The 57,406-nt window shown below is 68.6% G+C and carries 52 protein-coding genes and 4 tRNA genes (1 of these 56 cut by a window edge); 16 read left to right on the forward strand and 40 right to left on the reverse strand.

Annotated features, from left to right (window positions below):
- Window positions 1-112 precede the first annotated feature (112 nt).
- The 11 genes from ACFM35_RS05700 to ACFM35_RS05750 all read right to left on the reverse strand — a co-directional run bounded on the left by ACFM35_RS05700 (window position 113) and on the right by ACFM35_RS05750 (window position 11,941).
- Entirely contained in the window at window positions 113-619 is a 507-nt protein-coding gene (locus ACFM35_RS05700; protein WP_378839513.1) for a GNAT family N-acetyltransferase, read from the reverse strand.
- A gap of 23 nt (window positions 620-642) precedes the next feature.
- Window positions 643-1,731 (reverse strand): 3-dehydroquinate synthase, encoded by a 1,089-nt coding sequence (gene aroB, locus ACFM35_RS05705; protein WP_378839516.1) that lies wholly within the window; start codon window positions 1,729-1,731, stop codon window positions 643-645.
- Window positions 1,728-2,288: a shikimate kinase gene (locus ACFM35_RS05710; RefSeq protein ID WP_378839518.1), complete on the reverse strand. Its 561-nt coding sequence runs from the start codon at window positions 2,286-2,288 to the stop codon at window positions 1,728-1,730. Before ACFM35_RS05710 ends, aroB begins: the two co-directional genes overlap by 4 nt.
- Window positions 2,272-3,501 (reverse strand): chorismate synthase, encoded by a 1,230-nt coding sequence (aroC, locus tag ACFM35_RS05715; RefSeq protein ID WP_378839521.1) that lies wholly within the window; start codon window positions 3,499-3,501, stop codon window positions 2,272-2,274. Before aroC ends, ACFM35_RS05710 begins: the two co-directional genes overlap by 17 nt.
- A 30-nt stretch (window positions 3,502-3,531) precedes the next feature.
- A complete protein-coding gene (locus ACFM35_RS05720; protein WP_378839524.1) occupies window positions 3,532-4,410 on the reverse strand; it encodes a shikimate dehydrogenase family protein in 879 nt (292 codons plus the stop codon).
- On the reverse strand, window positions 4,368-5,678 hold the full coding sequence (gene mltG, locus ACFM35_RS05725; protein ID WP_378839527.1) for an endolytic transglycosylase MltG: 1,311 nt from the start codon (window positions 5,676-5,678) through the stop codon (window positions 4,368-4,370). The genes ACFM35_RS05720 and mltG overlap by 43 nt, the downstream gene beginning before the upstream one ends.
- Before the next feature lie 242 nt (window positions 5,679-5,920).
- Window positions 5,921-6,403 (reverse strand): Holliday junction resolvase RuvX, encoded by a 483-nt coding sequence (ruvX, locus tag ACFM35_RS05730; protein ID WP_378839530.1) that lies wholly within the window; start codon window positions 6,401-6,403, stop codon window positions 5,921-5,923.
- On the reverse strand, window positions 6,400-9,066 hold the full coding sequence (gene alaS / locus ACFM35_RS05735; RefSeq protein ID WP_378839533.1) for an alanine--tRNA ligase: 2,667 nt from the start codon (window positions 9,064-9,066) through the stop codon (window positions 6,400-6,402). Before alaS ends, ruvX begins: the two co-directional genes overlap by 4 nt.
- A 59-nt stretch (window positions 9,067-9,125) precedes the next feature.
- Entirely contained in the window at window positions 9,126-9,584 is a 459-nt protein-coding gene (locus ACFM35_RS05740; protein ID WP_378839536.1) for a hypothetical protein, read from the reverse strand.
- 122 nt (window positions 9,585-9,706) lie between these two features.
- Window positions 9,707-10,336 carry a 30S ribosomal protein S4 gene (rpsD, locus tag ACFM35_RS05745; RefSeq protein WP_378839538.1) on the reverse strand — a complete coding sequence of 210 codons (630 nt, stop codon included), beginning with the start codon at window positions 10,334-10,336 and terminating at the stop codon, window positions 9,707-9,709.
- Between the two features lie 207 nt (window positions 10,337-10,543).
- Window positions 10,544-11,941, reverse strand: coding sequence for a replication-associated recombination protein A (locus ACFM35_RS05750; protein ID WP_378839541.1), 1,398 nt, complete (start codon window positions 11,939-11,941; stop codon window positions 10,544-10,546).
- A 119-nt stretch (window positions 11,942-12,060) separates the two neighbouring features.
- On the opposite strand from ACFM35_RS05750, the gene ACFM35_RS05755 reads away from it, so the two are divergent.
- From ACFM35_RS05755 to ACFM35_RS05765, 3 genes are all read left to right on the forward strand, one after another.
- Entirely contained in the window at window positions 12,061-12,339 is a 279-nt protein-coding gene (locus ACFM35_RS05755; RefSeq protein WP_378839543.1) for a dioxygenase, read from the forward strand.
- A 362-nt stretch (window positions 12,340-12,701) separates the two neighbouring features.
- Window positions 12,702-13,982: a DUF349 domain-containing protein gene (locus tag ACFM35_RS05760; RefSeq protein WP_378839852.1), complete on the forward strand. Its 1,281-nt coding sequence runs from the start codon at window positions 12,702-12,704 to the stop codon at window positions 13,980-13,982.
- A gap of 90 nt (window positions 13,983-14,072) precedes the next feature.
- Window positions 14,073-14,666, forward strand: coding sequence for a hypothetical protein (locus tag ACFM35_RS05765; RefSeq protein ID WP_378839546.1), 594 nt, complete (start codon window positions 14,073-14,075; stop codon window positions 14,664-14,666).
- On the opposite strand, the gene ACFM35_RS05770 is transcribed toward ACFM35_RS05765, so the two are convergent.
- The 8 genes from ACFM35_RS05770 to ACFM35_RS05805 all read right to left on the reverse strand — a co-directional run bounded on the left by ACFM35_RS05770 (window position 14,653) and on the right by ACFM35_RS05805 (window position 23,387).
- Window positions 14,653-16,905, reverse strand: coding sequence for a RelA/SpoT family protein (locus ACFM35_RS05770; protein WP_378839549.1), 2,253 nt, complete (start codon window positions 16,903-16,905; stop codon window positions 14,653-14,655). The two genes, ACFM35_RS05765 and ACFM35_RS05770, sit on opposite strands and share 14 nt — an antisense overlap.
- A 59-nt stretch (window positions 16,906-16,964) precedes the next feature.
- On the reverse strand, window positions 16,965-17,957 hold the full coding sequence (secF, locus tag ACFM35_RS05775; protein WP_378839551.1) for a protein translocase subunit SecF: 993 nt from the start codon (window positions 17,955-17,957) through the stop codon (window positions 16,965-16,967).
- Window positions 17,957-19,699: a protein translocase subunit SecD gene (gene secD / locus ACFM35_RS05780; protein WP_378839553.1), complete on the reverse strand. Its 1,743-nt coding sequence runs from the start codon at window positions 19,697-19,699 to the stop codon at window positions 17,957-17,959. The genes secF and secD overlap by 1 nt, the downstream gene beginning before the upstream one ends.
- A gap of 39 nt (window positions 19,700-19,738) precedes the next feature.
- Window positions 19,739-20,194: a preprotein translocase subunit YajC gene (locus tag ACFM35_RS05785; RefSeq protein WP_378839556.1), complete on the reverse strand. Its 456-nt coding sequence runs from the start codon at window positions 20,192-20,194 to the stop codon at window positions 19,739-19,741.
- A gap of 81 nt (window positions 20,195-20,275) precedes the next feature.
- Entirely contained in the window at window positions 20,276-21,307 is a 1,032-nt protein-coding gene (gene ruvB, locus ACFM35_RS05790) for a Holliday junction branch migration DNA helicase RuvB (protein WP_378839558.1), read from the reverse strand.
- A complete protein-coding gene (ruvA, locus tag ACFM35_RS05795) occupies window positions 21,300-21,920 on the reverse strand; it encodes a Holliday junction branch migration protein RuvA (protein WP_378839561.1) in 621 nt (206 codons plus the stop codon). The genes ruvB and ruvA overlap by 8 nt, the downstream gene beginning before the upstream one ends.
- A 45-nt stretch (window positions 21,921-21,965) precedes the next feature.
- The gene (gene ruvC / locus ACFM35_RS05800) at window positions 21,966-22,532 is read right to left on the reverse strand and encodes a crossover junction endodeoxyribonuclease RuvC (protein WP_378839564.1); all 567 of its coding nucleotides are present in this window, start codon (window positions 22,530-22,532) and stop codon (window positions 21,966-21,968) included.
- A gap of 96 nt (window positions 22,533-22,628) precedes the next feature.
- Window positions 22,629-23,387 carry a YebC/PmpR family DNA-binding transcriptional regulator gene (locus tag ACFM35_RS05805; RefSeq protein WP_378839566.1) on the reverse strand — a complete coding sequence of 253 codons (759 nt, stop codon included), beginning with the start codon at window positions 23,385-23,387 and terminating at the stop codon, window positions 22,629-22,631.
- A gap of 115 nt (window positions 23,388-23,502) precedes the next feature.
- Here ACFM35_RS05805 and ACFM35_RS05810 point away from each other — a divergent pair, with 115 nt between their 5' ends.
- Window positions 23,503-24,885, forward strand: a complete 1,383-nt coding sequence (locus ACFM35_RS05810) for a pyridoxal phosphate-dependent decarboxylase family protein (RefSeq protein ID WP_378839569.1) — start codon at window positions 23,503-23,505, stop codon at window positions 24,883-24,885.
- On the opposite strand, the gene ACFM35_RS05815 is transcribed toward ACFM35_RS05810, so the two are convergent.
- From ACFM35_RS05815 to pdxS, 3 genes are read right to left on the reverse strand one after another with little or no spacing between them, the layout of a single operon-like run.
- Entirely contained in the window at window positions 24,869-25,402 is a 534-nt protein-coding gene (locus ACFM35_RS05815; RefSeq protein WP_378839571.1) for a DUF1697 domain-containing protein, read from the reverse strand. The two genes, ACFM35_RS05810 and ACFM35_RS05815, sit on opposite strands and share 17 nt — an antisense overlap.
- Window positions 25,403-25,406: 4 nt before the next feature.
- Window positions 25,407-26,024 (reverse strand): pyridoxal 5'-phosphate synthase glutaminase subunit PdxT, encoded by a 618-nt coding sequence (pdxT, locus tag ACFM35_RS05820; RefSeq protein WP_378839574.1) that lies wholly within the window; start codon window positions 26,022-26,024, stop codon window positions 25,407-25,409.
- Between the two features lie 11 nt (window positions 26,025-26,035).
- Entirely contained in the window at window positions 26,036-26,929 is an 894-nt protein-coding gene (pdxS, locus tag ACFM35_RS05825) for a pyridoxal 5'-phosphate synthase lyase subunit PdxS (protein WP_378839577.1), read from the reverse strand.
- Between the two features lie 41 nt (window positions 26,930-26,970).
- Between pdxS and pdxY the strand changes: the two genes are divergently transcribed.
- Window positions 26,971-27,822: a pyridoxal kinase PdxY gene (pdxY, locus tag ACFM35_RS05830; protein WP_378839579.1), complete on the forward strand. Its 852-nt coding sequence runs from the start codon at window positions 26,971-26,973 to the stop codon at window positions 27,820-27,822.
- Window positions 27,823-27,828: 6 nt separating this feature from the next.
- On the opposite strand, the gene ACFM35_RS05835 is transcribed toward pdxY, so the two are convergent.
- The 6 genes from ACFM35_RS05835 to ACFM35_RS05860 all read right to left on the reverse strand — a co-directional run bounded on the left by ACFM35_RS05835 (window position 27,829) and on the right by ACFM35_RS05860 (window position 32,318).
- The gene (locus tag ACFM35_RS05835; RefSeq protein ID WP_378839581.1) at window positions 27,829-28,401 is read right to left on the reverse strand and encodes an HIT family protein; all 573 of its coding nucleotides are present in this window, start codon (window positions 28,399-28,401) and stop codon (window positions 27,829-27,831) included.
- Window positions 28,401-30,329, reverse strand: coding sequence for a threonine--tRNA ligase (gene thrS, locus ACFM35_RS05840; RefSeq protein WP_378839854.1), 1,929 nt, complete (start codon window positions 30,327-30,329; stop codon window positions 28,401-28,403). The genes ACFM35_RS05835 and thrS overlap by 1 nt, the downstream gene beginning before the upstream one ends.
- Window positions 30,330-30,550: 221 nt before the next feature.
- Entirely contained in the window at window positions 30,551-31,852 is a 1,302-nt protein-coding gene (locus ACFM35_RS05845) for a low temperature requirement protein A (RefSeq protein WP_378839583.1), read from the reverse strand.
- A gap of 170 nt (window positions 31,853-32,022) precedes the next feature.
- Window positions 32,023-32,097 (reverse strand) — tRNA-Val (locus ACFM35_RS05850).
- Between the two features lie 25 nt (window positions 32,098-32,122).
- Window positions 32,123-32,196, reverse strand: a tRNA-Cys gene (locus tag ACFM35_RS05855).
- Between the two features lie 50 nt (window positions 32,197-32,246).
- Window positions 32,247-32,318: transfer RNA gene (locus tag ACFM35_RS05860), tRNA-Gly, on the reverse strand.
- A 151-nt stretch (window positions 32,319-32,469) separates the two neighbouring features.
- Here ACFM35_RS05860 and ACFM35_RS05865 point away from each other — a divergent pair.
- Window positions 32,470-32,542 (forward strand) — tRNA-Val (locus ACFM35_RS05865).
- Window positions 32,543-32,582: 40 nt separating this feature from the next.
- Here the strand turns inward: ACFM35_RS05865 and ACFM35_RS05870 are convergent.
- The 4 genes from ACFM35_RS05870 to zapE all read right to left on the reverse strand — a co-directional run bounded on the left by ACFM35_RS05870 (window position 32,583) and on the right by zapE (window position 36,922).
- Window positions 32,583-33,674, reverse strand: coding sequence for a hypothetical protein (locus tag ACFM35_RS05870; protein ID WP_378839585.1), 1,092 nt, complete (start codon window positions 33,672-33,674; stop codon window positions 32,583-32,585).
- A 130-nt stretch (window positions 33,675-33,804) separates the two neighbouring features.
- Window positions 33,805-34,353, reverse strand: a complete 549-nt coding sequence (locus ACFM35_RS05875) for a type II toxin-antitoxin system PemK/MazF family toxin (RefSeq protein ID WP_378839587.1) — start codon at window positions 34,351-34,353, stop codon at window positions 33,805-33,807.
- A 97-nt stretch (window positions 34,354-34,450) separates the two neighbouring features.
- Window positions 34,451-35,719 carry an ammonium transporter gene (locus tag ACFM35_RS05880; protein ID WP_378839589.1) on the reverse strand — a complete coding sequence of 423 codons (1,269 nt, stop codon included), beginning with the start codon at window positions 35,717-35,719 and terminating at the stop codon, window positions 34,451-34,453.
- A gap of 168 nt (window positions 35,720-35,887) precedes the next feature.
- Window positions 35,888-36,922, reverse strand: coding sequence for a cell division protein ZapE (zapE, locus tag ACFM35_RS05885; protein WP_378839591.1), 1,035 nt, complete (start codon window positions 36,920-36,922; stop codon window positions 35,888-35,890).
- 131 nt (window positions 36,923-37,053) lie between these two features.
- Here zapE and ACFM35_RS05890 point away from each other — a divergent pair, with 131 nt between their 5' ends.
- From ACFM35_RS05890 to ACFM35_RS05900, 3 genes are all read left to right on the forward strand, one after another.
- On the forward strand, window positions 37,054-37,956 hold the full coding sequence (locus ACFM35_RS05890) for a sulfurtransferase (protein ID WP_378839594.1): 903 nt from the start codon (window positions 37,054-37,056) through the stop codon (window positions 37,954-37,956).
- 99 nt (window positions 37,957-38,055) lie between these two features.
- Entirely contained in the window at window positions 38,056-38,496 is a 441-nt protein-coding gene (locus ACFM35_RS05895) for a SufE family protein (protein WP_378839596.1), read from the forward strand.
- 8 nt (window positions 38,497-38,504) lie between these two features.
- On the forward strand, window positions 38,505-39,227 hold the full coding sequence (locus ACFM35_RS05900) for a dihydrofolate reductase family protein (RefSeq protein WP_378839599.1): 723 nt from the start codon (window positions 38,505-38,507) through the stop codon (window positions 39,225-39,227).
- Here ACFM35_RS05900 and ACFM35_RS05905 read toward each other — a convergent pair.
- On the reverse strand, window positions 39,196-40,419 hold the full coding sequence (locus ACFM35_RS05905) for an alpha/beta hydrolase (protein WP_378839601.1): 1,224 nt from the start codon (window positions 40,417-40,419) through the stop codon (window positions 39,196-39,198). The two genes, ACFM35_RS05900 and ACFM35_RS05905, sit on opposite strands and share 32 nt — an antisense overlap.
- A 25-nt stretch (window positions 40,420-40,444) precedes the next feature.
- Between ACFM35_RS05905 and ACFM35_RS05910 the strand changes: the two genes are divergently transcribed.
- From ACFM35_RS05910 to ACFM35_RS05925, 4 genes are all read left to right on the forward strand, one after another.
- The gene (locus ACFM35_RS05910) at window positions 40,445-41,035 is read left to right on the forward strand and encodes a DUF3000 domain-containing protein (protein ID WP_378839604.1); all 591 of its coding nucleotides are present in this window, start codon (window positions 40,445-40,447) and stop codon (window positions 41,033-41,035) included.
- Window positions 41,028-42,227, forward strand: a complete 1,200-nt coding sequence (locus ACFM35_RS05915; RefSeq protein WP_378839606.1) for a ribonuclease D — start codon at window positions 41,028-41,030, stop codon at window positions 42,225-42,227. Before ACFM35_RS05910 ends, ACFM35_RS05915 begins: the two co-directional genes overlap by 8 nt.
- A gap of 73 nt (window positions 42,228-42,300) precedes the next feature.
- Window positions 42,301-43,509, forward strand: a complete 1,209-nt coding sequence (locus ACFM35_RS05920) for a thiolase family protein (protein ID WP_378839609.1) — start codon at window positions 42,301-42,303, stop codon at window positions 43,507-43,509.
- A gap of 9 nt (window positions 43,510-43,518) precedes the next feature.
- Window positions 43,519-45,681, forward strand: a complete 2,163-nt coding sequence (locus ACFM35_RS05925; RefSeq protein ID WP_378839611.1) for a 3-hydroxyacyl-CoA dehydrogenase NAD-binding domain-containing protein — start codon at window positions 43,519-43,521, stop codon at window positions 45,679-45,681.
- Between the two features lie 95 nt (window positions 45,682-45,776).
- Here ACFM35_RS05925 and dxs read toward each other — a convergent pair whose 3' ends face one another.
- The 5 genes from dxs to dut form a co-directional block, all read right to left on the reverse strand.
- Window positions 45,777-47,750, reverse strand: a complete 1,974-nt coding sequence (gene dxs / locus ACFM35_RS05930) for a 1-deoxy-D-xylulose-5-phosphate synthase (protein ID WP_378839614.1) — start codon at window positions 47,748-47,750, stop codon at window positions 45,777-45,779.
- Between the two features lie 350 nt (window positions 47,751-48,100).
- Window positions 48,101-50,935: an aconitate hydratase gene (locus tag ACFM35_RS05935; protein ID WP_378839617.1), complete on the reverse strand. Its 2,835-nt coding sequence runs from the start codon at window positions 50,933-50,935 to the stop codon at window positions 48,101-48,103.
- Between the two features lie 135 nt (window positions 50,936-51,070).
- The gene (locus ACFM35_RS05940; RefSeq protein WP_378839620.1) at window positions 51,071-51,820 is read right to left on the reverse strand and encodes a DUF3159 domain-containing protein; all 750 of its coding nucleotides are present in this window, start codon (window positions 51,818-51,820) and stop codon (window positions 51,071-51,073) included.
- 56 nt (window positions 51,821-51,876) lie between these two features.
- A complete protein-coding gene (locus tag ACFM35_RS05945; RefSeq protein ID WP_378839622.1) occupies window positions 51,877-52,497 on the reverse strand; it encodes a DUF3710 domain-containing protein in 621 nt (206 codons plus the stop codon).
- Complete coding sequence (gene dut, locus ACFM35_RS05950) at window positions 52,494-52,949, reverse strand: dUTP diphosphatase (RefSeq protein ID WP_378839624.1); 456 nt, start codon at window positions 52,947-52,949, stop codon at window positions 52,494-52,496. Before dut ends, ACFM35_RS05945 begins: the two co-directional genes overlap by 4 nt.
- Window positions 52,950-52,988: 39 nt before the next feature.
- Here dut and ACFM35_RS05955 point away from each other — a divergent pair, with 39 nt between their 5' ends.
- Window positions 52,989-53,453 carry a DUF3093 domain-containing protein gene (locus tag ACFM35_RS05955; protein ID WP_378839627.1) on the forward strand — a complete coding sequence of 155 codons (465 nt, stop codon included), beginning with the start codon at window positions 52,989-52,991 and terminating at the stop codon, window positions 53,451-53,453.
- Between the two features lie 12 nt (window positions 53,454-53,465).
- Here the strand turns inward: ACFM35_RS05955 and ACFM35_RS05960 are convergent, their stop codons facing one another.
- Window positions 53,466-53,756 (reverse strand): DUF4193 domain-containing protein, encoded by a 291-nt coding sequence (locus ACFM35_RS05960; protein WP_378839629.1) that lies wholly within the window; start codon window positions 53,754-53,756, stop codon window positions 53,466-53,468.
- A 229-nt stretch (window positions 53,757-53,985) separates the two neighbouring features.
- Between ACFM35_RS05960 and sepH the strand changes: the two genes are divergently transcribed.
- Entirely contained in the window at window positions 53,986-55,038 is a 1,053-nt protein-coding gene (sepH, locus tag ACFM35_RS05965; protein WP_378839632.1) for a septation protein SepH, read from the forward strand.
- A 21-nt stretch (window positions 55,039-55,059) separates the two neighbouring features.
- On the opposite strand, the gene ACFM35_RS05970 is transcribed toward sepH, so the two are convergent.
- On the reverse strand, window positions 55,060-56,190 hold the full coding sequence (locus tag ACFM35_RS05970; RefSeq protein ID WP_378839634.1) for an alkaline phosphatase family protein: 1,131 nt from the start codon (window positions 56,188-56,190) through the stop codon (window positions 55,060-55,062).
- Between the two features lie 84 nt (window positions 56,191-56,274).
- Here ACFM35_RS05970 and ACFM35_RS05975 point away from each other — a divergent pair, with 84 nt between their 5' ends.
- Window positions 56,275-57,406 carry the 5' portion of a DNA gyrase/topoisomerase IV subunit A gene (locus ACFM35_RS05975; RefSeq protein ID WP_378839636.1) on the forward strand. Its footprint extends 1,337 nt past the window's final position, so the window shows 1,132 of its 2,469 coding nt (coding positions 1-1,132); its start codon is at window positions 56,275-56,277; the stop codon falls past the right edge of the window.

The following is a 57,406-nucleotide window of genomic DNA, read 5'->3' on the forward strand; positions in this document are numbered from 1 at the left end:
GGTCGGTTAGCGCCTTACCCTCCCCCGCAGGCACCCCGCGACGCCCGTTCCGCCACCCGGCGGAACGGGCGTCGCGCTTGCGGGTCCACGGGGCGGGACCGCTGTTGCGCGCTCAGAGCGGCTTGCGCATCTCCAGCTCGGGTCCGATCGTGCTGGTGAACGTGACGCCGGTCGGCTCGAAGCCGATCCTTCGGTAGGCGGCCTGCGCCCTCGCGTTCCCCGTGTGCACGTCCAGGGTGAGCGCGGCGACGTCGCTCGCCGAAGCCCAGGTGGCGGCGGCGTCCATGAGCTCGCCCAAGAGGCCCCTGCCACGGTGCGCGGGTGAGAGGTACACCCCGACGACGTCCGCTCGCCTGTCGACCACGTCGTGTCCGAGGTGATCTCTGGTCCCCGGCTCGCGGAGGAGCACGGTCACCGACCCCGCCCAATCCCCGTCGACGAGCGCGACGAACTGGGCCGACGTGTCTCCCATCGCCGCACCGGCCGTCCGTTCGCGCCAGAAGGCCTCGCTGCGCGCGAGCTCTTCGTCAGGCGTCGTGAGGAACGCCAGCGACGCCTGGGGATCGCTCACCGCCTCGATGCGCAGGTCGCGTACTTCCCTCCACTCGTGGAGCCTCACCCGGCGCACGGTCGTGGCGCGCGTCAACCGGCGACTTCCTGGTACGCGGCGAACAGGAGCGACTCGTCGGGCGCCTGCAGGACGGTCGGCCGAGCGAGATCGTCGAGCACGATGAAGCGCAGCATCCCTCCCCTGCTCTTCTTGTCCCGCTGCATCGTCGCGAGAAGCTGCGGCCACGCGCCCCCGCGGTACGACGTCGGCAGCCCCAGCATCTCGAGCACATCGCGATGACGCTGCGCCTGCGCGTCGGGCAGTCGTCCGGCGAGCCGAGACAGTTCGGCGGCGAAGAGCATACCGACCGAGATCGCGGCGCCATGACGCCACCGATAGCGTTCGGCATGCTCGATCGCGTGTCCGAGGGTGTGTCCGTAATTGAGCACTTCCCGCAGACCGCCCTCACGGAAGTCCTCGCTCACGACGCGCGCCTTCATCTCGATGGCCAGCTCGATGCAGCGACGGAACGCATCGGTACCCGGGTCGACGGAGGCCGCCGGATCGGCCTCGATCAGATCGAGGATCTCGGGGTACCAGATGAAGCCGGCCTTGACGACTTCGGCGAATCCGGCGACGGCCTCGTTCTTGGACAGCGTGTCGAGGGTCTCGAGGTCGCAGACGACGGCGCGCGGAGCCCAGAAGGCTCCGACGAGGTTCTTGCCCTCGGCCGTGTTGACGCCGGTCTTGCCTCCGACGGCGGCGTCGACCATTCCGAGGACGGTGGTCGGCACCTGGACGACCTGCACACCCCGAAGCCACGTGGCGGCCACGAAGCCGGCGAGATCGGTCACGGCTCCACCGCCGAACCCCACGACGGCGTCGGTCCGGGTGAAGTCCGCCTGGCCCATCACCTGCCAGCAGAAGGCCGCCACCTCGATGCGCTTGCCCTGCTCGGCGTCGGGGATCTCGGCGAGCAGCACCTCGCGGCCCTCAGTGCCCATCAGCAGCTCGCGAAGCCGCCCTGCCTCGGCCGTCAGGGTCGGAGGGTGCACGACCAGCACTTTGCGCACCGATGGCGCGAGAGCGGCGCCCACGAGGTCGAGGATGCCGCGGCCCACCGAGATGTCGTGCCCGGTCTCGCCGCTCACGTGCAGCGTGGTCGTGGTCGTGGTGTTCATGCGTCCTCCCGGGCGGCGTCGTGTGCCACCGATCGCGCGACCCGGGATTCGTCTCGCGCCCACCGCACGATGTCGGCGACCACCGCGGCCAGCGGGCCCGATGATGTGTCGAACGTGATGTCGGCGAGCTCGTCGTACAGGGGTCGTCGCTCGGCGTAGATGCGCTCCCACCGGAGCGCAGGCGTCTCCCGGCCCGAGAGCAACGGCCGCGTCTCGCCGTGCAAGCGGGCGGCGACGATGTGCGGCGCCACGGTCAGCAGGACGACGTCGTGCTGCGCGAGGTCGGCGCGGGTCTCAGCATCCAGCACCGCGCCGCCGCCGAGGGCGATCACTCCCCCGGCGTCGAGCGCCTCGGCGACGGCCGTCCGCTCGACGGCGCGGAAGTGCGCCTCGCCGTGGGCGGTGAAGAGATCGGCGATGGGCCCGTGGTCGCGGACCACGATCTTGTCGGTGTCGGTGAAGCTCAGACCGAGCTCCCGGGCGACACGACGACCCACGCTGGTTTTGCCCGCACCCATCGGCCCGATCAGGACGAGGGCGCTAGCGGGCGAGGTCATGTTCGACGAGCTCCGCGTCGCTGGCATCGGTCGTTCGCAGCGTGGTCGGGATCGCGGCGAGGTAGCCCTCGAGGTTCCGCCGCGTCTCCAGGATGTTGTCGCCGCCGAACTTCTCCAGCACGCTCTCGGCGAGCACGATCGCGACCATCGCCTCGGCGACGACACCCGCCGCGGGCACCGCGCAGACGTCCGATCGCTGATGGTGGGCAGAGGCGGTGTCGCCGGTCGCGACGTCGACCGTGCGCAGAGCATGCGGCACGGTCGCGATCGGCTTCATGCCCGCGCGCACGCGCAGAACGGTACCCGTGGACATTCCACCCTCCGTGCCGCCGGCGCGATCGGTCGAGCGGGTGATCCCGTCGGCGGTCGCGAAAAGCTCGTCGTGCGCCGCGGAACCCGGCCGGCGCGTGGTCTCGAAGCCGTCGCCGACCTCGACGCCCTTGATCGCCTGGATGCTCATGATGGCCTGCGCGAGCTTGCCGTCGAGGCGTCGGTCCCACTGCACATGGGAACCCAGGCCCGGGGGCAGACCGTAGGCGAGCACTTCGACGATGCCGCCGAGGGTGTCGCCGTCCTTGCGGGCGGCGTCGACCTCCTCGACCATGCGGGCGGACGTCGGGGGGTGGAAGCAGCGCAGCAGGTCGGCGTCGAGCGTGTCGACGTCGTCGGGAGTGGGCAGCGGGGCGCCGTCGGGTACGCGCACGGGGCCGATCGACAGGGTGTGACTGACCAGCCGGATGCCGAGTTCGCCGAGGAAGCCGCGCGCCAGAGCGCCGAGGGCGACGCGCGCCGCCGTCTCGCGCGCGCTCGCGCGCTCGAGGATCGGGCGGGCCTCGTCGAAGCCGTACTTCTGCATGCCGACGAGGTCGGCGTGCCCGGGGCGGGGTCGCGTGAGCGCCGCGCCGCGGCCGCGCGATCGTTCGGTGAGCTCGACGGGGTCGGGGCTCATCACCTCGACCCACTTGGGCCACTCCGTATTGCCGATGCGCAGTGCGATCGGGCTCCCGATGGAGTAGCCGTGGATGACACCCGTGGAGATCGAGAGCTCGTCTTCCTCGAATTTCATCCGCGAGCCGCGTCCGTAGCCGAGCTTGCGGCGGGCGAGGTCGGCCTGGATGGCAGCACGGGACACGGGCACACCCGCGGGCAGGCCCTCCATGATGGCGACGAGTTCGGGGCCGTGGGATTCGCCGGCCGTGGTCACGCGGAGCATTCCTCCAGTCTCCCACGACCCGGGCCGCGTTCAGTCGTCTGTGACGGCCTGCCGCATGGCGACGAGCACTGCGTCCTCATCGGCGAGTGGGGTGTGCACCTGGCCGGTGGCGAACACCCGCACCTGCAGGACCGCCTGATGCAGCAGCATCCCGAGCCCGGAGCGCGCCGTGCGACCGGCGTCCTCCCACGCGCGCGACAGCGCCGTCGGCCAGTGGCCGTAGACCACGTCCATCAGAAGTCCCCCGTGGGCGGCCAGAGAGCGTGCCGCCGCCGCGGGCACCACGGCCTCGCCCGGCAGCGTGGCGATCGTCACCGCGACGTCGTCGTGATCCGCGGCGGCGAACGGCACCGCCACGACGTCGACGCCGAGACGCTCGCCGATGGCCTCGAGGGGCGCGGTGGCGCCCGGCCGCCGTGCGACGACGTCGATGCGCTCCGCGCCGAGCTCCGCGAGCGCGACCACCGCCGAGGCCGCGGTCGCACCGGCACCCACCAAGCGCGCATGCGCGACCGCTTCGATGCCGTCGTCCTGCAGCGCCCGCACGATGCCGCCGACATCGGTGTTGAATCCGTGGGGACGCCCGGTGGGGTCGATCAGCAGCGTGTTCACGGCGCCCGTCAGCTCCGCTCGTCGATCGAGCGTTCCGGCGGCGGCGAACGCCTCGCCTTTGAGCGGGAACGTGACAGACAGTCCGCGCCATGATTCGTCGAGCGAACCGAGCGTGGACGACAGTTCGGATGCCGCGACCCGGCGTCGCTCGTAGGTCCAGCCCAGTCCGAGCACGTCGTAGGCCGCGGCGTGCAGCTGGGGCGACCGACTGTGAGCGATGGGGTCGCCCCACACGGCGAGCCGCGTGCGCTCGATCAGCACCCCGAGTCCGGGTGGTCCGCGCACCAAGCCTGCCACTGCGCGACCGCCCTGTTGTGGTCGGCCAGGTTGTCGGTGAACACCGTCTCACCGGTGTCGAGGTTGACCGTCACGAAGTACAGCCACGACCCGTCGGCGGGGTGCATCGCCGCGTCGATCGCGGTGTCCCCGGGGTTCGAGATGGGTCCGGCGGGCAGGCCGGTCACCACGTACGTGTTCCACGGATTGTCGTCGGCCAGCGCCTCGGCGGACGTGCTGACCGTGCCGTCGTGCATCTCGCCGTACCCGTACTGCGCGGTCGAGTCCATCTGCAGCTTGCCGAACGTCTCCTGATTCGACGGCGACAGCCGGTTCTGGATCACGCGCGACACCTTGTAGAAGTCTGCCTCGAACCGTGCTTCGCGCTGAATGATCGACGCGATCGTCAAGATCTCCTGACGTCGCTCGACGGGTACGGCTGCGGCGTCGAGGGACTGGACGGTGCGGTTCACCAGGGTGGTGATCACATCCTTCGCCGTCACACCGGGATCGAACGTGTAGGTCGCCGGGAACAGCCAGCCCTCCAGGCTGCCCGCGGTCACGCCGTAATCCGCGGGTGTCGCCACCGCCGCGTCGAAGTCCGCGAGCGGCAGACCGGTCGCTTCCACGAGGATCGGCAGTGACTGCGCGACAGTGAGGCCTTCGCGCAGCTGCGCGGTGTTCGACATCTTGTTGGCCGGGTCCAGGAGCGCCGCGAGGGCGGCTTCCGAGGTCATCTGCGTCTGCATCTTGAAGACCCCGGGCACGAACGGCGGGTTCTGACCGGTGGAGATGAGGTAGTCGTAGAAGGCGCTCGGAGTCTTCGTGATGCCGGCGTCGAACAGGTGCTGCGAGATCGGGCTGCCGGTGTCGCCCGACGAGATCGTGACGAACGTCTCTCCGGTGGCGATGCCGGCGGCGTAGTCCTTGGGCTCCTCCCAGCCCATGAACGCGCGGATCTTGTCTTCGTACGTGTTCCACGCCCACAGGCCGCCGCCGGCGATGCCGCCGAGGATCACCAGGACGATGCCGAGGGCGATCCACCCGCCGATCCGACGACGACGCTTGTTCTTGGGCGGAGGAGGCGCACCGATCTCATCCGTCGTGCGCGCGCCCGCGAAGAGATCTTCCAGCGCGGCCGGCGGAGCCGTCGGCCCCGTGACCGGAGCGGGCTCCGGGCGCGTGTTCGCGGACGACGACGAGGCGGCGGGGCGAGTGGGGTCCACGCGCGGCGCCGGCGCGCGAACGGGCTGGGCGGACGGCGCGGACGTCGCGGGAGCGAGGTTCACGTCCCCTGTTTCGGCCGACGCCGCTCGTGCCGCGCGGCGAGAGAGAGGGGCGCCGCCGCTCGACGGTGACGCGTCGCTCCGGGGCGGCGTTCGAGTATCGGGGGCCGAACCGTTCGTCGCCCGCTCTTCCCCGGTGCCCGGCTTCGCGGAGCGCGTCGCCTGCTGTCGTGCGCGCGGATCAGGCAGCTTGCCGAACAGATCCGCCAACGGATCGTCGAAGGGCGACGATGAATCGGGCATGATCAGGTGAACTCCTGGTCCGGGGGAAGGGGGGATGCAGGTGTGCCGGGGGGACGGCCGCTGTTCTTCTCGACCTCGAGAGCCTGCTGCAGCAGCACGACCGCGGCGACTTGATCCACAATGCTACGAGAAGAACGCTGTGACCGCCCCGATTGCCGGAGAGCCGCGTGAGCGGACACGGTGCTCAGACGCTCATCCACCAGACGCACGGGGAGAGCGGATGCCGCAGCCAGAGCCGCGGCGAACTCCCGGGCGTCGGTCGTGGACGCGGTGTCCGCGCCGCTGAGACTCATCGGCAGGCCGACGAGGATCTCCATCGCGGCGAGCTCTCCGGCGAGCTCTGCGATCCGCGCGACCGACCCCTCCGCGCGCGGCACGGTCTCCACAGGGGTTGCGAGAAGGCCGTCGGGATCGCACTTCGCGACACCGACACGGGCCTTGCCCACGTCGACACCGACGCGCACTCCGCGGCGGAACCCGGTCACGCGGGCACGGCCTCCAGGGCGCCGTGCACAGCGGTCAACGCGGCAGGCAGAGCCGAAGCGTCCGTCCCGCCGCCCTGCGCGACATCGTCGCGACCGCCGCCTCCACCGCCGAGGACTCCGGCGGCGAGCTTGGCGAGTGCGCCGGCCTTCGCACCCGTCGCGCGGGCCGCATCGTTCGTGGCGACGATCACGACGGGGCGGTCGTTCACCTCGGCGCCGATCGCGACCACCGCGGCCGGCGATCCGAGTCGGTCGCGCACCTGCAGCGTCAAAGTGCGCACATCGTCTGCCGACGCCGCAGCGCCGATCGACGTGGCGACCAGTCGGATGCCCCCCACGGTGACCGCGCTCTCCGCGATCGTGGGTGCACGGTCGGCGAGCGCCCTCGCCTCGAACCCGGCGATCTTCTTCTCGGCGGCCTTGAGGCTCGCCGTGAGCTCCGCGATCCGTGCCGGCAGCTGCTCGCGCGGCGTCTTCAGCGTGGACGTGAGCCGAGAGACGAGCGCGCGCTCCGCCGCGAGCGAACGGAAGGCGTCGAGACCGACGAGGGCCTCGACGCGACGGTTGGAGGCGCCGACGGAGGACTCCCCCACGAGGTTGATGAGACCGATCTCGGCGCTCGTGGCGACATGGGTCCCTCCGCAGAGCTCACGCGACCACGGACCCCCGATGTCGACCATGCGGACGACCTCGCCGTACTTCTCGCCGAACAGCGCCTGGGCGCCGAGGGCCTTGGCCTCGTCCAGCGCGACCACGCGGGTCGTCACCTCGAGATTGTCACGCACCGCGTTGTTCGCGATCTCCTCGATCTCGGTCTTGGTGGCATCCGACAGCGCCTGACCCCACGAGAAATCGAACCGCATGTAGCCGGCGCGGTTGAGCGAACCGGTCTGGGTCGCCGTCTTTCCGAGCGTGTCCCGGAGGGCCGCGTGGATCAGGTGGGTGGCGGAGTGCGCCTGCTGCGCAGCACGCCGGTTCACCGCGTCGACGACGGTGGTGGCGGGCTGGCCCACGGCCACCTCGCCGGTCGTGACTTCGACGGTGTGGCTCACGAGCCCGGGCACCGGCTTCTGAACGTCGAGCACGTCGAGCTCGTAGCCGGGACCGACGATGACGCCCTTGTCGGCCACCTGTCCGCCCGATTCCGCGTACAGCGCCGTCTCGCCGAGGATGACCTCGGCGATCTGCCCGGCCGTCGCCCGGTCGACGGGTGCCCCGTCGACCAGCAGACCGAGCACGGTCGACGCGGTCTCGAGGTCGGAGTACCCCGTGAACACGGTCTCGCCGCGACCACGCAGCTCGCGGTAGACGCTCGTATCGGCGAGCTGCCGCTTGCGGGAGCGCGCGTCGGCCTTGGCGCGGTTCCGCTGTTCGAGCATGAGGGTGTCGAAAGCCGCGCGGTCGACGGTCAGGCCGGCCTCTTCGGCGATCTCGAGCGTCAATTCGATAGGAAAGCCGTACGTGTCGTGCAGGAGGAACGCCTCGGATCCGCCGATCGTCGCACCCCCGGCGACCTTCGTCTGCGCGACCGAGTCGTCCAGCAGGGCGGAACCTGACGCCAGCGTCCGCAGGAAGGTCGCCTCCTCGGCGAGGGCGTACTGCTCGATGCGCGGATAGTCCGTCGCCACGATCGGGTAGGCGTCCTTCATCGCGTCGCGCGACGCGGCGAAGAGATCGACGAAGGTCGGTCCGTCCACACCCAGCAGACGCATCGAGCGGATCGCCCGCCGCATCAGTCGGCGGAGGATGTAGCCGCGACCGTCGTTCGCGGGCGTCACGCCGTCGGCCAGCAGCATGAGCGACGAGCGCACATGGTCTGCCACGACGCGGAAGCGCACGTCGTCTTCGTGGTCCGCGCCGTACGTGCGTCCGGAGAGCTCGACGGCCTTGTCGAGGACCGGCCGCACCTGGTCGGTCTCGTACATGTTGTCGACGCCCTGCTTGATGAAGGCGATGCGCTCCAGGCCCATGCCGGTGTCGATGTTCTTGTTGGGCAGATCCCCGACGATGTCGAAGTCGTACTTCGACGTCACATTCGTGATCTCGTACTGCATGAACACCAGGTTCCAGATCTCCACGTACCGGTCGTCGTCGGTGGCAGGGCCGCCGTCGACGCCGTAGGCGGGTCCGCGATCGAAGAAGATCTCCGAGCAGGGTCCTGCCGGGCCGGGCAGACCTGTGGACCAGTAGTTGGTGTCCTTGCCCAGGCGCTGAATGCGCTCCTCCGGGAGACTCGTCAGCCCCAGCCAGAGATCGCGGGCCTCGTCGTCCTCCTCGTACACGGTGACCCAGAGGTCGTTCGCATCGAACCCGAGTCCCCCGTCCTCCTCCGGGGTGGTCAGCAGCTCCCACGCGTAGCGGATGGCGCCCTCTTTGAAGTAGTCGCCGAACGACCAGTTGCCGAGCATCTGGAAGAACGTGCCATGCCGAGGCGTGTGCCCGACCTCTTCGATGTCGTTCGTCCGGATGCACTTCTGCACGTCGGCGGCCCGCGGATAGGGCGGGGGGACGTCACCGCTCAGATACGGGATGAACGGCACCATCCCCGCGACGGTGAAAAGCAGCGCCGGGTCGTCGGTCACCAGGGAGGCCGAAGGGACGATGGTGTGACCGCGCTTCTGGAAGAAGTCCAGGTAGCGGGCAGCGATCTCTACGGTCTTCATGAGTGGGTCCTCGATGGCAAGCGGGCACACCTCCACCCCGGAAGGTGGAGGGGTGGTGATCAGTCGGAATGCTTCTTCGCGGCATCGTCGGCGGAGTCGGCAGCCTCAGAGACCGCGTCCTTCGCCTCGTCGACGGCATCGGATGCCGCGGCCTTCGCGTCGTCGGCCGCATCCTTGACGTCGTCGGCCGCGTCTGCAACGTGGTCCTGAGCATCCTGGACGGCATCCTCCGCAGACGACTGCGCGGACGCGAGGGCATCGGACGCAGCATCCGTCACGCTCTTCGCTGCGCCCTTCGCGGACTCGAGGGCGTCCGAGGCGGCATCCTTCGCCTGCGTGACGATATCGCCGAGCCGGCCCTCCTGTTCGCGGTAGGCGTCGCCGATGCGATCGGTGAACTCCGCGATGCGCCCGTCGACCTCGGCGAGCAGCTCATGCCCGCGCGGGTCTTTGTTCACGAGATGCGCGGTGATGAAACCGCCGACGATACCGAGTAGGAACCACACAAGGCTTTTCACTGTCAGCACTCCCTGGGTCGGGCCGCGTCGTGGGCGCGGCATCGTTCACATCGTATGCGGAAAACGCCGAAGGGCGCCGGGACGAGATCCCGACGCCCTTCGGCGATGACGACAGCGTGACGTCAGCGTGCCGCGTAGTACTCGACGACGAGCTGCACGTCACACGTGACGGGAACCTCGGCGCGCTTTGGGCGACGAACGAGACGTGCCTGCAGCTTGTCGAGCTCGACCTCGACGTAGCTCGGAACCGGGGGCAGCACGTCGGCGTGACCGCCGGCCGCGGCCACCTGGAAGGGCTCGGTGCCTTCCGACTTGGCCTTGACGTGGATGAGCTGTCCGGGCTTGACGCGGAACGAGGGGCGGTCCACGGTCTGACCGTCGACCAGGATGTGGCGGTGCACGACCAGCTGGCGGGCCTGAGCGGTGGTGCGGGCGAGGCCCGAGCGCAGAACCAGGGCGTCCAGACGCATCTCGAGCAGCTCGACGAGGTTCTCACCCGTCAGTCCGTCCTTGCGACGTGCCTCGTTGAAGGTGTTGCGCATCTGCTTCTCGCGGATGCCGTACTGCTCGCGCAGACGCTGCTTCTCACGGAGCCGGACGGCGTAGTCGCTGTCCTGCTTGCGCTTGGTGCGGCCGTGCTCACCCGGAGCGTAGGGACGCTTCTCGAGGTAGCGGGCAGCCTTCGGGGTCAGTGCGATGCCGAGGGCGCGCGACAGGCGCACCTTCCGGCGGTCCTGGGACTTCGTAGCCACGAAGTGATCCTTCCGATGACGTGGCCGCGCATTTCGCGGCTCACGGACGTATCTCCGTCTTCTCGCCCTGTCCGGACTGCACGCCGGGGCATGCCGGAAGGTCGGTGAGGAGAAGAGGGGATGCCCGAAAACTGTGTTTCGAGCCGGTCCAGTCTACCAGAGGCGGTACCCCGCCCCGTCACGGAGGCAGGGGACGGATGCTGCGGCTCAGGACCGCCCGTCGAGGATGCGCCGAATCTTCTCGAGGCGGGCCTGCACATCACGCTCCTGGCCGTGGTTGGTGGGCTCGTAGTACGTGCGGCCGCGGAGCTCATCCGGGAGGTACTGCTGCGCCACGACGCCGATCTCGCTGTCGTGCGGATAGCGGTAGCCCTTGCCGTGCCCGAGCTTCTTCGCCCCGGCATAGTGGGCATCTCGCAGGGGTGGCGGAACGCGACCGAATCCACCCGCCCGCACGTCGGCGATCGCCTTGTCGATCGCGAGGTAGGCGGCGTTGGACTTGGCGGTCGTCGCCAGGTAGGCGGTGGCCTCGGCGAGCGGTATCCGGCCCTCGGGCATGCCGATGAAGGCGACCGCGTCGGCGGCGGCCACCGCGATCTGCAGTCCGGACGGGTCGGCGAGCCCGATGTCTTCGGCCGCCGAGATCACGAGCCGACGAGCGATGAAGCGCGGATCCTCCCCCGCCTCGATCATCCGGGCGAGGTAGTGCAGGGCGGCGTCCACGTCGGACCCCCGGATGGACTTGATGAAGGCGCTGATGACGTCGTAGTGCTCATCGCCCTGTCGGTCGTAGCGCAGCAGTGCGCGATCAGCCGCCTGCGCGATGTGTTCAGCGGTGACGGTCGTCGCGGTGGGCGTGGAGTACGGCTCGTCGTGCTCGGCGTCGCCGTCTTCCTCGTCGTCGTCCGGGTTCGCGTCGGGCTCCTCGTCGAGACCCGCCGACATGGTGGCCGCGGCCTCGAGAGCGGTCAGCGCCCGGCGGGCGTCCCCGGAAGCCAGCCGGATGAGGGCGGCACGCGCCTCCGGGTCGAGTTCGACCGCCCCGGCGAGACCACGCGGGTCCGCAACGGCGCGGTCGATCAGCAGGCCGAGGTCCTCGTCGGTCAGAGGGCGGAGCGTCAGGAGCAGCGACCGGGACATCAGGGGCGAGATCACCGAGAACGACGGATTCTCCGTCGTTGCGGCGATCAGGATCACCCAGCCGTTCTCGACACCCGGCAGCAGCGCGTCCTGCTGCGCCTTCGTGAAGCGGTGGATCTCGTCGAGGAACAGGATCGTCGACTGCCCGTAGAGGTCGCGCTGCGTGAGCGCCTCCTGCATCACTTCGCGGACGTCTCGCACACCGGCCGTCACGGCGGACAACTCCACGAACCGCCGACCCGATGACCGCGCGATGGCCTGCGCCAGCGTCGTCTTGCCGGTGCCGGGCGGTCCCCACAAAATCACCGAGACAGCGGATGCCGCGGCATCCGGATTCGCCAGCGCCACGAGCGGCGACCCGCGGCGCAGCAGGTGCGACTGACCCGCGACCTCGTCCAGCGAGACGGGTCGCATCCGCACCGCCAGAGGCGTCTGCCCCTGGAAGAGCGCAGAAGAGGGAGTCATCCGTCCAGGCTAGTCGCGGGCTCCGACCCCCGCGTCGGCCGCCGTCGCCGCGGTTTTGCCCCGAAAGGACGGGGTCGTAGGATCGGGGCGGTCCGGGCATCCGGAGACGAGGAGGCCACGTGGCTGCGAGTGGCAAGGCCGGCAGAGATCGCGACACGCGTGCGGAGCGAGAGCGCATCCGCCTCTACCAGGCACGGCAGACCTTCCACGAGGAGCAGCTGCGGCGTCGTCGGCGCGACAACCTGATCGCCGGGGTCGTCGGCGGTGTCCTGATCCTGGCGGTCGTCGGCGGCCAGATCGCCTACTACACCGCGGGTCCCGGCGTACCGGCGCCGAGCCCGACACCCTCCGCCTCCGTCTCGACCACGCAATCCCCCACTCCCGCGCCCACCCCCTGACGGGCGATGTCCCCGCGCGACGACGCCGGGCGTATTAGGCTCGATGCCGTCCATCCCCCACAGGCGGCGCGAGCCGCGATGAGGTGCATCCCGTGACTGCCGCCGCAGATTCCCTTCCCGAGAACACCGAGCCGTCGACCGACGAGGTCGTCACCGACGAGACCACTGCTCCGGCCGCCGAGAGCGCTGAGGCCGAGGCTGCCGCCGAGAGCGCCGAGACGGTCGAGCCCGACGCCGGGACGGTCGAGCCCGAGCCTGGGCCCGAGGTCGAGTCGACGGTCCCCGCGGCCGACACCGAGTCTGCTGCGGTTCCCCCGGCGGTGTCACCGAAGCCGACGCCCGCACCCGGTCCGCGGGCGCCCATGCCCCGCCCACCCGCCGGGGCCGCGCGCCCGGTCGTGCCCGCGCCGACCCCCGGCGACGAGTCGTGGGGTCGCGTCGACGACGACGGCACGGTCTCGGTGCGCGAGGGCGAGGAATGGCGCGTCGTCGGACAGTTCCCCGACGGGTCGCCCGCGGAGGCTCTCGCCTATTTCGAGCGGAAGTACGCGGATCTCGCCAGCGAGGTCACGCTGCTCGAGGTGCGTCACCGCAATGGCGGCGCCCCGGCATCCGAACTGCGCTCGACGGCCAAGACCGTGGGCGACAAGGTCGCCGGTGCCGCCGCCGTGGGAGACCTGGCCCGACTCGAGAAGCGCCTGGCTGCCCTGATCGAAGATCTGAGCGCCGCCTCGGCGACCGAGGCGAAGGCCGCGCGAGAAGCGGTGGACGCCGCCGTGCGCGAGCGCACCGAACTCGTCGAGAAGGCAGAAGCACTCGCGGCCCGCGAACCGCGCACCATCCAGTGGAAGCAGACGTCCGCCGAGATCGGCGAGCTGTTCGACCAGTGGCAGTCGCAGCAGCAGAACGGTCCGCGTCTGCCCAAATCCACCGCGCAGGCACTGTGGAAGCGTTTCCGCGATGCGCGCGGCACCCTCGACAAGCTTCGCCGCGAGTTCTACTCCGAGCTCGACGGCGAGCACAAGGCGGTTCGCGATCGCAAGACGCGCATCGTCGAGAAGGCTGAGGCGCTCGCGCCCCGTGGCGAGGACGGCATCGGCGCCTACCGGGAGCTGCTCGACGAGTGGAAGACGGCCGGCCGAGCCGGCAAGAAGGCCGACGACGCGCTGTGGGCGCGGTTCAAGGCGGCCGGCGACGCCCTCTACGCCGCTCGGGGTGAGCGCGAAGCCGCCGACGTCGAAGAGTCCCGCGAGAAGATCGAAGCCAAGCGGGCTCTGCTGGTCGAGGCAGCGGCGGTGCCCTCCGAGACCGACACCGCGAAGGCGCGCGCACAGCTGACGGCGATCCAGAGGCGGTGGGACGAGATCGGTCGCATCTTCCCCCGTGACAAGGAACGGGCTCTGGACGACGACCTCCGCAAGATCGAGACCACCATCCGCGGAAGAGAAGACACGGACTGGAAGCGCAACAATCCCGAGACCAAGGCTCGGACCAACGACATGTCGCGTCAGCTCACCGAGGCGATCGAGAAGCTCGAGAACGAGTTGGCCGCAGCTCAGAAGGCCGGCGACAAGAAGGCCGCGGCGGCCGCGCGCGAAGCGCTCGATGCCCGCAAGGCCTGGTTGAAGGTCGTCGGCGGCTGACCTCCTCCCCCTGAACGGCGCGGCCTCCGGTTCTCCACAGAACAGGAGGCCGCGCCGTTCGGTCGTCTCGGGTCGGGCACGCTGACTGTCATGCACTCCCCCTACCTGTACTTCGCCGGTGAGCGTCTCTCGCGCGCGGAACTGTCGGCGGCGCGGCTCGACGGACACCTGGTCGAAGTGGGCGACGCCTACATCCCCGCGGATGCGGTCGAGACGCGGGGTCTGCGGGCGGGATCCCTCGTCGGCCTGCTGGGCGCCACACTCGCCGCCACGCACCTCAGTGCCGCCTGGATCCACGGCGCACTGCCCGAGCCGCCCTCACGCCACACGGTGCAACGCGCCGTGCAGAGACGAGTGCATCGCGTCCCGTCCCACCACATCGTCTACCGCGATCTTCAGGTGGCGGAGAGCGACCTCCAACGTCTCGGGGGCGTGTCCGTCACCTCGCCCGTCCGCACGCTCGCCGACCTCACGCGCGTGGACGATCCGCTCCATCGGCGGGTGGCGCAGTCGATGATCGACTCCATCCCCTCGATCGCCACGGACGCGATCGTCTGGCTCGAGAACCACCGGTCACTGCCGGGTAAGAAGGACGCACTGACGTACTTGCGCGCGTCGGCGGGCGGAGCACCCGATCCGAGCGCGATGACGACGTCCGGACGGCGTGAGATCAGGAGGACGTGACGCGATAGACGTCGTAGACCGCGTCGATACGCCGTACCGCGTTCAAGACGCGTTCGAGGTGCACGATGTCGCCCATCTCGAACACGAACTTGCTCAGCGCCAGCCGATCGTTCGTCGTCGACACGGTGGCCGAGAGGATGTTCACATGGTGCTCGGTCAGCACCCGCGTGACATCGCTCAGAAGACCCGAGCGATCCAACGCCTCGATCTGGATCTGGACGAGGAAGATGCTCTTGGTCGTCGGGGCCCACTCGACGTCGATCAAGCGCTGTGGATCTTCACGCAGGGCCTTCACATTGGTGCAGTCCGAGCGGTGGACCGACACTCCGCTGCCGCGCGTCACGAACCCGATGATCTGATCACCGGGCACGGGAGTGCAGCATTTGGCGAGCTTGACGAGGATGTCGGGCGCTCCCCGGACGAGGATCCCCGAATCGCCACCGCGCGGCTGGCGCGCGCGACCGATGTGCGGGATCTCGATGGGTCCGGTCGACGTGTCCTCGTTCGCCTTGACCAGCGACGTGACCTTCTCGATGACGGATTGCGTCGAGACATGACCCTCGCCGACCGCGGCGTACAGCGCGGAGACGTCCTCGTAGCGCAGCTGCTGGGCCACCTCCGAGAACGAGTCCTGGCTCATCAGTCTCTGCAGGGGCAGGTTCTGACGGCGCATCGCGCGCGCGATGGCCTCCTTGCCCTGTTCGACGGCCTCTTCGCGACGCTCCTTCGTGAACCAGCCGCGGATCTTGCTCCGCGCGCGGGTGCTCTTGACGAACCCGAGCCAGTCCTGGCTGGGGCCGGCGTCCGGGTTCTTCGACGTGAAAACCTCGACGACGTCTCCGCTGGAGAGCTCCGACTCCAGCGGTACGAGCCGCCCATTGACCTTGGCCCCCATGGTGCGATGGCCGACCTCGGTGTGCACGGCGTACGCGAAATCGACCGGCGTCGCGCCGGCGGGAAGGCCGATGACGCGTCCCTTCGGAGTGAAGACGTAGACCTCCTTCGCGCCGATCTCGAAGCGCAACGAGTCGAGGAACTCGCCGGGGTCGGCTGTCTCGGCCTGCCAGTCCGAGATGCGCGCGAGCCAGGCCATGTCGGTGTCGAGCGACTTGCCCTCGCTCTTGCCGCCCGCCATCCGCTCCTTGTACTTCCAATGCGCCGCGACCCCGTACTCGGCCTGCTGGTTCATCTCGTTCGTGCGGATCTGGATCTCGACCGTGCGCCCGCCGGGACCGATCACGGTCGTATGCAGCGACTGGTACAGGTTGAACTTCGGTGTCGCGATGTAGTCCTTGAACCGACCGGGCAGCGGCGTCCAGCGCGCGTGGATGGCGCCCAGCACGGCATAGCAGTCGCGCACGGTTCCGACCAGCACGCGGATGCCGATCAGGTCGTAGATGTCGTCGAACTCGCGGCCGCGCACCACCATCTTCTGATACACCGAGTACAGCTGCTTCGGGCGCCCCATGACGCGTCCACGGATGCGCAGCTCGCGCAGATCGGACTCGACCGACTCGATCACGTTCTGCACGTACTGCTCCCGCTGCGGGGTGCGCTGCTTCACGAGACTCTCGATCTCGACGTAGAGCTTGGGGTGCAGAACAGCGAAGGACAGGTCCTCGAGCTCGGACTTGATCGCCTGGATGCCGAGTCGGTGCGCGAGCGGGGCGTAGATCTCGAGCGTCTCCGTCGCTTTGCGACGCGACTTCTCGGGCGGCACGAAACCCCACGTCCGTGCGTTGTGCAGGCGGTCGGCGAGTTTGATCAGCAGGACCCGGATGTCTCGCGACATCGCGACGATCATCTTGCGGACGGTCTCGGCCTGAGCACTTTCGCCGTACTTGACCTTGTCGAGCTTCGTGACCCCGTCCACGAGCATCGCGACCTCGTCGCCGAACTCGGCGGTGAGCTCATCGAGCCGGTAGTCGGTGTCTTCCACGGTGTCGTGCAGCAGCGCCGCGGCGATGGCCCGTGGACCCAGTCCCAGCTCCGCGAGGATCTGCGCAACCGCGAGCGGGTGGGTGATGTAGGGCTCACCGCTCTGCCGCTTCTGCCCTTCGTGGGCCTTCTCGGCGACGGCATAGGCGCGCTCGATGATCGTCAGATCACCCTTGGGATGGTGGGTTCGCACCGTCCGCAGCAGCTGCTCGGGACCGTCGCGACGTCCGGACCGCGAGAAGATGCGTGGCACGAGCCGCCGCAGCGACGACGATTGCGCGGCCGGAACGGTCTCCGTCATCCGATCGTCCTCCCCGCGCTGAATCTCTCAATCCTACGCCCGCACGGGCAGCGCTCAGATCACGCGGTGGGCACCCCGGCACGCTCCCGAGCGGCCAGAACCTTCGCGTTGCGCGCCTTGATGGCCGGCTCGTTCTCACGGAACAGCGAGAAGAGCGGTGCCGCGACGAACAGCGTCGAGTAGGCCGCGACGATGATGCCGACGAAGATCGACAGCGAGATGTCGCTGAGGGTCTGCGCCCCGAGCCAGAACGCGCCGATGAAGAGGATCGCCCCGACGGGCAGGATCGCCACCACCGTGGTGTTGATCGATCGGATGAGGGTCTGGTTCACCGCGAGGTTCACGGATTCCCCGAATGTCCGCCCCGAGATCTCGCCGTCCTCCTGCGTGTTCTCGCGCACCTTGTCGAAGACGACCGTCGTGTCGTAGAGCGCGTACGCCAGGATCGTGAGGAACCCGATGACCGCGGCCGGAGAGATCTCGAAGCCCGCCAGCGCATAGACGCCGATGGTGATGACGAGGACGTCGACGAGCCCGAGGATCGCGGCGACCGACATCTTCCACGTGCGGAAGTACAGCGCGAGGATGATGAACGTCAGCGCCAGGAAGATCGCGAGGCCCCAGAGCGACTGGCGCGTCACGTCGTTACCCCAGCTGGGGCCGATGAAGGAGGCGGTGACCTCGCTGGCCGGGACGCTGTAGGCCTCCGCCAGCGCCGCCGTGACCGCCTGCGTCTCTTCCGGCGTCATCTGGTCGGCCTGCACGCGCACCGCGGTACCGCCCACCGTGGTCACCTTCGTCGCGGCGTTGGGAACCACGGACTGCACGGCTCGGGTCGCCTCGGTCTGGTCTGGGCTGCTCAGCCCGGAGACCGTGAACTGCGAACCGCCGGTGAACTCGATGGAGAACTGCACGGGCCGGAAGAGCGGAACGAGGCACGAGGCGATCACGAGGACCGCCGCGATGATGAACCACAGCCGGCGACGGCCGACGAACGGGAAGGAGGTCTTGCCGGAATACAGGTCGTTTCCGAGCTGGTTCATGGAGCGCATCAGTCGTCGCCCTTCTTGCCGGCGTTGCCGGGGGTTTTCGCGTCGGATGCTCCGGTCGCCGCGAGCTCGGCCTGCTTGCGCTCGGCGATGGTCTGGCGCCGCTCGGCCTCACCGCGCGACTTCGCACTCTTGCGGGCCTTGCCGCCGGGTGCGGACGACGCCGCGATCGGCGCACGGAACTGCGCGCGGCCACGGTAGACCGCGCCCAGTGCCTCCGGGTCGAGACCCGAGAGCTTGTGGCCCTGGCCGAAGAACCTGGTGCGGGCGAGCAGCTGCATGACGGGGTGGGTGAACAGGATGAAGATCAGCACGTCGATGGCGGTGGTCAGACCCAGTGTGAACGCGAAGCCCTTCACCGTGGCATCCGCCAGGATGTACAGCACGATCGCGGCCAGCACGTTGATCGACTTCGAGATGTAGATCGTCCGCCTCGCGCGCGCCCAGCCGTCCTCCACCGCGCTCGTCACCGATTTGCCGTCGCGCAGTTCGTCGCGAATGCGCTCGAAATACACGATGAACGAGTCGGCCGTGAATCCGATCGTGACGATGATGCCCGCGATGCCGGCGAGAGACAGACGGAATCCCATGCGCCAGGCCAGCACGCAGATCATGATGTAGGTCAGGACGCCCATGACGATCAGCGACGCGATGATGACCGAGCCGAGCGCGCGATACACCACGAGCGAGTAGATCGCGACGAGGATCAAGCCGATGAGGCCCGCGATGAAACCGATCTGAAGCTGCTGGGAGCCCAGCGTCGCCGAGATGGTGTCGGAGCTGACGACCTGGAAGCTGAGCGGCAGAGCACCGTACTTGAGCTGGTCGGCGAGAGTCTTGGCCGTCTCCTGAGTGAAGCTCCCGGTGATGCTCGGGTTGCCGTCGAGGATCACACCGTTCATCGACGGCGCGGAGAGCACGCTGCCGTCGAGCACGAACGCGAACTGGTTCAGCGGAGCCGTCTTGCCGTAGAGGCGCTGGCTGATCTCACCGAAGGTCTGCGTACCGGCGTCGTCGAAGTTCAGGTTGACGGCCCACTGACCGTTCGTCTGCTGCAGACCGAAGGTCGCGTCGTCGATCGCCGTGCCGTCGAGCTCGACGGGACCGAGGATGTACTTGACCGACCCTGTGGTGTCGCACGTGATGAGCGGCTGATCCTTGGGCGCGTTCGCCGCGTCGTTCTCCGCGTTGCTGCAGTCGTACGCGAGGAACTGCGCCTGCAGGGCAGGGGTGATCCAGCTGACGTCACTGCCGTCCGTCGGCGCGATCGTCGGCGTCGCGGGCAGCGCGGGGTCGGGCGTCGGGTACGGCGTGGAGGCGCCGTCATCGCCGACGAACGACGTGGCGGGTGCGCCCGTGTAGAGCACGGCACGCAGCTGCAGCTGAGCGGATGCCTGGATGCGCTGTCGTGTCTCCTCGTCTGCCTGCCCGGGGATCTGGACGACGATGTTCCTGCCGCCCTCGGTGGTGACATCGGCCTCGCCGACACCCGACGCATCGACGCGCTGGCGGATGATCGACACCGCCTGCGTCAACTGCTCGTCGGTGGGGTTGGCGCCATCGGTGGTCTGTGCCTGGAGGATGATCTGCGTGCCGCCCTGAAGGTCGAGCGCGAGCTCGGGTGTCCAGGAGCTCTTGCCGAACACGTAGACGCCCAGGGCGTTGACGCCGAACAGGAGCGCGGTGATGACCAGGAGTCCGGTCAGCGCGCGCCAGGCATGACGGACGGGAGTGGAAGTCGCCACGGAAGGTCAGCTTTCTCGGTCGCCCCGAAGGGCGGGGAATCAGGCGCGGGGCTTGGTGTCTGCGTCGGGGTCGACCGGCTTCTCCGCCTTGTCGGCTGCGGCGATGCGCTGGTCGTCACTGAGCGAGGTGATCTCGCCGTCGGCGACGCCGGCGATGTATCCGGCCTCGCTGACCTCCGCCTCGATGAAGTCGTCTTCGGTCACGAAGCCCTCGGTGGGGTTGACGACGCGCAGGATCGCCTGGCTGTGCACCTTGATCTCGACGCCGGGCGCGATCTCGATGACGGCCGGCTGGTCGAGGTTGTCGGGGTCGAACTCGACGATGGTGCCGTAGAGGCCACCCTGCAGGAGCACCTCCGCACCGGGTACGGTCTGACGAGCCTTGGCCTCCTGCTCGACCTTCTGCTTCTGCATGCGTCGACGCGAGCTCCAGAACATGAAGGCCAGGAGCACGACCAGAAGGATGATGAGGCCGTAGTTGGCTAGGAAGTCCATGGAGGTGGGTGCACCTTTCGAGTGCGGCGCACCGGGCGGCGCTGCCGATAAGTAGGGAGGTGAGGCGAAAGCCTTCAGCGATTATAGGTCATCGAGTCTGAGCGCACCCTCGGGGTGGGTGACGCCCAGGTGGGCGTAGGCCTCCGGGGTCGCGACACGTCCGCGGGGCGTGCGTCCGAGGAACCCGATGCGCACCAGGTACGGCTCGACCACCGACTCGATCGTCTCGGACTCCTCGCCGACCGTCACGGCCAGCGTGTTCAGGCCCACGGGACCCCCGCGGAAGCGCCGTACCACGGCGTCGAGAACCGCGCGGTCGAGCCTGTCGAGGCCGATGACGTCGACGTCGTACAGGTCGAGCGCGGCATCGACCGTCGCGAGATCCCCCACGCCGTCGGCCGGGCCGTGCACGATGAGGAAGTCCCGCACCCGCCTCAGCAGACGGTTGGCGATCCGAGGTGTTCCGCGCGAGCGGCGGGCGATCTCCGCACGCGAAGGGTGGGGCAGGTCCACGCCCAGCATCTGAGCCGATCGATCGATCACGCGCTCGAGTTCGGCCGGATCGTAGTACTCCAGGTGCGCGGTGAACCCGAACCGATCGCGGAGGGGATTGGGGAGCAGCCCCGATCGCGTCGTCGCGCCCACCAGCGTGAACGGCGCCAGGTCGAGAGGGATGCTCGTGGCACCGGCTCCCTTGCCCACCATGATGTCGATGCGGAAGTCCTCCATGGCGAGGTAGAGCATCTCTTCCGCGGAACGCGCCATGCGGTGGATCTCATCGATGAACAGCACCTCGCCGGGCGTGAGGCTGGACAGCAGCGCGGCGAGGTCGCCGGCGTGCTGGATCGCCGGACCGCTCGACATGCGCAGGGGCCGACCGCTCTCGTGCGCGACGATCATCGCAAGGGTGGTCTTGCCGAGCCCGGGCGGGCCGGAGAGGAGGATGTGGTCAGGAGAACGCTGCTGGATGCGCGCCGCATCCAGCAGCAGCTGCAGCTGACCCCGCACCTTCTGCTGGCCGACGAATTCCGCCAACGACGTCGGGCGCAGCGCGCCCTCGATCGCGAGCTCGGTGTCGTCACGGGCGTCGTCGAGGTCTCTCAGGTCATCCACGCGCGGGCTCCTTGCGAGCAGGGCCGAGCACTGCGAGCGTCAGCCGCAGCACGGTCGGCACGGAGGTGCGCTCGATCGCCGTGGCCTCCTCGAGGACTCCGACCACGGCCTCCGCGGCGATCCGCTCGGACCAGCCGAGGCCGATGAGGGCCTGAGTGACTTGCGCGGTGACGGCGGGCGCGGCATCCGGCCGGTCTGTCGTCGCGGTCCGCGCGGGGACGAGCTTGCCGGCTAACTGCACGGCGATCAGCTTCGCCGTCTTGGGGCCGATCCCCGACACCCTCCGGAACGGTGCGTCGTCGTCGGCGTCGACGGCCTCGGCGATCTGGGTCACCGTCAGGGAGGAGAGCACTCCCAGCGCCGACTTCGGGCCGACTCCGGTCACTCCCAGCAGCTGCGTGAAGACGACGAGCTCGTCGCGCGATCCGAAGCCGAAGAGGGAGAGCGCGTCCTCCCGCACGATCAGATGGGTGTGCAGGTGCACATCGTCGCCGACATGCGTCGCATGGGCCACCTGCGACGTCACGGCGACAGCAAGGCCGACTCCCCCGACCTCGATGATGATCGACTCCGGTTCGACGTGGGCGGCACGGCCGCGCAGCGAGGAGATCATGCCCTCAGCCTATGTTCAGCTCGGATATTTGTTCGAGCGACACGCTCACCGCCGACTGAGCCGCTCGGCGTCCGCCCATGCGCGCTGCGCCGGGGTCAGCGCCGCGGATCGATCGGCTGCCACGGGTCCGCCACGCCACGCGTGGCACAGCGCGATGGCGAGGGCGTCGGCGGCGTCCGCGGGCTGCGGCAGCTCCTCGAGCCGCAGCACCCGGGCGACCATGGCCTGCACCTGCCGCTTGTCCGCCGACCCGTACCCGGTGATCGCGGCCTTGACCTCGGTCGGCGTGTGGAGGGCGGCCGGTAGACCGCGTTCCCCGGCGAGCAGCAGGGCGATGCCGCTGGCTTGCGCGGTGCCCATCACGCTGTGGCGGTTCTGCTGCGCGAACACCCGCTCGACGGCCACGACGGCCGGCCGGTGCTCGTCGAGCACCGCACGGATACCGCGTGCGATGGCGGCGAGACGCACCTCGATCGGATCGCCCGGTGCCGACCGGACCACGCCCACGTGGACGAGCGTCGCCGATCTGTCTCGAGCGACGTCGACCACGCCCACGCCGCACCGCGTCAGCCCGGGGTCGATGCCGAGGACGCGGAGAGGAGCGGATGCCACGTCCCCACGCTACGTCCCGCACGGGCGGCGACGCTTCAGGCGCACCGCACCCGGCAGCGGCACGACCTCCGTGACGCGCGGGCCGCAGCGTGCCGGCTACTCGTCGTTCTCGAGCTCCGCCTGCACATCGGCGGTCAGATCGAAGTTGCTGAAGACGTTCTGCACGTCGTCGCTGTCTTCGAGGGCGTCGATCAGCCGAAAGACCTTCCGTGCGGTGTCGGCGTCGATCTCCACCTTCAGGGTGGGCACGAACTCGACGTCCGCTGATTCGTAATCTATTCCGGCGTCCTGCAGCGCCGAGCGCACTTTGACGACGTCCTGCGCTTCGGTGATGACCTCGAAGCCGTCCGCGTGATCGGCGACCTCCTCCGCGCCGGCGTCCAGCACGGCGAGCATCACGTCGTCTTCGGTGGTGCCTTCGCCGCCCACGACGATGACTCCCTTGCGGTGGAAGTTGTACGCGACGCTGCCGGGGTCGGCCATGGTGCCGCCGTTGCGGGTCATCGCCGTGCGGACTTCTGCGGCCGCCCGGTTCTTGTTGTCGGTGAGGCACTCGATCAGCAGTGCGACGCCGTTGGGCCCGTAGCCTTCGTAGAGGATCGTGGCGTAGTCGACGGACTCACCGCTGAGCCCCGCGCCGCGTTTGACGGCGCGATCGATGTTGTCGTTGGGGACCGAGGTCTTCTTGGCCTTCTGGATCGCGTCGACGAGCGTGGGGTTGCCGGAGAGGTCGGCGCCGCCCATCTTGGCCGCGACCTCGATGTTCTTGATGAGTTTGGCGAACGACTTCGCGCGGCGGGAGTCGATGACCGCCTTCTTGTGCTTCGTCGTCGCCCACTTGGAATGACCGCTCACAGCGCTCCTCTCGAAAGACCATCGTCGAGTCTACCCGTGGCCTCTCCCCGAATCGGCGGCGCGACCCGCAGGCGGTGCCTTGTATCACCGAGGGGGGCGGAGAACACTCCTGGGTATGGATGAAAGAGAACGCGCCCTGTCTGCCGCCCACCGCGGCGCCACCGACTTCCTGGATTCGCTGAGCACCCGGCCGGTGTGGCCTCGCGCGTCCCTGGACGACATGCTCGAAGTCTTCGGAGGGCCGCTCCCGGAGCAGGGGCAGGATGCCGCCACCGTGGTCGCCGAACTCGCCGAGCGCGCCGACCCCGGTCTCGTGGCCATCCCCGGGCCGCGGTTCTTCGGGTTCGTGATCGGCGGCACGCTTCCCGCAGCGCTGGGAGCGGACTGGCTGGTCTCGGCCTGGGACCAGAACGCGGGCTCGAGCTCGATGACCACGGCGACCGTGGCGGTGGAGAGGGTCGCCGGACAGTGGATCTGCGACCTCCTCGGATTGCCGGCGCAGGCCTCCGTGGGCTTCGTCACGGGGGCGCAGATGTCGAACTTCGTGTGTCTCGCCGTCGCGCAGCACGCAGTGCTGCGCCGGGCGGGGTGGGATCTCGTGCGGCAGGGGCTGCGGGGCGCGCCGCGCGTGCAGCTCGTCGTGGGGGCGGATCGCCACGGATCGATCGACCGAGCGGCACGTTTCTGCGGGGTCGGCGCCGACGAACTCGTCACCGTCGCCTCCGACGATCAGGGGCGGATGATCCCGGAGGCCCTGGTGGCGGCGCTCGCAGACGGCCCGGAGATCCCCACGATCGTCTGCCTGCAGGCGGGTGAGGTGCACACCGGCGCCTTCGACGACTTCGCCGAGCTGATACCGATCGCCCGCCGCCACGGTGCGTGGGTGCACGTCGACGGCGCGTTCGGGTTGTGGGCGGCGGCGTCGCCCGGGCTGCAGTCGCTCACGGCGGGTGTCGGCGAGGCGGATTCCTGGACGACCGACGCCCACAAGACCCTCAACGTGCCCTACGACTGCGGGATGGCGATCGTCCGCGATCCCGCCGACTCCATCGCCATGTTCCGCACGGGCGGGGACTACCTGATGTACGCGAGCCTCGATCCGTGGGACGTGACGCCCGAGCTCTCCCGGCGCGGGCGGGGCGTGCCGACGTGGGCGGCGCTGCGCAGCCTCGGGCGCCGAGGGGTGGGGGATCTCGTCGACCGCCTGCACGCGAACGCGCGGCTCCTGGCCGCGCGGCTTCGCGACGTGCCGGGCGTGACGGTGGTGGATGACCCGCCCTACACCCAGGTGCTCTTCCATCTCGCCGACGACGCGGCGACCCGCGCCCTCGGCGCGGCGATCCTCGCCGACGGCACGGCGGCGCTGACCGGCGCCGAGTGGCGGGGTCGGGCGGTGCTCCGCTGCTCGATGTCGTCGTGGGCGACCACCGACGCCGACATCGCCCTGACCATCGGCGCCATCGCCCGACTGACCGGCGAGATCACTCCACGATCTTGATCAGCGTGCGCAGGTTCCGATTGGTCGTCGTCGCCTTGTAGCGGCTGCGGGCGAGGATCCGCGAGAACGGCGTGTCGACGGTGGTCCCCTTCACGGGGTGCCAGTAGAGGACGCCGTCGCCCGAACCGACGGGGTCGACGGCGGGATCAGCGGACGCCGCGGCTTCCGTGATCTCGTCCTGCACTGTCTGCTCGGAGCAGAAGATGACATAGGGGTGGCGGGTCGGATCCTGCGCGTCGAACGGGAATCCGGCGATGGCCGCCTCGAGCTCCACTTTCGTGACGAGGATGATCCACGCCTCGTACCTGAAGCGGTCGCGCAAAGCCCTTTCGATGCTCGCCTTGAGCTGCGAGCGGGCGGATGCCGCGGCATCCGTCTCGAATCTCGCGTTGCCGCTCGCCAGGAAGGTCTTCACCTCGGCGAGGCCCAGGCCGCGCAGCATCGTGGCCAGGTCGGCGCTGCGGACCGTGATGCCGCCGACGTTCACTCCGCGCAGAAGCGCCACCCAGGTCGTCATGCCCTCACGGTAGTGCGCGTCGTGAGCCTCGCGAATCCAGGACCTGCTCGAGGAACAGCCGGTGGAAACGACGCTCCCCCGTCATCTCGGGGTGGAAGGACGTACCCATGATCGCCCCGGACCGGACGGCGACCACCCGGCCATCGTCGAGGTGCGCCAGGGATTCGACGCCGTCCCCCACCCGGTCCACGAGCGGAGCCCGGATGAATGCGGCGTGCACGGCCGGCGATCCGAGCACGGGGACGTCGAGATCGGTCTCGAAGGAGTCGATCTGGCTGCCGAAGGCGTTCCTGCGCACCGTCACGTCAAGTCCGCCGAACGTCTGCTGCCCGGCGATGCCGTCCGTGATGGCGTCAGCGAGCAGGATCAGCCCCGCGCAGGTGCCGAACACGGGCATGCCCCCGGCGATGGCCTCTCGGACCGGCTCGCGCATGCCGAAGGCTCGTGAGAGCTTGTCGATCACGCTGGATTCGCCGCCCGGCAGCACGAGCCCGTCGACGGCGGCCAGTTCTCCGGGGCGGCGGACGAGGGAAACCTCGGCGCCGAGCTCGGTGAGCACACGGGCGTGCTCGCGGACGTCGCCCTGCAGAGCGAGCACGCCCACGCGGGCGGCGGAGGCCACGCGTCGCTGCTCTACCAGCCGCGCTCGGACAGACGGTGCGGCGCGGGCAGGTCCTTGACGTTGATCCCCACCATCGCCTCGCCCAGTCCCCGCGAGACATCTGCGACGATCTTCGCATCGTCGAAGAAGGTGGTGGCCTTCACGATCGCCGCCGCGCGCTGCGCCGGATTGCCCGACTTGAAGATGCCCGAGCCGACGAAGACCCCGTCGGCGCCGAGCTGCATCATCATCGCGGCATCCGCCGGTGTCGCCACGCCGCCGGCGACGAAGAGCACGACGGGCAGAGACCCGGTCTCGGCGACCTCGACGACGAGGTCATACGGGGCCTGGAGCTCCTTCGCGGCCACGTAGAGCTCGTCCTTCGTCATCGACCGGAGGACGTTGATCTCGCTTTTGATCTTGCGGATGTGCTTGGTCGCCTCGGAGACGTCGCCGGTACCGGCCTCGCCCTTGGAACGGATCATCGCGGCGCCCTCGTTGATACGACGCAGGGCCTCGCCGAGGTTCGTCGCGCCGCAGACGAAGGGCACCGTGAAGCCCCACTTGTCGATGTGGTTGACGTAGTCGGCAGGCGAGAGCACTTCGGATTCGTCGATGTAGTCGACGCCCAGCTCCTGCAGGACCTGCGCTTCGACGAAGTGACCGATGCGGGCCTTCGCCATCACCGGAATCGACACGGCCGCGATGATGCCGTCGATCATGTCGGGGTCGCTCATGCGCGACACGCCGCCCTCGGCGCGGATGTCGGCCGGTACGCGCTCGAGCGCCATCACGGCGACAGCACCGGCGTCTTCGGCGATCCTGGCCTGGTCGGCCGTGACGACGTCCATGATGACGCCGCCCTTGAGCATCTCGGCGAGACCGCGCTTGACGCGGCTCGATCCTGTCTGGGGAGTTTCGGGCATGACGAGAATCGTAGCCCGCCCGCCAGTGGGAAGATCGATGGGTGAAGATCCTCTCCATCCAGTCGGCCGTGGCATACGGCCACGTCGGCAATTCAGCCGCGGTGTTCCCCCTTCAGCGCATCGGCGTGGAGGTGCTCCCCGTCAATACGGTGAATTTCTCCAACCACACCGGGTACGGGCAGTGGCGCGGCCCCCTCATCGCTCCCGACGACGTCCGCGACGTCATCACCGGCATCGAGGAGCGCGGTGTCTTCCCCGAAATCGACGCCGTGCTGTCGGGCTATCAGGGCGGCGAGGGCATCGGGGACGTCATCCTCGATGCGGTCGCGCGCGTGAAGGCGGCCAACCCGTCGGCCGTGTACGCGTGCGACCCCGTGATGGGCAACGCGAAGTCCGGATGCTTCGTGGCACCGGCGATCCCCGAGCTGCTGCGCGAGCGCGTGGTGCCGGCGGCCGACATCATCACGCCGAACCAGTTCGAGCTGGGGTACCTGACCCGCACCGACCCCGACACGCTCGAGTCGACGCTGGAGTCGGTCGAGCTCGCCCGCGCGATGGGCCCTCGAACCGTGCTCGTCACGAGTGTCGAGCGGCCGGATCGGCCGGCGGACACGATCGAGATGCTGGTCGTCGACGACGCCGGCGCCTGGATCGTGCAGACTCCGCTCCTGCCCATGAAGGCGAACGGCTCGGGCGACGTCACGGCCGCTCTGTTCACCGCGCATCTCGGGCGCACCGGCGATGCCGCCGACGCGCTCGCCCGTACCGTGTCCAGCGTGTTCGATCTTCTCGAGCACACCCACCGCTCGGGAGAGCGGGAACTCCAGTTGGTGGAGGCGCAGGAGTTCTATGCCCATCCGCGCATGCAGTTCGGGGTCACCCAGGTGCGCTGAGCGTCCTCACGCCGGCCAGGCCGCAGCGATCGTCTCGCGCACCTCGCCGAGCAGCTGTGGCAGCGCTTTGGTCTTGGCGATGATCGGGAAGAAGTTGGCGTCCGACGACCACCGGGGCACGACATGTTGGTGAAGGTGCGCGTCGACACCGGCTCCCGCGACCGCGCCCTGATTCATGCCGATGTTGAAGCCGTCGCATCGTGACACGGCACGCAACACCCGCATCGCGGTCTGCGTCATCGCGCCGATCTCGGCGACCTCCTCCTCGCTCGCCTCGTCGTAGAGCCCGATATGGCGGTAGGGGCACACCAGCAGGTGACCGGAGTTGTAGGGGAACAGGTTGAGCAGCGCGTAGCTCGTCTTCCCCCGCGCGACGATCAGCCCCTGCTCATCGGGGAGATCCGGCGCCGCACAGAAGGGGCAGGTCTCGCGGAGCGGTTCAGGACCCGCCTGGATGTAGACCATCCGGTGCGGCGTCCACAGTCGCTGGAACTCGTCGGGCACGCCGACCAGACCTGATGCAGCCGCCGACGGCACGTCGCCGTCGTGGTGCGCTGCGTCGTCGGCGGGAGCCGTCATCACTCGAAGTCCGCCGCGGTGTTGACGAGGACCCGGCCCGAGATGGCGTCTGTGATCCGGCGGATGGCGTCGTCGACGGGCACACCGTTCGTCTGCGTCCCGTCGCGGAACCGGAACGAGACCGTGCCGCCGTCCCTGTCCTGCTCCCCCACGATGAGCTGGAGGGGGACCTTCTGTGTCGTGTGGGTGCGGATCTTCTTCTGCATCCGGTCGTCGCTGTGATCGACCTCGGCGCGCACACCGCCGGCTCGCAGGCGGTGGATGATGTCGTCGAGGTAATCCACGTACTGCTCGGCCACCGGGATGCCGATGACCTGCAGCGGTGAGAGCCAGATCGGGAACGCCCCGGCGTAGTGCTCGAGCAGGATCGCGAAGAACCTCTCGATCGAGCCGAAGAGTGCGCGATGGATCATGACCGGACGATGCTTCGCGCCGTCGGGCCCGGTGTACTCGAGTTCGAACCGCTCCGGCTGGTTGAAATCGAGCTGGATCGTCGACATCTGCCACGTCCGGCCGATGGCGTCGCGCGCCTGCACCGAGATCTTGGGCCCATAGAACGCCGCCCCACCGGGGTCGGGAACGAGTTCGAGACCGGATGCCTCGGCCACCTGGCGCAACGTCTCGGTCGCATCCGCCCACAGATCGTCGGACCCCAGGAACTTCGGGTTGCCCTCCTCCTTGGTGGAGAGCTCGAGGTAGAAGTCGTCGAGTCCGTAATCGCGCAGCACCTGCAGCACGAACTCCAGGTTGCGGGTGAGCTCTTCGCGCACCTGATCCTGCGCGACATAGATGTGCGCATCGTCCTGGGTCATACCGCGGACGCGGGTCAGACCCGACAGGGTGCCGCTCTTCTCGTAGCGGTACACCGTCCCGAACTCGGCGAGCCGCAGCGGAAGCTCGCGGTAGCTGCGACCGCGTGACCGGAAGATCAGGTTGTGGAACGGGCAGTTCATCGGCTTGAGGTAGTACTCCTGCCCCTGGCGCGACACGTTGCCGTCGGCGTCCACGACCTCGTCGAGCTGCATCGGCGGGTACATGCCGTCGGCGTACCACTGCAGGTGACCGCTCGTCATGAACAGGTCGGCTTTGGTGATGTGCGGCGAGTTGACCATCTCGTACCCGTTCGCGAGGAGCCGCTCGCGCATGTAGCGCTCGATCTCGTAGCGGATCATCCCCCCCTTGGGGTGGAAGACCGCGAGCCCCGGACCGATCTCGTCGGGGAACGAGAAGAGATCGAGCTCCGCGCCGAGCTTCCGGTGGTCGCGACGCGCCGCTTCGGCGAGGCGCTCCTGGTGGGCGCGCAGCTCGTCCTTCGTGGGCCAGGCCGTTCCGTAGATGCGCTGCAGCTGAGGGTTCTTCTCGCTCCCGCGCCAGTACGCGGCAGCCACACGGGTGAGGTCCCAGCCGTTGCCGATCATGCGCGTGTTCGGCAGGTGCGGGCCGCGGCACAGGTCCTTCCAGACCGTCTCTCCGTCGCGGTTGACGTTGTCGTAGATCGTGAGCTCGCCCGCTCCCACCTCGACCGAGGCGCCTTCGGTGGCGTCGGCTCCTGGTCCTTTCAGCCCGATCAGCTCGAGCTTGAACGGCTCGGCGGCGAGCTCGGTGCGTGCTTCGTCCTCGCTGACCACCCGACGGACGAAGCGCTGGCCCTCGCGGATGATCCGCTGCATCTCCTTGTCGACGGCCTTCACGTCCTCGGGAGTGAACGGCACATCCACACCGAAGTCGTAGTAAAAGCCGTCGGTGATGGGCGGGCCGATACCGAGGTTCGCCTGCGGATTGATGCGCTGCACCGCCTGGGCGAGCACATGGGCCGCAGAGTGCCGCAGGATGTTCAGCCCGTCGGGGCTGTCGATCGTCACCGGCTCGACGGTGTCGGCTTCGGTCACCTCGGACGCGAGGTCGGTCAGTTCGCCGTTGACGCGCATGGCCACGACGGAACGATCGGTGAACAGTGAAAAGCCGTCAGACACGAGAGATCTCTCCAGAAGAAGGGGGAACGCGGTCACTCAGCATCGGGCGCGCGCGGCGCCCCGCCCGCTCAAGCGGTCGGAGTTCGCGTCGTCGGGGTCGACAGGACGCGCTGCGACTGGTCCATGCGCCCAGTCTACGGTGACGACGGATGCCGCGCCGAGTCCGCCGCCGCACCTCAGCGGTGATCGCCGAGGACAGAATCCAGCTGCGTCTGCAGCATCCGCCACGCTCCGCCCTCGTACGCCAGGATCAGCACGACGGGAGCAGCGAGCACGAGCAGGACGCACGCCCACAGATCCACGCCGAGCGCGGCCGCGCCGATCGCTGCCGCCGGCAGCAGCAGGGTGATGAACTGCAGACCAGCTGTGCGCGGCAGCGAGGACAAGAGCCAGGCGTGAAGCAGGAGGATTGCGACGAGGAAGATCAGGACGGGGACGGCGATCGCCACGACCGCGGTCATCGTCGACACGTGATAGTGCTCGTCGTAGACGTAGCCGATCACGTGCAGGCCGGTCCCGACCGCGGCGATGGACGCGAAGACCAGGATGTGACCGTAGCCCCACGGGAACGCCCGGTCGCGGCGGAGCGCGAGTACGGGCCCGGCAGGGACCAGGAAATAGAGCCACCACAAGGCGAACGACAGCGCGACGCCGGCTCCGATGATGACGACGGTGGAAACGCCCCACCCCTCCGCCGCCGAAATGCCCTGTGCGGCGGCGAGCGTACCCAGCACGGTCTCGCCGAGGGCGACGATCGTGAGCAGCGAGTACCGTTCGGCGATGTGGAGCGGATGCCACGGGGTCGACCCGCCGCCGCTGCGCACACCGCGCCGTTCGGCGACGACGGGGCCGAGCAGTTCGATCGACCACAGGAGGATCGCGGCGAAGGATGCCTGAAGCAGATCGAACGGAAGGATCGCGACGGCGATCCACCCGACCTGAGCGACGGAGACGAACACCGCGTACGTCAGCGCGGCCGACCGGTAGACCGGATCGCTCGCTGCGACGCGCAGCCACTGCGCCACCATGGCGACACGCATCACGACATAGCCCGCCACCACGACGCGATTGTCGATCGCCTGTCCCTCTTCGATCGAGGCGAAGAGGGCGGGGATGCCGATCGCCAGGACGATGACCCCGGTCATCTGCACCATCGTCACCACGCGGAACAGCCAGTCATCGGTGTCGAAGGCCGAAGCGAACCAGGAGAAGTTGATCCACGCCCACACGATGGAGCCCATCGCGAACATGAACGCCACCAAGCCCGATTGCCAGTGCCCCTCGGCGATCGCGTGGGCGAATTCGTTCCCGGCGACGCCGAAGGCCGCGACGAACGTCAAGTCGAAGAGCAGCTCGAGCGGCGTCGCGGGGCGATGGGAGCCCGCCGTCGAACGTCCGCGCATGCGCGTGAGGGCGTGCCGGTAATAGCCCATTCGCTCGGCCGCCCCCGGGTGACCGTCGACTTCGTGCCCTGCCACAGTGCCTCCTGGTGTGATGCGCGATTGCCGACATCCTCGCATCCTGGGCACCGTGGTGTGCGCCACCGTCGGGCGCATCCGTCCATCCGCAGATGAGCCTTCGTCCGACCTCAGCGACATCGAGCGAGCCGCCTGGGCAAGAAAAAACCCCGGCGAGCCGGGGTTTTTCGTGGTGCGCGATACTGGGATCGAACCAGTGACCTCTTCCGTGTCAGGGAAGCGCGCTACCGCTGCGCCAATCGCGCCTCTTCAGGCTGTTCAGTTGGAGAGTGGAGGTGGCGACGGGATTCGAACCCGTGTAAACGGCTTTGCAGGCCGGTGCCTAGCCGCTCGGCCACGCCACCACAGGGTTTCCCCACATGCCAGACTCCCCGGAAAGGGAGTTCTGCACTCGAGCGGATGACGAGATTCGAACTCGCGACCCTAACCTTGGCAAGGTTATGCGCTACCACTGCGCCACATCCGCATCGCACCCGGATCGCTCCGGGCACTCGCATGACTTTACCTGATCCTCAGCCCGGTTCCAAACCAGGCTGGACCTCGCGTGTCACCCGCGGATGCGGTTCTCGGCGGGCGCCGGCATCCGGTAACATGATCAATCGGCCCCAGGGCCAGCGGGGCGATTGGCGCAGTTGGTAGCGCGCTTCCTTCACACGGAAGAGGTCGTCGGTTCGAGTCCGGCATCGCCCACCCTCACTCCCCCGTGCCGTCAGGCGGTCGCTTCAGGCCATCACGGCGCGACACCTTCCGCGGGTACTCGGAAGTTGTCGCCCTCGTACGACCAGAAGTTCGGCCAGAGCGCGATGACCCGATCCCTCTCCGCGGCGCTCGCGGTGTAGAAATGGTGCCGCGCCGTCGGACTCCAGAAGCGGGCGACCGGCACCGTCCCCGGTTGCGTCGAGGTCGCCGGGTACACGAAGTACGCCACGCCTTCATAGCTCCACACATCGGGCCAGGTGCTGATCACCCGATCCCGCTCGCCGGCATCCGCGGTGAAGAAGTGCCCGTTGTACTGCGCGCTCCAGAACCGGTAGAGCGCCACGGTTCCGGGCGCCTGCTTCCGGAACGCCGTGTACCGCTGACCCTCATAGGACCAGATGTCGGGCCATCGCGCGGCCACATTGTCGCGCTCTGCGGCGTCGGCCGTATAGAAGTGACCCTGGTAGACCGGACTCCAGAACCGGTAGACCGGGATCGGCGAGGCCGGGGCGGTCGAGGGTTCGACATCGGCTCCGCGATACTCGACGTGCAGGTGGTCGCAGGAGTCGTTGAACCTCGTCCAGCCCGAAGGAACGGTCAGGTTCTGTCCGCAGTTCAGCTGCCCCACACCGGCGGGGGTCGGCAGCACGCTCGTCAATGAGCGCACGAACGCGACGTCCTGGCGCGTGGCGCCGGTGGAGGCCACGCCGTTCACGCGGATGATGTCCACCGCGTGTCCGCCGCCGTTGACGATGTGGAACTGCCACCAGGCCGTCGGCTCGCTGCCTTCGCACCATCTGTTCAACGAGACGATCCTGATCGAGAAGCTCTGGTCGACCACGACCCGCTTCAACGCGTCGAGGAGGACGTCGTTGATGTTGCAGGCACGATTCGTGCGCGGGTTGGTGTATTCGTACCCATTGGCGTAGGCCTGGATCTGCGACTGCGCCGACGACGTGCCGAAACTCAGCCGCCCGCTGTCGAGCATCGCCCTGGCGTTCGCTTGGGCGGACGGTGCCACAGAAGCGGCGCGCGCAGGCGAGGCGTGTGCGACGAGCATCCCCACGAGGAGGAGACAGGCGGCGAGCAGCGCGACGGTGCGAGATCGGACGGCGTGCTTCATGCGACAGCTTTCTGATGGGGACGAGGCACCCTGGGGACCGATGACGCGAAGTGTCGATGGGCGTGAGGCTGTCTCTCCAACTTACTGATCGGCTCACCCTGCGGTATGTAGGCCGTTCAGTGGACACCGCTCAGGTGCCGACCGCCCAGCCGTACCGCCTGTGCAGAGCATCGGCCACGCGCATGAACCGCTCGAGATCAAGAGCGGATGCCTCGCGCCGCATACCCCCGGTGTGCACGCTGTAGACCTGTTCGACGTCGACCCATGAGGGCCTCCCCTGGCTGTCCCACGACCCCGTGCCGATCGAGAGGAAATCGCGGTCGGCCTCGTGCGGCTTGCTCGTGAGTCGGACGGCGTATACCCGGTCGGCCGACTGACGTCCGATGACGAGGACCGGACGGTCCTTGCCACGGCCGTCGTTCTCGTCGTACGGCACCCACGTCCAGATGACCTCGCCTGCGTCGGGCTGGCCGTCCCGGGACGGGGCGTAGGAGATGCGCAGACCCGTCTTCGCCGGCGGGACGACCTCTCGCGTCGCGAGCGCCTGTGCGGTGTCCGCGGGCACCGGAGGCCGTCCGGGGCCCGCGGACCTGCGTGCGCCCGCGGGCGCAGCATCCGCTCGCTTCGCAGGTGCCGTGCCGAACAGACGCGAGAGGAAGGAGCGCACGGGGTGGGTCATTCCGTCACCCTATCGATCGCGCCCCCGTGCGCGACGATCCTCGGAACCGCCGATGGGCGCCGCGGAGAGTCCGCGGCGCCCATCGTCATACGAGGTGTCAGGAGCGCGCGTCGCTGAGGACGTAGCCCTCCTCGCCGTGGACGACGGTGTCGATCCCGGCGATCTCGTCTTCGTTCTTGACGCGGAAGCCAATGGTCTTCTCGATGACCCAGCCGATGGCGAAGGCGAGGACGAACGAGTAGATCAGCACCGAGAAGGCCGCGATGGCCTGCACGAGCAGCTGGCGGGCGTCGCCGCCGAGGAACAGGCCGGTGCCGTTGGCGAAGAAGCCGAGGTACAGGGTGCCGATGAGGCCACCGACGAGGTGGATGCCCACGACGTCGAGCGAGTCGTCGAAACCGAGCTTCCACTTCAGCTCCACCGCGAGTGCGCACACCGCGCCGGCGACGACTCCGAGCACGATCGCCCAGATCGGGGTGAGCGACCCGCACGCGGGCGTGATGGCGACCAGACCGGCCACGGCGCCGGACGCAGCGCCGACCGAGGTGGGCTTGCCGTCCTTGAGCTTCTCGACGAGCAGCCATGCCAGCAGCGCCGCAGCGGGAGCGGCGATGGTGTTCACGAACGCGATCGCGGCCGTGTTGTCCGCAGCAAGCTCGGAGCCGGCGTTGAACCCGAACCAGCCGAACCACAGGAGGCCCGCACCCAGCAGGACGAACGGCGGGTTGTGCGGGACGGCGATGCCCTTCTGGAAACCGACGCGCTTTCCGAGAACGAGCGCGAGCGCGAGCGCTGCCGCACCGGCGTTGATGTGCACCGCGGTACCGCCGGCGAAGTCGATCGCACCCACCCCGATCCACTCCTGGAGGCCATAGGTGATCCATCCGCCGTAGGCGAAGCTGCCGTCGTCGGCGAGGCCGAAGTTGAAGACCCAGCTCGCCACCGGGAAGTACACGACGGTCGCCCACACGGCCGCGAAGATCATCCACGAGCCGAACTTGGCACGGTCGGCGATGGCGCCCGACACCAGCGCGACGGTGATGATCGCGAAGGTCGCCTGGAACGCGACGAAGGCCAACGGCGGGTACGCGGCGCCCTCCGGCGTCTCGAGAAGGCTTTCGAGCCCGATGGCGCTCCAGTCGATCGACCAGGGTGCGCCGAGGCCGTCAGCCGACGGGAAGGCGATCGCGTAGCCGTAGACGACCCAGAGGACGCCGATCAGACCGATCGCGCCGAAGCTCATCATCATCATGCTGATGACGCTCTTCGCCTTGACCAGGCCGCCGTAGAAGAATGCCAGGCCGGGGGTCATGAGCAGCACGAGCGCCGCGGCTAGCAGGATGAATGCGGTGTTGCCTTGATCCATCTCAGGTGGAACCTCTCTGCAGGGACGCAGGAAAACGCGTCGGGTGCCCCCAGTCTGCTTTCAGCGGGTTTCCGCGACCGTCGGTGCCTTGTTACCGTCCCGTTACGCCGGGTGCCGCCACGTAAACATCAGGTTTCGCGGAGCCGTGGCAGAGCCGCGCAATCGCCGTCATTCGTTCGTGAGGGCGATGAGCCGTGAGATGGCCCGAAGGTACTTCTTCCGGTAGCCGCCGGCAAGCATCTCATCGCCGAAGACCTGGTCCAGCGACAGCCCGGTGGCGCGGATCGGGATCTGTGCGTCATACGCGCGATCGATGAAGGCGACCAGACGCAACGCCGAGGACTGATCTTCGAGCTGTTCGACCCCGCGGATGCCGATCACGGAAAGCCCGTCGATGAGTCGGATGTAGCGACTGGGGTGCACGCGGGCGAGGTGATCCACCAGGGTCGTGAACGCGTCGTCCGACACGAGAGCGCCGGCCGCGGCATCCGCCACCGCCTGCTCGTAGTCGGTCTCGGTGAGCACGAGCGCGTGCCCGTCGAGCGCGCGCTGCCGATAGTCGGTCCCGTCGATCCGGATGGTCTCGAAACTTGCGCTCATCGCATGGATCTCGCGCAGGAAGTCCTGGGCGGCGAAACGGCCTTCGCCGAGTGCGTTCGGAGGCGTGTTGGATGTCGCGGCCAGCCGGGTGCCCGTGGCCACCAGCTCCCCGAGCAGCCGGGTCATGACCATCGTGTCACCCGGATCGTCGAGTTCGAACTCGTCGATGCACAGCAGATCCGAGCCCTGGAAGAGGGCGACGGTCTTCTGGTAGCCCATCGCGCCGACCAGAGCGGTGTACTCGATGAACGATCCGAAGTACTTCCGCCGTGCCGGCATGGCGTGGTAGATCGCGGCGAGCAGGTGGGTCTTGCCCACGCCGAAACCACCGTCGAGGTAGACGCCGGGTTTGACGTCCGGGGCCTTCTTCGCCCGCCGGAACAGCCCGCCGCGCTCGGCGGGCGCCCCTCCGGCGGCGAACGCGATCAGCTTGTCCTTCGCCTCCACCTGGGACGGGTACGCCGGATCGGTGCGATAGGAATCGAACGTGGCCCCGTCGAACTGCGGCGGCGGAACGAGGGCCGCGACCATCTCGTCGCCCGACACGAGCGGTGTCTGATCGCCGATGTGGATGATCCCCGTGCGGGCAGACGTTGAGGTCATGGAATCCTGTGTCACATTCTTACGGAACGGGCGCGTACCCCGTCGACGGAATCTAGGGTCGAGGAGACGGTGTCAACCCTACGCCGTCGCCGCCATCGCCCCCGATCCCGCGGGCCCCTCCGAGGAGCACCATGACCGTCGAGCACGACACCTCATCACCCAAGTTCGCCGAGTACTCCGAACCGGGCAGGCTCGTGACCGGCGATTGGCTGCAGGAGCGTCTCGACCTCCCCGGTCTCGTCGTCGTCGAATCCGACGAGGACGTCCTCCTCTACGAGACAGGCCACATCCCCGGTGCCGTCAAGGTCGATTGGCACACCGAGCTGAACGACCCCGTCGTGCGCGACTACCTCGACGGCGACGGCTTCGCGGCGCTCCTCAGCAGGAAGGGCATCAGCCGGGACGACACGATCGTCATCTACGGCGACAAGAACAACTGGTGGGCCGCCTACGCCCTGTGGGTCTTCTCCCTCTTCGGCCACGAGGACGTGCGCCTCCTGGACGGCGGCAGAGACAAGTGGATCGCCGAAGGGCGGCCGCTGACGACGGATGCCACGACCCGCGAGTCCACCGACTATCCGGTCGTCGAGCGGGACGACGCGAAGCTGCGCGCCTACAAGGACGATGTGCTCGCGCACCTCGGCAGTCCGCTGATCGATGTGCGCTCCCCCGAGGAGTACTCCGGCGAGCGCACATCGGCACCCGCATATCCCGAAGAAGGCGCCCTCCGAGCCGGGCACATCCCCTCCGCGCGGAGCGTGCCCTGGGGCAAGGCCGTCGCCGAAGACGGAGGGTTCAAGTCCCGCGCCGAACTCGAGGCCGTCTACCTCGACGGGGCGGGGCTGAAGCCCGGTGACCAGGTGGTCGCCTACTGCCGGATCGGCGAGCGGTCGAGCCACACGTGGTTCGTGCTGCAGCATCTGCTCGGCTTCGAGGACGTCCGCAACTACGACGGCTCCTGGACCGAGTGGGGCAGCGCGGTGCGCGTCCCCATCGCCGTCGGCGCGGAGCCGGGCGAGATCCCCGCTCGCTGAGGATGACGGATGCCGCGACCGGCACCGGTTGCGGCATCCGTCGTCTCCCGGTGCTGCACGACCCCCTGACGCCACGGGCGGCATGGGAGGATGGAGTCGATGAGCGAGACAGCACTGCCGGGCGCCCTGGCCGAGATCCGCGACGAGTTCCTCGAGCTCCCGGAGGCCGATCGTCTTCAGCTTCTCCTCGAGTACTCGCGCGAGCTGCCTCCCGTGCCGGCCGAGTACGACGATCGACCCGAGCTGCGCGAGCGGGTCGTGGAGTGCCAGTCGCCGGTGTACATCATCGTGGACGTCGATGATGACGGCGTCGTCGCGATGCACGCGACGGCCCCGCCGGAGGCCCCTACGACACGCGGGTTCGCGAGCATCCTCGTGCAGGCGATCTCGGGGCTGAGCGCCGCCGAGGTGCTCGCCATCCCCTCGGACTTCCCGCAGAGCATCGGACTGACTCGGGCGGTGTCGCCCCTTCGGCTCGCCGGCATGACCGGCATGCTGCTGCGCGCGCAGCGCCAGGTGCGGCTCAGAACCGTCGACTGAGACCTGTCGTGATCGTCACCGAGATCATTCCGCACACGCTGTCGAGCGCGGACGCCGCCTCTGCGGACGGGCGGCGTCTCCTCACCGAGGCGTACACGCGTACCGAACCCTCCTACGTCCGGCTCAACATGATCACGAGCGTCACCGGCTCGGCCGCCGGTGACGACGGCACGAGCGAGACGCTGACGAACCGCGTCGATCGGATGATCCTCGGCATCATCCGGCGCGATGCCGACGTCGTCCTCGTCGGAGCGCAGAGCGTCCGCGCCGAAGGGTACGTGGTGCCGCGATCGGCGCGTTTGGCCATCGTGACCACCTCGGGTGATCTCAGCGGACACCGTCTCACGCTGGAGCCCGGAGCAGCGGCCGACCAGGTGCTGCTCGTCTGCCCCGCAGACCGCGCGGCAGAGCTCGCCGCGCGCACGAGCATCCACGGCGTCCAGGTCGTCGCCGTCGCCGGCGGCCCGCACCTCGCGCCCGCTGCGATCATCGAGGCGCTCGCCGAGCGCGACCTGCGGCGTGTGGTGTGCGAGGGCGGGCCGGGCCTGGCCTCGCAGTTCGCCGAGGCCGGGGTCATCGACGAGTACTGCGTCACGGTCGCTCCCGTGATCGAGCAGGCAGACGCCCCGTTCCTGCGCGTGGGCCACGACTCACGGCCCGTGACCGACGTGGCCGGGATGGTCGTGGACGGGAGCGGCTTCAGCTACCTGCGCCTGCGTCGTCGGACGTGAATCCGTGGCGGAGCACCCAGGACTCGATCGCATCGCTCCATCGCTCCTGGTCGTAGTTCCACAACTTGGTGTGGCGCGCCACGTCGAAGACGTTCAGCTCCACCAGGTCGGGGCGCGCGGCGTACAGGAGATGCGACGCGCCGCTCGGTACGAAGCCGTCGTCGTCGCTGTGCAGGATGAGGATCGGATGCTGCAGCTCTGCCGCGCGCGCCACGACATCCAGCTTGTCGAACGGGATCGCACCCCCCGCACCTGTGACGGGCGTGGCCCACTCCGAACGGAGCGTGCTGATCGCCATTCTGGCCACGGGGCGTGGGATGTGCAGGAGCTCCGCCTGATAGTCCAAGACGATGCGCCAGTCGATGACCGGCGAATCGAGGATGACGCCCGCGATCGTGCTGCGGTGCGCAGAGGTCAGTGCGACCTGGAGGGCGATCGCGCCGCCCATGGACCACCCCATCACCAGTACGCGCTGGGCCCCGCGACGCCGGGCGAAGCTCACCGCCGCATCGACGTCCCGCCATTCCGTCGCTCCGAGCCCGTACGTCCCGGTGCGACTGCGCGGACCCTCCCCGTCGTTGCGGTACGAGACGACGAGAGTCGTCATCCCGAGCCGATGGAAGACGGGCACCGCGCGCAGGCATTCCGAGCGCGTCGTCCCCCGCCCGTGCACTTGGATGACCCAGACGTCCGACATCTCCGCCGCGGGGAACAGCCACGCGGGGCACGGTCCGAGGGCCGAACCGATCAGCTCGTTCGTGAACGGCAGTTGGAGCTCCTCCGGCCGGTCGTAGTACCAGCCGCTGAAAGCCGCGCGCGAGGACAGATGAGCGTTGCCGGCGACGTGGGTCAGCAGTTTCCGCTTGACGCTGGTGGCGTCTTCGAACAGCACCGAGCCGAGCTTGACGTAATCGGTGGTCCCCGTCGTGAAGAGCCCGTACCGACCCGGAAGCTCCGTGTCGGCGGTGCGGGCGAGCGTGATCGTCTGAGCCGCGGTGTCGAGTCCGAGGATCTCGGTGTCCGCGACGCGGGCGGCAGGCGTGACCACTCGGCGAGCCATCGCGACGGACACGAAGGTCATCGCTGCGGTGGCGGCCACGAGCGCGCCGGACAAGACACTGATCGCGGCGACGAAGCCGGATCGAGCAGCGAGTGAGGCGCCGCTGCGTGCGGCGCGCCTGGGGACGACCATCGAGGCCCCAGCCTAGTCTGTCGACGTGGCAGAGCAGCGTCGACCGACGCCTCCTCCCTCGTTCGCCCGTGTGGCCGAGGCGTTGAGAGGTGTGTTGTTCCGTGAAGACCTCGTGGTCCGCGAGATCCCCGCTCCGACGGGCGTCGCCCCCGACGCCCTGGCGTTCGCCGCCGACATCCGTCCCGAGGAGGAGGGTATCGACTCGCCCTACGGCTCGGGACGCTTCATCCTGCTGCACGACCAGGACGAACCCTCGGCGTGGGACGGCGCGTGGCGCATCGTCTGCTTCGCGCAGGCTCCGCTGGAGCCGGAGATCGGCGTCGATCCCATGCTCGCCGACGTCGCGTGGTCATGGCTCGTGGACGCACTGGACTCCCGGGGCGCCGCCTACCACTCCGCGTCGGGGACGGCCACCAAGACGTTGTCCCGTGGGTACGGGAGCCTCGCGGACGAGGGTGACGGTGCGCAGATCGAGCTGCGGGCGTCGTGGACCCCGTCGGGCGATATGGTCGCCCACTTGGACGCATGGGGAGAATTGGTCTGCATGCTCGGCGGTCTCCCGCCGGGATCGGAGGGCATCTCGGTGCTCGGAACGCGAAGGTCTGCACGTGCCTGATTTCGTCGTCATCTCCGACGCGGCCGGGCTGGATGCCGCGGCCGCACAGCTCGCCGCCGGCACCGGGCCGGTCGCGGTGGACGTGGAGCGTGCCTCCGGCTTCCGATACTCCCAGCGGGCGTACCTCGTGCAGGTGTTCCGTCGTGATGCCGGCGTCTTCCTGTTCGACCCCCCGGCGATCGGAGACATGTCCGCACTGCAGGCGGCGATCGGCGATCAGGAGTGGGTGCTGCACGCCGCCAGTCAGGACATCCCGTCGCTCACCGAGTTGGGGCTGCTGGCCCCGTCGATCTTCGACACCGAACTCGGCGCCCGACTCCTGGGACATGCTCGGGTCGGTCTCGGCGCCGTCGTGGAGGACACCCTCGGCATCACACTCGCCAAGGCCCACTCGGCCGCGGACTGGTCGACGCGACCACTTCCCCAGCCGTGGCTCGAGTACGCCGCCCTCGACGTCCTTCACCTGGTGGATGTGCGGGACGCCCTGGTCGCTGAGCTCGCCGAACAGGGGAAGACAGAGCTCGCGGCGGAAGAGTTCGAAGCGGTGCGCACCCGCCTGCCGCGGCCGGCTCGCGAGGAGCCCTGGCGTCGTTTGAGCGGATTGCACACCGTGCGCGGGCGGCGCGCCCTCGCGGTGGCCCGCGCGCTATGGACGGCCAGGGAGGAGTTCGCCGAGGCGGAGGACGTCTCGCCCGGACGACTGGTACCCGATCGTGCCCTGATCGCCGCGGTGCAGGCCGACCCGCAGACCAAACTCGACTTGACCCGGGTCAAAGAATTCAACGGTCGTGCCAGCAGGTCGCAATTGGACCGGTGGTGGGCGGCGATCGAAGCCGGACGAGCCAGCACCGATCTGCCGCCGGAACGCGGTTCCGGCGGTGACACGCTGCCCCCTCCCCGTGCGTGGGTCGACCGCAACCCGCCCGCCGACGCCCGCCTGAAGACCGCGCGCCCGGTCGTGGAGGCGCGAGCGGAGGAACTCGGCATGCCGACGGAGAACCTCCTCACGCCCGACGTGCTGCGACGGGTCGCGTGGTCGCCACCCGCCGATCTGACCGCCGAGGCGATCGGGCACGCGCTCTCCGCACTCGGAGCCAGGGCATGGCAGATTGAGGAAACCTCACAGTTGATCGCCCAAGCCTTTGTAGATTCCGTGCAGGCGGCTTCCGACGTCCCCGAGGACGATTCGTAGGTTCAGGCCAACCGATGTCAGGCACCGACTGCCCCTCTTTAGGCTTGTTCCATTCCCTATTTTTGGAGGCAAAGTGGCCGAGATCTCGGACGTCTTCTTCGTCGATGGCACGCGCACCCCGTTCGGGCGCGCCGGCGAAAAAGGCCAGTACTGGAACACCCGATCCGACGACCTGGCCGTCAAGGCCACGATCGGCCTGATGGAGCGCAACCCGCAGGTCCCGGCTGATCGCATCGACGACTTCGCGCTCGCCGCGACGACCCAGACCGGAGACCAGGGTCTGACGCTGGGCCGCTCGGTCGGTATCCTCGCCGGTCTCCCTCAGACCGTGCCCGGATTCGCGATCGACCGCATGTGCGCCGGGGCGATGACGAGTGTCACCACCATGGCGGGCGCGATCGGCATCGGCATGTACGACGTCGCACTCGCCGGTGGCGTCGAGCACATGGGTCGGCACCCCCTCGACGGCAGCAACGTCGACCCGAACCCGCGCTTCGTGAGCGAGAAGCTCGTGAGCGCCGACGCCCTCAACATGGGGGTGACGGCCGAGCGCATCCACGACCGCTTCCCCGGCCTCACCAAGGAACGCGCCGACAGGTTCGGGATGCGCAGCCAGCAGAAGGCGCAGGCCGCCTACGACGCCGGCAAGTTCCAGCCCGACCTCGTGTCGGTGGCGATCAAGGGGCCAGACGGCGCGTGGGGTCTGGCCACCGAGGACGAGGGCCGCCGCCCCGAAACCACCATGGAGGGGCTCGCCGGCCTCAAGACGCCGTTCCGTCCGCACGGCCGGGTGACGGCGGGCACCGCGTCCCCCCTCACCGACGGCGCCACGATCAGCCTGCTCGCCGGGGCATCCGCGGTCAAGGAACTCGGATTGCGGCCCAAGATGAGGCTCGTCTCCTTCGCCTTCGCCGGTGTCGAGCCCGAGATCATGGGGATCGGACCGATCCCGTCGACCGAGAAGGCGCTCCGCAAGGCCGGACTGTCGATCGGGGACATCGGACTGTTCGAGCTGAACGAGGCATTCGCCGTCCAGGTCATCTCGCTGCTCGATCACTTCGACATCGCAGACGACGATCCCCGCGTCAACCAGTGGGGTGGCGCCATCGCCATCGGGCATCCTCTCGCAGCCACCGGCGTCCGCCTCATGATCCAACTCGCCGCGCAGTTCCAGGAACGACCCGACGTGCGCTACGGACTCACCGCGATGTGCGTGGGGCTCGGCCAGGGCGGTTCCGTCATCTGGGAGAACCCCCACTTCGACGGCAAGAAGAAGAAGTAGGCGCCGGCCATGACCGATTCGATCGCCGCGCAGTATGCGCACGTGGACTTCTCCCCCCTCGACGCCCTGACCGATGGTGAGGTCGTCACGCACTCGCCCGTGCGTGACGTCCGACTGACGTCGGGCAAGGTGCTCGCCCTGATCACCCTCGACAACGGGCGGGATCACACCCGCCCCAACACCCTCGGACCCGCGACGCTGGCAGAGCTCGGTGACACGCTCGATGCACTCGCCGCCCGAGCGGTAGCGGGCGAGATCCACGCCGTGGGCATCACCGGCAAGCAGTACATCCTGGCCGCCGGAGCAGACCTGTCCGATATCTCCAAGGTGCCGTCGACCGACATCGCGCGGCTCATCGCCCAGCGCGGGCACCAGGTGCTCGGAAAGCTGAGCGAACTGGGCGTGCCCTCGTTCGCTTTCGTGAACGGTCTGGCGCTCGGCGGCGGGTTGGAGATCGCGCTCAACTCGACCTACCGAACTGTGGATGCCTCGGCAGCCGCGATCGCTCTCCCCGAGGTCTTCCTCGGCATCATCCCCGGCTGGGGCGGTGCCTATCTCCTTCCGAACCTCATCGGCATCGAGAACGCGCTCGAGGTCGTGATCTCCAATCCGTTGAAGCAGAACCGCATGCTCAAGCCGCAACAGGCGTTCGACTACGGAATCTTCGATGCGATCTTCCCCTCCTCGACCTACCTGGAGCGGTCGCTCCGCTGGGCAGACGGCGTCCTCGACGGGTCGGTGAAGGTCGAACGCAAGAACACGCCCGGCAAGCTCGAGCGCCTCACGAAGTGGCCGATCGCCATCAAGATGGCGCGCGGAATGCTGGAGAGTCGCATCGGCACCGTACCGGCGTCGCCGTACGCCGCGCTCGAGCTGCTCGACAAGGCCAAGAGCGGTACCAAGGCGGAGGGCTTCGCCCGCGAGGACGATGCTCTCGCTTCCCTCGTCACCGGCGACCAGTTCGCCGCGTCGATGTATGCGTTCGATCTCGTGCAGAAGCGCGCGAAACGCCCCGTCGGCGCACCCGACAAGGCCCTCGCGAAGCGGGTGACGAAGGTCGGCATCATCGGTGCGGGACTCATGGCGAGCCAATTCGCCGTGCTCTTTGTCCGTCGCCTGCAGGTTCCGGTGCTGATCACCGACCTGGATCAGGCGCGGGTCGACAAAGGGGTGGCCTACATCCACGACGAGATCGCTGCACTGGAGCGCAAGGGGCGCCTCGACGGCGACCAGGCCAACAAGCTGCGTGGGCTCATCCACGGAACCACCGACAAGAGTGAGTACGCCGACTGCGACTTCGTGATCGAAGCGGTGTTCGAGGAGGTGGGCGTCAAGCAGCAGGTCTTCAGCGAGATCGAGAAGGTCGTCGCCGAAGACGCGATCCTCGCCACGAACACCTCGTCGCTCTCGGTCGAGGAGATCGGCGCGACGCTCGCGCATCCCGAGCGCCTGGTGGGCTTCCACTTCTTCAACCCCGTCGCGGTCATGCCGCTCATCGAGATCGTGAAGACGCCCCAGACGAACGAGGCCGCCCTGTCCACCGCGTTCGTGGTCGCGAAGAACCTCGGCAAAAATGCGGTGCTCACCGCGGATGCGCCCGGCTTCGTCGTGAATCGGCTGCTCGCCAAGGTCATGGGGGAAGCGGCGCGTGCGATGTACGAGGGCACTCCCCTCCTCGTCGTCGAGAAGGCATTCGCTCCGCTCGGGCTGCCGATGTCGCCGTTCCAGCTGATCGATCTCGTGGGCTGGAAGGTCGCTGCGCACGTGCAGGACACGATGGCACACGCCTTCCCCGATCGCTTCTACGCATCCGAGAACTTCCACCAGCTCGCCGAGCTGCCGACGGTGCTCGAGAAGGACAAGAGCGGGAAGGTCACCGGCTGGTCGAAGCCGGCCGAGAAGGTGCTCAAGGGTGCTGTCGGGTCCTCGCCCTCGTCCGAGGCCGAGATCCTTCGCCGCGTGCAGGACGGACTCGCCGAGGAGATGAAGCTCATGCTCGACGAGGGCGTGGTGCCCGAGGTCGAAGACATCGATCTGTGCCTCATCCTCGGCGCCGGCTGGCCGTTCATCGACGGCGGCGCGTCGCCGTACCTCGATCGCGAAGGCGCGTCGGCGCGCGTGTTCGACGGCACGTTCCACACCCCGCCGATCCGCGGAATCGCCTCGCGCTGATCTCACGCCCGAGAACGGGGACGGATGCCGCAGCATCCGTCCCCGTTCTGTTCGTGGGGCTCGTGCCGTGACCGGCCCTGTCGGTGAGCGGTGGGCTACCGGCCGCGCTGCTCCGCGTCGGAGTCGGCCTCGGTCGCAGCATCCGTCAGCCACAGTGCCCCGGTGTCGGTCGTGGGGCGGGCGACCGGGATGCGGGTGCCGAGCACCTGCGAGACCACGTCCTGTGCGATCTTCGCCGAGGTCAGCCCCGCGTCTTCGAGGATCTGATCGCGGGAGGCATGCGGGATGAACTCATCGGGGACGCCCAGCTCGTCCACCGCCGTGTCGACGCCGGCCTCGCGCAGCACCTGGCGAACCCGCGTGCCGATGCCGCCGACGCGGATTCCGTCTTCGATCGTGATCACCAGACGGTGCGTCGCCGCCAGATCGACGACCGAAGGCTGCACCGGGACGACCCAGCGCGGGTCGATGACCGTCGACCCGATGCCCTGAGCGCGCAACCGGTCGGCGACCTCGACCGCGAGGTGGGCCATCGGACCGATTCCGACGATGAGGACGTCCTGCGCATCGCTGCGCACGAGCACGTCCACGCCGTCCGCCAGCCGCTCCAGTGCGGGGAGCGGCGAGCCCACACCGCCCTTCGGGAAGCGCAGCACGGTCGGGGCGTCGTCGACGGCGACAGCCTCGCGCAGCTCTTCGCGCAGACGCTCGGCGTCGCGTGGAACGGCTATGCGGATGTGCGGCACCAGCTGGAGCATCGCGAGATCCCAGATGCCGTGGTGGCTGGGGCCGTCCGGGCCGGTGACCCCGGCACGGTCGAGCACGAACGTCACCCCCGCACGGTGCAGCGCGACGTCCATCAGGACCTGGTCGAACGCGCGGTTCATGAAGGTGGCGTACAGGGCGACCACGGGGTGCAGACCGCCGTACGCCATGCCGGCGGCGGAGGTCACCGCGTGCTGCTCCGCGATGCCGACGTCGTAGACGCGGTCGGGGAATCGCTGTGCGAACGGCAGCAGGCCGACGGGACGGAGCATCGCCGCGGTGATGGCGATGATGTCCTCGCGCTCCTCGCCGATGGCGCGCAGCTCCTCGGCGAAGACCTCGGTCCAGGCGACGTCGCCATTCGAGCCCAGGGCCAGACCCGTCAGCGGGTCGATACGTCCGACGGCGTGGAACTGGTCGGCCTCGTCATCGCGCGCAGGTTGGTACCCGCGACCCTTGTCGGTGATGGCGTGCACGATCACCGGAGCACCGTACGACTTCGCCAGCTCGAGGGTCTCGATGACGCTCCCGAGATCGTGACCGTCGATGGGACCGAGATATTTGATGTCGAGGTTCGAGTACAGGTCGGCGTTGTTCGTGAAGCGGGACAGGAAGCCCCGTGTGCCGCCCCGCACACCGCGGTACACGGCACGGGCTGCGGGCCCGAGCTTCTGGAACAGGCTGTCCGAACCGGTCTGAAGGTTGCGGTACGCCTCGCCGGTGCGGATGCGGTTGAGGTATCGGGCCATGCCGCCGATGGTCGGGGCGTAGGACCGCCCGTTGTCATTGACGATGATGACGAGGTTGCGGTCGTTGTCGTCGGAGATGTTGTTGAGCGCCTCCCACGTCATCCCGCCGGTCAGCGCACCGTCACCCACCACGGCGACCACGTGCCGGTCCTTGCGGCCGGTGCGGGTCAGCGCCCGGGACACCCCGTCCGCCCAGCTCAGCGAACTCGAGGCGTGGGAGGACTCCACGACGTCGTGCGGGCTCTCGGACCGCTGCGGGTAGCCCGCCAGTCCACCGCGAGAACGGAGCGCGGAGAAGTCCTGGCGGCCCGTCAGGAGCTTGTGCACATACGACTGGTGGCCGGTGTCGAAGATGAAAGGGTCCTGCGGAGAGTCGAACACCGCGTGCATGGCAATCGTCAGCTCGACCACGCCGAGGTTCGGGCCCAGGTGTCCGCCGGTCTGCGACACGTTCTCGACGAGGAACGTGCGGATCTGCGCGGCGAGGTCCTCGAGCTCTTCGACACTCAGCCCGTCGAGGTCACGGGGCCCCGTCACCGAGTCCAATCGCACCATGCGATCCCCCTTCTGGAACGTCTACCGAGTCTACCCGGCGGGTTCCGTCGACGTCGCAGCCGCGCAGGGTCCGGCATCCGCTCCCGCTCGATCCGAAGATCCGCGACCGGTCACGACACGCTGTATCGACCCGGTCGCGCCGGGCGCCTCGCGGCGCGTCGCGACTGTTCGCGGGCACCGGCATCCGCATCGGCACCGACGTCACGGTCGCCGCATCGGCACAGACGTCGCGGCAGCGGCAGGGGCATCGGCCGCCGCACGCGACACGCCGCCTCCCCCGAGGGGGAGGCGGCGTGCGCCGAACACTCACAAGTGAGTGTCGAGCCGACGTGATCTCGGGGCGTCGGGAGTCAGACGAGCGATCGCAGGACGTAGGGCAGGATGCCGCCGTTGCGGTAGTAGTCCGCTTCGCCGGGTGTGTCGATGCGGACGATCGCATCGAACTCGATGGTCTGCTTGCCTTCCGGCGAGAACTCGCTCGGCGCGGCGGTGACACGGACCGTCTTGGGTGTCACTCCCTCGTTGAGCTCGGCGATGCCCGTGATCGAGACGATCTCGGTGCCGTCCAGTCCCAACGATGCCCAGCTCTCGCCGGCGGGGAACTGCAGGGGCACGACGCCCATGCCGATCAGGTTCGAGCGGTGGATGCGCTCGAAGCTCTCGGTGATCACCGCCTTCACCCCCAGCAGGCTCGTGCCCTTGGCTGCCCAGTCACGCGAGGAGCCCGAACCGTATTCCTTGCCGCCGAAGATGACCAGAGGCGTTCCCTCGTCCTGGTAGTTCTGCGACGCGTCGTAGATGAAGGACTTCGGGCCGCCCTCCTGCGTGAAGTCGCGCGTGTACCCGCCCTCGACCTCGGTTCCGCCGTTGACCTCGCGCAGCAGCTGATTCTTCAGGCGGATGTTCGCGAACGTCCCGCGGATCATCACCTCGTGGTTGCCGCGGCGCGAGCCGTAGGAGTTGAAGTCCTTCTGTGTGACGCCGTGATCCGTCAAGTACTGCGCGGCAGGCGTCCCCGCCTTGATGTTGCCGGCCGGACTGATGTGGTCGGTGGTGACCGAGTCCAGCAGTGTCGCGAGGACACGGGCGCCCGAGATGTCGCTCACCGGGGTGAGTTCCATCGTCATACCGTCGAAGTACGGCGCCTTGCGGACGTAGGTCGACTCCTCGTCCCACTGGAAGATCGAATCGTCCGGCGTCGGGAGGTTCTTCCAGCGATCGTCGCCCTCGAACACGGTGGCGTACTGCTTGATGAACTGCTCGCGGGAGATCGACGTGTCGATCGTCGCCTGCACCTCTTCGGGCGACGGCCAGATGTCCTTGAGGAACACGTCGTTGCCGTCCTCGTCCTTGCCCAGAGCATCGGTCTCGAAGTCGAAGTGCATCGATCCGGCGAGGGCGTAGGCGACCACGAGCGGCGGCGACGCGAGATAGTTCATCTTCACGTCGGGGCTGATGCGGCCTTCGAAGTTGCGGTTGCCCGACAGCACAGCCGTGACGGCGAGATCGTGGTCGTTGACTGCCGCTGAGACTTCCTCGATGAGCGGCCCGGAGTTGCCGATGCAGATCGTGCAGCCGTAGCCGACGGTGTAGAAGCCGAGCCCCTCGAGCGCCTTGTCCAGACCGGACTTCTCGTAGTAGTCGGTGACGACCTTCGAGCCGGGGCCGAGCGTGGTCTTCACCCACGGCTTCTGCTTGAGCCCCTTGTTCAGAGCATTGCGCGCCAGCAGACCCGCCGCGAGCATGACGGACGGGTTCGAGGTGTTCGTGCACGACGTGATGGCCGCGAGCGTGACCGCGCCGTTGTCGAGCACATAGCTCGACCCGTCGGGGGCCGTGACCTTGACCGGCTTGGAGGCCGCTGCCGGACCGCCGCTCGAGATGAGGATCTCTCCGGTGTGAGAGTGCTCCTCGCCGGGAACCGGTCCGGGGTCGGACGCGGGGAACGACTGGTCGGATTCGAGATCGACGATCGATTCGGACGACTCCACCGATGCGTAGGCGAGGATGTCCTTCTCGAACTGGTTCTTCGCCTCGGACAGCAGGATGCGGTCCTGCGGGCGCTTGGGGCCCGCGATCGACGGGACGACCGTCGCGAGGTCGAGCTCGATGTACTCGCTGAAGACGGGCTCGATGGACGGGTCGTGCCAGAGCTTCTGCAGCTTCGCGTACTCCCCCACCAGGGCGACCGACTCGTCGCTGCGCCCCGTCAGGCGCAGGTAGTCGAGCGTCACGTCGTCGATGGGGAACATCGCGGCCGTCGACCCGAACTCGGGGCTCATGTTGCCGATCGTGGCGCGGTTGGCGAGCGGGACCGATGCCACGCCCTCTCCGTAGAACTCCACGAACTTGCCGACGACACCGTGCTTCCGCAGCATCTCGGTGATCGTGAGCACCACGTCGGTGGCGGTCACGCCCGCAGGAATCTCGCCGGTCAGTCGGAACCCGACGACGCGCGGGATGAGCATCGAGACGGGCTGGCCGAGCATGGCGGCCTCGGCCTCGATACCGCCGACGCCCCAGCCCAGCACGCCGAGGCCGTTGACCATGGTGGTGTGGGAGTCGGTGCCCACGCAGGTGTCGGGGTAGGCGCGCAGGACGCCGTCGACAGACCGGTCGTAGATGACCTTCGCCAAGTGCTCGATGTTCACCTGGTGCACGATGCCGGTTCCCGGCGGAACGACCTTGAAGTCGTCGAACGCCGTCTGACCCCAGCGCAGGAACTGGTACCGCTCGCCGTTGCGCTCGTACTCGATCTCGACGTTGCGCTCGAGGGCGTTCTCGCTGCCGAACAGGTCGGCGATGACGGAGTGGTCGATGACCATCTCCGCGGGCGAGAGCGGGTTGATCTTGTTCGCGTCGCCGCCCAGCTCCGCGACGGCCTCTCGCATCGTGGCGAGATCGACGATGCAGGGCACACCGGTGAAGTCCTGCATCACGACGCGGGCGGGAGTGAACTGAATCTCGGTGTCGGGCTCGGCCGCGGCATCCCAGTTGCCGAGCGCCTCGATCTGCGCCTTCGTGACGTTGGCACCGTCTTCGGTGCGCAACAGGTTCTCGAGCAACACCTTGAGGCTGAACGGGAGCTTCTCGTGACCGGGAACGGTGTCGATGCGGAAGATCTCGTAGTCGGTGCTGCCGACCGTCAGGGTGCTCTTGGCACCGAAGCTGTCAACCGTGGACACGCGTGTCTCCTTCGTCGCCGGCGGGCCTGGCCGCAAGGGCCGGTACGCCCATCTTTCCCCGCGTGCGACGCCAGAGCTAGTGAGGCCTGCCTAAGTCGCAGAAGGGATATTTATCTTGATATCAAGATAAATGTATCACTTGGCGGTGGCGGGGTAGAGCGCCCGCACGGCGAGCCAGGTGACCGCTATCAGCGGTGCGAACAACGGCAGCCCCATGACCAGCTTGAGCGTCCCGAGCGCCGCGACGTCGTCGGCGAAATACAGCGGAAGCTGCACGATCAGGCGCGCCGCGAAGAGCGCCGCCCACGCGATCGCGAGCCAGAAGAACACCCGGCGCTTGCGCTTGTCGCGCCGCCAGGCGACCCCCTCCCCCATGAGGAAGCCCGCCGCCAGACCGATCAGCGACCAGCCGGTCACCGCCGACACCAGGAAGGCCGCGCCGTACACGGTGTTCGTGATGAACCCGGGGATGAAGTTGTTGCTGGCTTCGCCGGTGAACGCCGCGAACGCGGCGGCGACACCCGCAGCGATGAGGCCTCCCAGCGCGGCATTGACCGGCTGGCGTGCGATCAGGCGAGCCACGGTGAACAGGGCGGCCACACCGACCGACAGACCCAGCGAGAGCCAGAGGTTGCCGTCCTGCGTCGCCGGATCGATGGTCAGCGTGTACACGACGATGAAGACCAGGCCGGGCACCACCGACTCGATGACCCCCCGCCAGCCGCCCATCGCGCTCCACACGACATGGCCGGTGCTCTTGCCTTCGGCCGTGGCCGGATCCATGCCTGCCCGACGGGCGGCGTTCCCCAGAGCCGCGCCGAGAAGTGCCGACGCCGTGGGTTGGTCCTCCGCCGCCGCATCGTCGGTGCCGCTCGCACCATCCACCGGCGCCCGACTCGATCGCCGTGATTCGGCCGGACCGTCGGTGGGCGCTGCGCCGGTCACGCGGTACCCGGCGTTGCGGGCATGCGCAGCGGGATGAGGTCACGGGGGGGCATGGGCGTGCCTCCGCGTACGACCACGATCGACCGGAAGAGGTCTTCGATCTTCGCTGCGGCGTCGACGTCGCTCGTCCCGGCACCGCCGATGACGCCCCGCAGGAACCACCGGGGTCCGTCGACGCCGACGAACCGCGCCAGTCTTTTGCCCGCCATGCCGTCGGCCGCCGCCACCGGCACTTCGGCGAGCAGCTCCGACCCCAGCGGGCCCTCGCGCTCCTCGACACGGCCGCCCTGCGATCGGATCTGCTCCCGGATCTGGTCGCGGGTCTCAGCCCACAACCCCGTCGTCCGCGGTGCGGCGAAGGGCTGGACCTGCAGGGTGGAGTCTGCGTAGTCCAGGCCGACGGCCACGATGCGCTTCGTCTGCTCTTCGACTTCGAGGCGCAGGTTGAGGCCTTCGCGCGGAAGGATCTTGATGCCGCCGAGGTCGATGTACGGACGCACCGGGTTCGCTTCGGACTCGTCGAACGGTCCGTCGGTGGCGCGATCCAAGGTGGCCGCGCGGGTCGTGCCGGCATCAGCCGTCACATCGGCGCTGTCTGTGGGGGTCGAATCGGTCATGACTGACTTCCTTGCTGGGTCTGATATCCGGTGGAGCCGAAGCCGCCGGCGCCTCGCGTGCTGTCCGGGAGCTCGTCGACCGGGATGAATCGTGCCTGTGCGACCGGCATCACGATCAGCTGGGCGATACGATCTCCCGGCGCGATCTCGTAGGCGTTCACGCGATCGGTGTTCAGGAGCGCGACCTTGATCTCGCCCCGGTACCCCGCGTCGATGGTGCCGGGGGAATTGACGATCGTGATGCCGTACTTGGCGGCCAGTCCGCTGCGCGGCACCACGAAGGCCGCGTGGTCCGCGGGGAGGGCGATACGCACTCCGGTGGCCACGAGGGCGCGCTCCCCCGGCTCGAGGCGGACAGCCTCGCGGGCGACGAGATCGGCGCCGGCATCGCCCGGATGCGCGTAGGCCGGGACCTCAGGCGCGATAATGAGGACGTCCACGGTTTCAGCCACGCAACGAGGGTAATGCAGAAGACAGTGCGGAGTATCCGAGTGAAGTCAGCTCCCGTCTACCGGGAACGATTGGGGCCGTCGCTCTGGGCGATGGTCGCTGCGGCGCTGAGCGCGCCGATGGCGGCGCTCGTGTTCGTGCAGCTCAACCCCACCCTCGCGCTCGCGGTGGGCGCCGTCGTGGGGGCAGCCATTATCGCGTTGATGATCGCCGGCTCCCCGGTCGTCGAGATCCGTAACGGATGGCTGTACGCCGGGCGGGCGCACATCGAGGTGCGCCACCTCGGCGGCACCGAAGTGTTCCGCGGCGATGAGGCACGCGCAGCCCGCGGTGTCGGTCTGCACCCGAGATCGTGGCATGTCATCCGCGGCGGGATCGACGGGATCGCCGTCATCGAAGTGACCGATCCCGACGACCCGTGTCCGTCGTGGGTCATCTCCTCGAGGACCCCCGACAGACTGGCGGCGGCCGTCCGTTCCACGGAGGCCGCCGCGTCCAGAGCCTGATCGGCTCTTCTGTCAGGCGCATTCCTTGCAGATGGGCCCGCTTGCACTGTCGTGGTCGAGCTGTGAACGATGCTTCACGAGGAAGCAGTTCGAACAGGTGAATTCGTCTTCCTGAGCGGGGAGCACGACGACGTCGAGCTCGAGATCCGACAGGTCGGCGCCGGGCAGTTCGAAACCCGAGGGGTTGTCGGCGTCCTCGACGTCGACCGACCCTGAGAGTTTGTCGGGAACCCGCTCCTTGAGGGCCTCGATCGACTCGCTGTCGTCCTCAGTTTTGCGGGGGGCGTCGTAATCCGTGGCCATGCGTAAGCGTCTCTTCTTTCCCAGATATCGGTGCTTCACCCTTCCGGGCGGGCACAGTTTGCACGACCGAACAGCTTTTCGCAAATGCGATCATCTCGATCCGGCGGAGTTCCGGAGGCGGTGGTGTCGGTCGCCCCGTGAAACTCGCGGCGCGCCCGCGATATTCCCGGGCCCGGGGACGCGCTGTGACAGCATGGTCGACACACCGCCGGATCGGAGAGGCGTTCGCATGGAACAGCTCAAAGTCATCGGAACCGAGGACGACAGATTCGTCCTGGCGACCGAATCGGGCGAGCGATTCTCGCTCGCCATCGACGACGTGCTGCGCGGCGAGATCCGCCGGGCACGCCGTGAACGCGAGACCGATGCGCCGACGAAGCGCGCGAGTCCACGCGAGATCCAGGCCCACGTCCGCGCCGGCCTGTCCACTGAGGAAGTGGCGGCCCTTCTCGACACCCGCGTCGAAGACGTCATCCGCTTCGAAGGCCCGGTCCTTGCGGAGCGCGAGCACGTCGTCGGCCAGGCCCTCGCCGTCCCGGTCCTGCTGGGAGCTGAGCTCGAGCCCGACGCTCTGCCGACGTTCGGCGCCGCCGTGCGAGCGAAACTCGCCGAAGCCGGCGGCACGGGCGAACGATGGACCAGTTGGAAAGAGACGTCGGGATGGATCGTCAAGCTGGAGTTCTCCGCAGGCGGCGTCGACCACGACGCTCGCTGGGGGTTCGACCCGAGACGCACGATCCTGTCGCCGCTGAACGCGGACGCTGTCCAGTTGTCGCGTCAGGGGTCATTGCCTGACGGTCTCATCCCGCGGTTGAGGGCACTGGAGGTCACGCCCGCGAAGGACGACACCCGCTTCGACAGCGGCGCCTTCGGACCCCGTCGACTGCCAGATCCGGAAGCCGACCTCACCGCACCGGAGGTGCCCGCTCCCGCCGCCCCCGCCGTGCAGCATGCCGCCATCAAGCGTGCGCCCGACGCGCCGGTCGCTTCCGCGGAGACGGCCGACCTGCTCGAGGCTCTCCGTCGACGTCGCGGCCAGCGGGAGCCGTTGCCCGGTCTGGACGTCCCGCCGCCTGCCCGCTCCCAACCGAAGCCGATGGCGCTGTTCGACGCCCTCGAGCCCGGCTACGACGAAAAGCCCGCTGCTGCGGAACGAGACAAGGCGAAAGCCGAAGTGGAAGCCGCCATCGCCGCGAACGACTCCGGTGCTCGACGCAAGGGTCGATCGTCGATGCCGTCGTGGGACGAGATCGTGTTCGGCGCTCGCACCGACGAGAACTGAGCGGCGCAGCGCGACGCCGACTCAGGCGTAGGCGCCCAGCCGCAGCATCGGCACGGAGCGCTCCTCATCGGTCAGCGAGCCGTGCTGACCGACCATCCTCTGCGGGCCCTTGTCGAGCAGTCGATCGTCGTAGTAGGCCACCTGAGCGCGCGCGGCGACCATCACATCTCCGATCCGACCGAGCACCGGCTCTGCGACGTGCCGCCCGAACAAGCCCCGCGCGATCGCCTCGTCGCGGGAGAACACCCACGAACGACCGGACTCGGCCGCGGTCCACCGGTCCTGGACGCGGGACGCCTCTCCCGCCTCCGCATAGAGGTGGAGCATCCGCGGTTCTCCACCGATCAGCCGCACCCCCTCGAGCAGCGCGTCTCCCTCCGACAGCAGCACCTGGCGGTGTCGCGGCACATCGACCATGCCGTGATCGGCCGTGAGCACCGCACCGACGCCGCGGGGCAGTGACGCCTGCAGTGCGAGGGCCGCGCGGTCGACGAGTTCGAGCGTGGTGCCCCACTCGTCCGACTCCCAGCCGTAGCGGTGACCCGCGCTGTCCAGCTCCGGCGCGTACAGATACACCAGCGCGCCGGGATGCTGCGCCGCCGCGTCGGCCGCCAGCTCGACGCGCTCGATCAGGTCGTCTGCCACGCGGAACGTGGCTCCTCGCAGCGTCGCCTCGGTGAAGCCCGATCCGAGGTACTCGGCTCTCGACACGACGAAACATGGCCGACCCCGCGCGGCCTCGCGTTCCATGATCGGGGTGCAGCGCTGCCAGGTCGTGGGCGACAGGCCGTCGGTCTCCCACCCCTTCAGCTGGTTGGGCACGTCGTCCGTGCCGGGCACCCGCGCGCGGTAGCCGACGATGCCGTGCTCCCCCGGCCACTCGCCGGTCAGGAGGCTCGTCAGAGCCGCGGCTGTCGTGGAGGGGAAGACGGTGCGGGCGACGTCCTTCTTGGTCGACAGCGGCGCGAGGAAACGCGCGTGCCCGGCGCGGCCTGCGAGGTTGCGCGCACCCAGCCCGTCGACGACGAACACGACGGCGCTGTCGGCGGGCGCGAACCACTCGGAGGAGGCACTCAAGGACGCCAGCAGCTGCGGGAGCACCTCGGTGAGGCTCCGGGCGCGGGGAGGCTCCGCGGGTAGGCTGGGGGTCATCAGGGTCAGTCTCCCACATGGGGTGGGAGCGATCCGTCGGCGCTCGGACAGGGCGCGTCCGAGTCCCCCACCGCCGGAAGCAGCATGCCCGCATCTCCCCCGCCGCCGCCCGCATCGGAGCGCGCCCCCGAACGCATCGAGGACGTCGACGTCTCGGCCGAGATGCAGGGCTCGTTCCTCGAGTACGCGTACTCGGTCATCTATTCGCGGGCGCTGCCCGACGCGCGCGATGGGCTGAAGCCCGTCCAGCGCCGCATCCTCTACCAGATGTCCGAGATGGGCCTGCGGCCCGACCGAGGACACGTCAAGAGCGCGCGCGTCGTCGGCGAGGTGATGGGCAAGCTCCACCCGCACGGCGACACGGCCATCTACGACGCGCTGGTGCGCCTCGCACAACCGTTCTCACTGCGTGTCGCACTGGTGGACGGTCACGGCAACTTCGGGTCGCTGGACGACGGCCCCGCCGCCTCGCGCTACACCGAGGCGCGCCTCGCACCGGCGGCGCTCGCGCTCACACAGGACCTCGACGAGGACGTCGTCGACTTCATCCCGAACTACGACGGGCAGTTCCAGCAGCCCGAAGTGCTTCCCGCCGCCTTCCCCAATCTGCTCGTCAACGGCGCCACGGGGATCGCGGTCGGCATGGCCACGAACATGGCGCCGCACAACCTCGTCGAGGTCGTGAGCGCAGCGGTCCACCTGCTGCACCATCCTTCGGCGACGGTCGAGGAGCTGATGGAGTTCGTGCCCGGACCCGATCTTCCGTCCGGCGGCATCATCGTCGGACTCGACGGCATCAAGGACGCCTACACCAGCGGGCGCGGCAGCTTCCGGACGAGGGCGAAGGTGTCGATCGAATCGATCGGACCACGGCGGATGGGTATCGTCGTGACAGAGCTGCCGTATCTCGTCGGCCCGGAGCGGATCATCGAGAAGATCAAGGACGCCGTGGGAGCGAAGAAGCTCACCGGTATCGCCGATGTCACGGACCTCACCGACCGTCACCACGGACTGCGTCTCGTGATCGGCATCAAGACGGGTTTCGAGCCGACCGCGGTCCTCGAGCAGCTGTATCGCCTGACTCCGCTCGAAGATTCCTTCAGCATCAACAACGTCGCCCTGGTGAACGGCCAGCCGCAGACCCTCGGCCTCCGCGAGCTGCTGCGCGTCTACCTCGAACACCGTCTCCAGGTCATCACCCGACGCAGCCGCTACC

Origin of the sequence: Microbacterium songi (assembly GCF_042747925.1) — a bacterium.
Lineage (GTDB): Bacteria > Actinomycetota > Actinomycetes > Actinomycetales > Microbacteriaceae > Microbacterium.

What these genes read in the sequence shown, in the direction of transcription:
- ACFM35_RS05890 (WP_378839594.1), top strand. Translation starts at nt 37,054, where the DNA reads ATGACCGTCGAGCACGACACCTCATCACCCAAGTTCGCCGAGTACTCC.
- ACFM35_RS05810 (WP_378839569.1), top strand. Translation starts at nt 23,503, where the DNA reads ATGGATGAAAGAGAACGCGCCCTGTCTGCCGCCCACCGCGGCGCCACC.
- ACFM35_RS05895 (WP_378839596.1), top strand. Translation starts at nt 38,056, where the DNA reads ATGAGCGAGACAGCACTGCCGGGCGCCCTGGCCGAGATCCGCGACGAG.
- aroB (WP_378839516.1), bottom strand. Translation starts at nt 1,731, where the DNA reads ATGAACACCACGACCACGACCACGCTGCACGTGAGCGGCGAGACCGGG.
- secF (WP_378839551.1), bottom strand. Translation starts at nt 17,957, where the DNA reads ATGCGCTCCATGAACCAGCTCGGAAACGACCTGTATTCCGGCAAGACC.
- ACFM35_RS05960 (WP_378839629.1), bottom strand. Translation starts at nt 53,756, where the DNA reads ATGGCCACGGATTACGACGCCCCCCGCAAAACTGAGGACGACAGCGAG.
- ACFM35_RS05870 (WP_378839585.1), bottom strand. Translation starts at nt 33,674, where the DNA reads ATGAAGCACGCCGTCCGATCTCGCACCGTCGCGCTGCTCGCCGCCTGT.
- dxs (WP_378839614.1), bottom strand. Translation starts at nt 47,750, where the DNA reads ATGGTGCGATTGGACTCGGTGACGGGGCCCCGTGACCTCGACGGGCTG.
- ruvA (WP_378839561.1), bottom strand. Translation starts at nt 21,920, where the DNA reads ATGATCTCCTCGCTGCGCGGCCGTGCCGCCCACGTCGAACCGGAGTCG.
- ACFM35_RS05770 (WP_378839549.1), bottom strand. Translation starts at nt 16,905, where the DNA reads ATGACGGAGACCGTTCCGGCCGCGCAATCGTCGTCGCTGCGGCGGCTC.
- thrS (WP_378839854.1), bottom strand. Translation starts at nt 30,329, where the DNA reads ATGCGCGTCAACGGCGAACTGACCGACCTCGCGTCCGAGGTGACCGAA.
- ACFM35_RS05760 (WP_378839852.1), top strand. Translation starts at nt 12,702, where the DNA reads ATGCCCCGCCCACCCGCCGGGGCCGCGCGCCCGGTCGTGCCCGCGCCG.
- alaS (WP_378839533.1), bottom strand. Translation starts at nt 9,066, where the DNA reads ATGAAGACCGTAGAGATCGCTGCCCGCTACCTGGACTTCTTCCAGAAG.
- zapE (WP_378839591.1), bottom strand. Translation starts at nt 36,922, where the DNA reads ATGACCTCAACGTCTGCCCGCACGGGGATCATCCACATCGGCGATCAG.
- sepH (WP_378839632.1), top strand. Translation starts at nt 53,986, where the DNA reads ATGGAACAGCTCAAAGTCATCGGAACCGAGGACGACAGATTCGTCCTG.
- ACFM35_RS05785 (WP_378839556.1), bottom strand. Translation starts at nt 20,194, where the DNA reads ATGGACTTCCTAGCCAACTACGGCCTCATCATCCTTCTGGTCGTGCTC.
- ACFM35_RS05905 (WP_378839601.1), bottom strand. Translation starts at nt 40,419, where the DNA reads ATGGTCGTCCCCAGGCGCGCCGCACGCAGCGGCGCCTCACTCGCTGCT.
- ACFM35_RS05710 (WP_378839518.1), bottom strand. Translation starts at nt 2,288, where the DNA reads ATGACCTCGCCCGCTAGCGCCCTCGTCCTGATCGGGCCGATGGGTGCG.
- ACFM35_RS05925 (WP_378839611.1), top strand. Translation starts at nt 43,519, where the DNA reads ATGACCGATTCGATCGCCGCGCAGTATGCGCACGTGGACTTCTCCCCC.
- ACFM35_RS05945 (WP_378839622.1), bottom strand. Translation starts at nt 52,497, where the DNA reads ATGACCGATTCGACCCCCACAGACAGCGCCGATGTGACGGCTGATGCC.
- ACFM35_RS05750 (WP_378839541.1), bottom strand. Translation starts at nt 11,941, where the DNA reads ATGACTCCCTCTTCTGCGCTCTTCCAGGGGCAGACGCCTCTGGCGGTG.
- ACFM35_RS05815 (WP_378839571.1), bottom strand. Translation starts at nt 25,402, where the DNA reads ATGACGACCTGGGTGGCGCTTCTGCGCGGAGTGAACGTCGGCGGCATC.
- ACFM35_RS05875 (WP_378839587.1), bottom strand. Translation starts at nt 34,353, where the DNA reads ATGACCCACCCCGTGCGCTCCTTCCTCTCGCGTCTGTTCGGCACGGCA.
- ACFM35_RS05765 (WP_378839546.1), top strand. Translation starts at nt 14,073, where the DNA reads ATGCACTCCCCCTACCTGTACTTCGCCGGTGAGCGTCTCTCGCGCGCG.
- ACFM35_RS05835 (WP_378839581.1), bottom strand. Translation starts at nt 28,401, where the DNA reads ATGACGGCTCCCGCCGACGACGCAGCGCACCACGACGGCGACGTGCCG.
- ACFM35_RS05880 (WP_378839589.1), bottom strand. Translation starts at nt 35,719, where the DNA reads ATGGATCAAGGCAACACCGCATTCATCCTGCTAGCCGCGGCGCTCGTG.
- aroC (WP_378839521.1), bottom strand. Translation starts at nt 3,501, where the DNA reads ATGCTCCGCGTGACCACGGCCGGCGAATCCCACGGCCCCGAACTCGTC.
- ACFM35_RS05970 (WP_378839634.1), bottom strand. Translation starts at nt 56,190, where the DNA reads ATGACCCCCAGCCTACCCGCGGAGCCTCCCCGCGCCCGGAGCCTCACC.
- pdxS (WP_378839577.1), bottom strand. Translation starts at nt 26,929, where the DNA reads ATGCCCGAAACTCCCCAGACAGGATCGAGCCGCGTCAAGCGCGGTCTC.